The 54174-nt window shown below is 62.3% G+C and carries 56 protein-coding genes; 34 read left to right on the top strand and 22 right to left on the bottom strand.

The window, feature by feature from the left end:
• Positions 1-75: 75 nt before the first annotated feature.
• Positions 76-579, bottom strand: a complete 504-nt coding sequence (locus HMPREF9153_RS11445) for a GNAT family N-acetyltransferase (RefSeq protein ID WP_036901668.1) — start codon at positions 577-579, stop codon at positions 76-78.
• A gap of 135 nt (positions 580-714) precedes the next feature.
• Between HMPREF9153_RS11445 and HMPREF9153_RS11440 the strand changes: the two genes are divergently transcribed.
• Together HMPREF9153_RS11440 and HMPREF9153_RS11435 are read left to right on the top strand one after the other, a co-directional pair.
• Positions 715-1146, top strand: a complete 432-nt coding sequence (locus HMPREF9153_RS11440) for a GtrA family protein (RefSeq protein WP_004812028.1) — start codon at positions 715-717, stop codon at positions 1144-1146.
• Between the two features lie 134 nt (positions 1147-1280).
• On the top strand, positions 1281-3209 hold the full coding sequence (locus HMPREF9153_RS11435) for an OPT family oligopeptide transporter (protein WP_004812027.1): 1929 nt from the start codon (positions 1281-1283) through the stop codon (positions 3207-3209).
• A gap of 62 nt (positions 3210-3271) precedes the next feature.
• Here the strand turns inward: HMPREF9153_RS11435 and rarD are convergent, their stop codons facing one another.
• The 3 genes from rarD to msrA are packed head-to-tail and all read right to left on the bottom strand — an operon-like array spanning position 3272 to position 5749.
• The gene (gene rarD / locus HMPREF9153_RS11430; RefSeq protein WP_004812026.1) at positions 3272-4162 is read right to left on the bottom strand and encodes an EamA family transporter RarD; all 891 of its coding nucleotides are present in this window, start codon (positions 4160-4162) and stop codon (positions 3272-3274) included.
• 56 nt (positions 4163-4218) lie between these two features.
• Positions 4219-5082 carry an aldo/keto reductase gene (locus tag HMPREF9153_RS11425; protein ID WP_004812025.1) on the bottom strand — a complete coding sequence of 288 codons (864 nt, stop codon included), beginning with the start codon at positions 5080-5082 and terminating at the stop codon, positions 4219-4221.
• Positions 5083-5116: 34 nt separating this feature from the next.
• A complete protein-coding gene (msrA, locus tag HMPREF9153_RS11420) occupies positions 5117-5749 on the bottom strand; it encodes a peptide-methionine (S)-S-oxide reductase MsrA (RefSeq protein ID WP_004812024.1) in 633 nt (210 codons plus the stop codon).
• A 147-nt stretch (positions 5750-5896) separates the two neighbouring features.
• On the opposite strand from msrA, the gene HMPREF9153_RS11415 reads away from it, so the two are divergent.
• Together HMPREF9153_RS11415 and HMPREF9153_RS12085 are read left to right on the top strand one after the other, a co-directional pair.
• The gene (locus HMPREF9153_RS11415) at positions 5897-7516 is read left to right on the top strand and encodes a sodium-dependent transporter (RefSeq protein ID WP_004812023.1); all 1620 of its coding nucleotides are present in this window, start codon (positions 5897-5899) and stop codon (positions 7514-7516) included.
• A complete protein-coding gene (locus HMPREF9153_RS12085; RefSeq protein ID WP_015583142.1) occupies positions 7513-7617 on the top strand; it encodes a methionine/alanine import family NSS transporter small subunit in 105 nt (34 codons plus the stop codon). Before HMPREF9153_RS11415 ends, HMPREF9153_RS12085 begins: the two co-directional genes overlap by 4 nt.
• Before the next feature lie 29 nt (positions 7618-7646).
• Here the strand turns inward: HMPREF9153_RS12085 and HMPREF9153_RS11410 are convergent, their stop codons facing one another.
• Positions 7647-8363: a uracil-DNA glycosylase gene (locus tag HMPREF9153_RS11410; RefSeq protein ID WP_004812022.1), complete on the bottom strand. Its 717-nt coding sequence runs from the start codon at positions 8361-8363 to the stop codon at positions 7647-7649.
• A 68-nt stretch (positions 8364-8431) separates the two neighbouring features.
• Here HMPREF9153_RS11410 and HMPREF9153_RS11405 point away from each other — a divergent pair, with 68 nt between their 5' ends.
• Positions 8432-9664 carry an AI-2E family transporter gene (locus HMPREF9153_RS11405; RefSeq protein WP_004812021.1) on the top strand — a complete coding sequence of 411 codons (1233 nt, stop codon included), beginning with the start codon at positions 8432-8434 and terminating at the stop codon, positions 9662-9664.
• A 27-nt stretch (positions 9665-9691) separates the two neighbouring features.
• The gene (locus HMPREF9153_RS12915; RefSeq protein WP_004812020.1) at positions 9692-10678 is read left to right on the top strand and encodes a hypothetical protein; all 987 of its coding nucleotides are present in this window, start codon (positions 9692-9694) and stop codon (positions 10676-10678) included.
• A gap of 69 nt (positions 10679-10747) precedes the next feature.
• On the opposite strand, the gene greA is transcribed toward HMPREF9153_RS12915, so the two are convergent.
• Complete coding sequence (greA, locus tag HMPREF9153_RS11395; RefSeq protein ID WP_004812019.1) at positions 10748-11254, bottom strand: transcription elongation factor GreA; 507 nt, start codon at positions 11252-11254, stop codon at positions 10748-10750.
• 20 nt (positions 11255-11274) lie between these two features.
• A complete protein-coding gene (locus tag HMPREF9153_RS11390) occupies positions 11275-11712 on the bottom strand; it encodes a DUF4307 domain-containing protein (RefSeq protein WP_004812018.1) in 438 nt (145 codons plus the stop codon).
• A 26-nt stretch (positions 11713-11738) separates the two neighbouring features.
• Here HMPREF9153_RS11390 and HMPREF9153_RS11385 point away from each other — a divergent pair, with 26 nt between their 5' ends.
• Together HMPREF9153_RS11385 and HMPREF9153_RS11380 are read left to right on the top strand one after the other, a co-directional pair.
• Complete coding sequence (locus tag HMPREF9153_RS11385; RefSeq protein ID WP_004812017.1) at positions 11739-11948, top strand: hypothetical protein; 210 nt, start codon at positions 11739-11741, stop codon at positions 11946-11948.
• Positions 11949-12005: 57 nt separating this feature from the next.
• Positions 12006-14021, top strand: coding sequence for a thioredoxin domain-containing protein (locus tag HMPREF9153_RS11380; RefSeq protein WP_004812016.1), 2016 nt, complete (start codon positions 12006-12008; stop codon positions 14019-14021).
• Between the two features lie 18 nt (positions 14022-14039).
• Here the strand turns inward: HMPREF9153_RS11380 and HMPREF9153_RS11375 are convergent, their stop codons facing one another.
• Positions 14040-14861: an isoprenyl transferase gene (locus HMPREF9153_RS11375; RefSeq protein WP_004812015.1), complete on the bottom strand. Its 822-nt coding sequence runs from the start codon at positions 14859-14861 to the stop codon at positions 14040-14042.
• A gap of 149 nt (positions 14862-15010) precedes the next feature.
• Here HMPREF9153_RS11375 and trhA point away from each other — a divergent pair, with 149 nt between their 5' ends.
• From trhA to HMPREF9153_RS11360, 3 genes are all read left to right on the top strand, one after another.
• A complete protein-coding gene (gene trhA / locus HMPREF9153_RS11370; protein ID WP_004812014.1) occupies positions 15011-15679 on the top strand; it encodes a PAQR family membrane homeostasis protein TrhA in 669 nt (222 codons plus the stop codon).
• 116 nt (positions 15680-15795) lie between these two features.
• Entirely contained in the window at positions 15796-17175 is a 1380-nt protein-coding gene (gene phoH2, locus HMPREF9153_RS11365) for an RNA 5'-3' helicase PhoH2 (RefSeq protein ID WP_021108787.1), read from the top strand.
• A 78-nt stretch (positions 17176-17253) separates the two neighbouring features.
• Complete coding sequence (locus tag HMPREF9153_RS11360) at positions 17254-17769, top strand: DUF4245 domain-containing protein (RefSeq protein ID WP_004812012.1); 516 nt, start codon at positions 17254-17256, stop codon at positions 17767-17769.
• Between the two features lie 6 nt (positions 17770-17775).
• On the opposite strand, the gene HMPREF9153_RS11355 is transcribed toward HMPREF9153_RS11360, so the two are convergent.
• The 3 genes from HMPREF9153_RS11355 to HMPREF9153_RS11345 all read right to left on the bottom strand — a co-directional run bounded on the left by HMPREF9153_RS11355 (position 17776) and on the right by HMPREF9153_RS11345 (position 22293).
• Positions 17776-18027, bottom strand: coding sequence for an exodeoxyribonuclease VII small subunit (locus tag HMPREF9153_RS11355; protein WP_004812011.1), 252 nt, complete (start codon positions 18025-18027; stop codon positions 17776-17778).
• Positions 18024-19271 (bottom strand): exodeoxyribonuclease VII large subunit, encoded by a 1248-nt coding sequence (xseA, locus tag HMPREF9153_RS11350; RefSeq protein ID WP_004812010.1) that lies wholly within the window; start codon positions 19269-19271, stop codon positions 18024-18026. The genes HMPREF9153_RS11355 and xseA overlap by 4 nt, the downstream gene beginning before the upstream one ends.
• Positions 19272-19509: 238 nt before the next feature.
• Positions 19510-22293, bottom strand: a complete 2784-nt coding sequence (locus HMPREF9153_RS11345) for an alkaline phosphatase family protein (RefSeq protein WP_004812009.1) — start codon at positions 22291-22293, stop codon at positions 19510-19512.
• A 148-nt stretch (positions 22294-22441) separates the two neighbouring features.
• Here HMPREF9153_RS11345 and HMPREF9153_RS11340 point away from each other — a divergent pair, with 148 nt between their 5' ends.
• Positions 22442-23413: a 4-hydroxy-3-methylbut-2-enyl diphosphate reductase gene (locus HMPREF9153_RS11340; RefSeq protein WP_004812008.1), complete on the top strand. Its 972-nt coding sequence runs from the start codon at positions 22442-22444 to the stop codon at positions 23411-23413.
• 5 nt (positions 23414-23418) lie between these two features.
• Here HMPREF9153_RS11340 and HMPREF9153_RS11335 read toward each other — a convergent pair whose 3' ends face one another.
• Positions 23419-24639 carry a DNA recombination protein RmuC gene (locus HMPREF9153_RS11335; protein WP_036979858.1) on the bottom strand — a complete coding sequence of 407 codons (1221 nt, stop codon included), beginning with the start codon at positions 24637-24639 and terminating at the stop codon, positions 23419-23421.
• 87 nt (positions 24640-24726) lie between these two features.
• Here HMPREF9153_RS11335 and HMPREF9153_RS11330 point away from each other — a divergent pair, with 87 nt between their 5' ends.
• The 14 genes from HMPREF9153_RS11330 to HMPREF9153_RS11255 all read left to right on the top strand — a co-directional run bounded on the left by HMPREF9153_RS11330 (position 24727) and on the right by HMPREF9153_RS11255 (position 39988).
• Positions 24727-25998: a M18 family aminopeptidase gene (locus HMPREF9153_RS11330; protein WP_004812006.1), complete on the top strand. Its 1272-nt coding sequence runs from the start codon at positions 24727-24729 to the stop codon at positions 25996-25998.
• A 54-nt stretch (positions 25999-26052) separates the two neighbouring features.
• Entirely contained in the window at positions 26053-27144 is a 1092-nt protein-coding gene (ychF, locus tag HMPREF9153_RS11325; protein WP_004812005.1) for a redox-regulated ATPase YchF, read from the top strand.
• Between the two features lie 260 nt (positions 27145-27404).
• A complete protein-coding gene (locus HMPREF9153_RS12275; protein WP_138237663.1) occupies positions 27405-27833 on the top strand; it encodes a hypothetical protein in 429 nt (142 codons plus the stop codon).
• 687 nt (positions 27834-28520) lie between these two features.
• A complete protein-coding gene (locus HMPREF9153_RS11315; RefSeq protein WP_004812000.1) occupies positions 28521-29798 on the top strand; it encodes an ATP-binding protein in 1278 nt (425 codons plus the stop codon).
• An 827-nt stretch (positions 29799-30625) separates the two neighbouring features.
• Positions 30626-31900 (top strand): ATP-binding protein, encoded by a 1275-nt coding sequence (locus tag HMPREF9153_RS11305; RefSeq protein WP_004811996.1) that lies wholly within the window; start codon positions 30626-30628, stop codon positions 31898-31900.
• Between the two features lie 478 nt (positions 31901-32378).
• Positions 32379-33620, top strand: coding sequence for a hypothetical protein (locus tag HMPREF9153_RS11300; RefSeq protein ID WP_154647477.1), 1242 nt, complete (start codon positions 32379-32381; stop codon positions 33618-33620).
• Positions 33621-34035: 415 nt separating this feature from the next.
• Complete coding sequence (locus HMPREF9153_RS11290; protein WP_004811993.1) at positions 34036-34869, top strand: hypothetical protein; 834 nt, start codon at positions 34036-34038, stop codon at positions 34867-34869.
• A 282-nt stretch (positions 34870-35151) separates the two neighbouring features.
• Complete coding sequence (locus tag HMPREF9153_RS11285) at positions 35152-35742, top strand: DUF3267 domain-containing protein (RefSeq protein WP_004811991.1); 591 nt, start codon at positions 35152-35154, stop codon at positions 35740-35742.
• An 842-nt stretch (positions 35743-36584) separates the two neighbouring features.
• Positions 36585-37181 (top strand): hypothetical protein, encoded by a 597-nt coding sequence (locus tag HMPREF9153_RS11280; RefSeq protein WP_004811990.1) that lies wholly within the window; start codon positions 36585-36587, stop codon positions 37179-37181.
• A gap of 407 nt (positions 37182-37588) precedes the next feature.
• Entirely contained in the window at positions 37589-37747 is a 159-nt protein-coding gene (locus HMPREF9153_RS12995) for a type II toxin-antitoxin system RelE/ParE family toxin (RefSeq protein WP_050796929.1), read from the top strand.
• The gene (locus tag HMPREF9153_RS11270; protein WP_004811989.1) at positions 37674-38036 is read left to right on the top strand and encodes a HigA family addiction module antitoxin; all 363 of its coding nucleotides are present in this window, start codon (positions 37674-37676) and stop codon (positions 38034-38036) included. Before HMPREF9153_RS12995 ends, HMPREF9153_RS11270 begins: the two co-directional genes overlap by 74 nt.
• A 67-nt stretch (positions 38037-38103) precedes the next feature.
• Entirely contained in the window at positions 38104-38607 is a 504-nt protein-coding gene (locus HMPREF9153_RS11265; RefSeq protein WP_004811988.1) for a GNAT family N-acetyltransferase, read from the top strand.
• A gap of 806 nt (positions 38608-39413) precedes the next feature.
• Positions 39414-39611, top strand: coding sequence for a CopG family transcriptional regulator (locus HMPREF9153_RS11260; protein WP_235044102.1), 198 nt, complete (start codon positions 39414-39416; stop codon positions 39609-39611).
• Positions 39608-39988 carry a type II toxin-antitoxin system death-on-curing family toxin gene (locus HMPREF9153_RS11255; RefSeq protein WP_004811985.1) on the top strand — a complete coding sequence of 127 codons (381 nt, stop codon included), beginning with the start codon at positions 39608-39610 and terminating at the stop codon, positions 39986-39988. Before HMPREF9153_RS11260 ends, HMPREF9153_RS11255 begins: the two co-directional genes overlap by 4 nt.
• Positions 39989-40100: 112 nt before the next feature.
• Here HMPREF9153_RS11255 and HMPREF9153_RS12855 read toward each other — a convergent pair whose 3' ends face one another.
• Positions 40101-40475 carry a methyltransferase domain-containing protein gene (locus HMPREF9153_RS12855; RefSeq protein WP_169311839.1) on the bottom strand — a complete coding sequence of 125 codons (375 nt, stop codon included), beginning with the start codon at positions 40473-40475 and terminating at the stop codon, positions 40101-40103.
• 120 nt (positions 40476-40595) lie between these two features.
• A complete protein-coding gene (locus HMPREF9153_RS11245; protein WP_004811983.1) occupies positions 40596-40802 on the bottom strand; it encodes a cold-shock protein in 207 nt (68 codons plus the stop codon).
• A gap of 229 nt (positions 40803-41031) precedes the next feature.
• Between HMPREF9153_RS11245 and HMPREF9153_RS11240 the strand changes: the two genes are divergently transcribed.
• A complete protein-coding gene (locus tag HMPREF9153_RS11240) occupies positions 41032-41301 on the top strand; it encodes a class I SAM-dependent methyltransferase (protein ID WP_004811982.1) in 270 nt (89 codons plus the stop codon).
• Positions 41302-41581: 280 nt separating this feature from the next.
• Here the strand turns inward: HMPREF9153_RS11240 and HMPREF9153_RS11235 are convergent, their stop codons facing one another.
• From HMPREF9153_RS11235 to HMPREF9153_RS12845, 4 genes are all read right to left on the bottom strand, one after another.
• Positions 41582-42655, bottom strand: a complete 1074-nt coding sequence (locus HMPREF9153_RS11235; RefSeq protein WP_235044100.1) for a Fic family protein — start codon at positions 42653-42655, stop codon at positions 41582-41584.
• A 305-nt stretch (positions 42656-42960) separates the two neighbouring features.
• Complete coding sequence (locus tag HMPREF9153_RS11230) at positions 42961-43365, bottom strand: DoxX family protein (protein WP_004811980.1); 405 nt, start codon at positions 43363-43365, stop codon at positions 42961-42963.
• Between the two features lie 723 nt (positions 43366-44088).
• On the bottom strand, positions 44089-44433 hold the full coding sequence (locus HMPREF9153_RS12850; RefSeq protein ID WP_004811977.1) for an SDR family oxidoreductase: 345 nt from the start codon (positions 44431-44433) through the stop codon (positions 44089-44091).
• Positions 44409-44690 (bottom strand): NAD-dependent epimerase/dehydratase family protein, encoded by a 282-nt coding sequence (locus HMPREF9153_RS12845; RefSeq protein WP_024049662.1) that lies wholly within the window; start codon positions 44688-44690, stop codon positions 44409-44411. Before HMPREF9153_RS12845 ends, HMPREF9153_RS12850 begins: the two co-directional genes overlap by 25 nt.
• Positions 44691-44879: 189 nt before the next feature.
• Here HMPREF9153_RS12845 and HMPREF9153_RS11215 point away from each other — a divergent pair, with 189 nt between their 5' ends.
• Positions 44880-45506, top strand: coding sequence for a DJ-1/PfpI family protein (locus HMPREF9153_RS11215; RefSeq protein WP_004811975.1), 627 nt, complete (start codon positions 44880-44882; stop codon positions 45504-45506).
• Here the strand turns inward: HMPREF9153_RS11215 and HMPREF9153_RS11210 are convergent.
• The gene (locus tag HMPREF9153_RS11210; protein WP_004811974.1) at positions 45472-46116 is read right to left on the bottom strand and encodes an HAD-IA family hydrolase; all 645 of its coding nucleotides are present in this window, start codon (positions 46114-46116) and stop codon (positions 45472-45474) included. The two genes, HMPREF9153_RS11215 and HMPREF9153_RS11210, sit on opposite strands and share 35 nt — an antisense overlap.
• 75 nt (positions 46117-46191) lie before the next feature.
• Here HMPREF9153_RS11210 and HMPREF9153_RS11205 point away from each other — a divergent pair, with 75 nt between their 5' ends.
• From HMPREF9153_RS11205 to HMPREF9153_RS11180, 6 genes are all read left to right on the top strand, one after another.
• Positions 46192-46854 (top strand): peptidyl-tRNA hydrolase, encoded by a 663-nt coding sequence (locus HMPREF9153_RS11205; protein ID WP_004811973.1) that lies wholly within the window; start codon positions 46192-46194, stop codon positions 46852-46854.
• A 23-nt stretch (positions 46855-46877) separates the two neighbouring features.
• The gene (locus tag HMPREF9153_RS11200) at positions 46878-47396 is read left to right on the top strand and encodes a glycine cleavage system transcriptional repressor (protein ID WP_004811972.1); all 519 of its coding nucleotides are present in this window, start codon (positions 46878-46880) and stop codon (positions 47394-47396) included.
• Positions 47397-47420: 24 nt separating this feature from the next.
• Positions 47421-48389 carry an aldo/keto reductase gene (locus HMPREF9153_RS11195; protein WP_004811971.1) on the top strand — a complete coding sequence of 323 codons (969 nt, stop codon included), beginning with the start codon at positions 47421-47423 and terminating at the stop codon, positions 48387-48389.
• Between the two features lie 51 nt (positions 48390-48440).
• Complete coding sequence (gene tpx, locus HMPREF9153_RS11190; protein ID WP_004811970.1) at positions 48441-48944, top strand: thiol peroxidase; 504 nt, start codon at positions 48441-48443, stop codon at positions 48942-48944.
• 157 nt (positions 48945-49101) lie between these two features.
• The gene (locus HMPREF9153_RS11185) at positions 49102-50541 is read left to right on the top strand and encodes an amino acid permease (protein ID WP_021108744.1); all 1440 of its coding nucleotides are present in this window, start codon (positions 49102-49104) and stop codon (positions 50539-50541) included.
• 53 nt (positions 50542-50594) lie between these two features.
• Positions 50595-51830 (top strand): alpha-amylase family protein, encoded by a 1236-nt coding sequence (locus HMPREF9153_RS11180; RefSeq protein WP_004811968.1) that lies wholly within the window; start codon positions 50595-50597, stop codon positions 51828-51830.
• 3 nt (positions 51831-51833) lie between these two features.
• On the opposite strand, the gene HMPREF9153_RS11175 is transcribed toward HMPREF9153_RS11180, so the two are convergent.
• The 3 genes from HMPREF9153_RS11175 to HMPREF9153_RS12835 form a co-directional block, all read right to left on the bottom strand.
• The gene (locus HMPREF9153_RS11175; RefSeq protein ID WP_004811967.1) at positions 51834-53000 is read right to left on the bottom strand and encodes a nucleotide sugar dehydrogenase; all 1167 of its coding nucleotides are present in this window, start codon (positions 52998-53000) and stop codon (positions 51834-51836) included.
• 66 nt (positions 53001-53066) lie between these two features.
• Complete coding sequence (locus HMPREF9153_RS12840; protein ID WP_004811966.1) at positions 53067-53474, bottom strand: P-loop NTPase family protein; 408 nt, start codon at positions 53472-53474, stop codon at positions 53067-53069.
• 180 nt (positions 53475-53654) lie between these two features.
• Positions 53655-54174 (bottom strand): YveK family protein (locus HMPREF9153_RS12835; RefSeq protein ID WP_503089855.1); only part of this gene is annotated, 520 nt, incomplete at its 5' end.

The raw sequence follows: 54174 nt of genomic DNA, 5'->3' as shown, positions 1-54174 counted from the left end.
ACTTTTTTTCATACCCGTATCACTGCCGGTTCATGTTGAGATATACCGACGGTATTGCGTTGGATAGATGTTGATTCAGTATGGCTGGGATAGTGCTGGGTTGCCGTCGACATGGAGCATTGTCAGGTGGTTGCTCTCACTGGAGACTTCGACGAATCCAGCCTTGCGATAAATCGCCATGGCTGGCTCATTCGCAGTGTCGACGTTGAGGCTCACGGAACGGATGCCGTGACGCCGGCATTCGTCGAGGAGGCTGTCCAAGAGATATCCGCCGTGGCCCTGGCTGCGTTGCTGAGGAGAAATGGCGATGGTCAGTTCTGGGATACCCGGGGCGACGAAACCATAACCGGGATCGGAGGCCGGTAGGTCACGCAACCAGGCAGCCCCGATGGGGGAGCCATCGACGAGGCAGATCATCCCGATCTGGTCTGGGGTCCAGCCGTCGATGTAGTGGGCGATGGCTGGATTGGTTCGGCATTCCTCGACGTCGAGTGGTTCCGATTCCCCGCCGGCCGCATGCCGCAGCACATGGACCATGAACGGCAGGTCTGTTGTGGTTGCGCGTCGTGTTGTGGCCATGGCGTCAGGGTATCGACCGGTGGCGACGGTCCTTGACCCGGCTGCAAAAATGGATTCGTGGTGACGAGTGTGAAGCGAATCCGGGGTAGGAGGATTCCCCGACGCTCTGCCCCTCGCGTCTTTGCCAGAGGGTGTTTGACGATCCACTCCGTTTTGCCGTTCCCGCTGTCAGGGCTCCCCGTCACCTTCATCGGCTACTGCATCATCAACGGGCTCGGGTTCCTCATCGACATGGGCCTGCTTGCCGTTTTCTTTCGCGGCGTCGGACTGCCGTACCCAATTTCGGTATCGCTGGGATACGGGTTGTCGGCCATCTACTCCTTCTTCGTCAATAGGTGGCTGAATTTTCAGTCTCATGGCGATCTGGGTCGTCAGAGCGGTCGTTACGTCATCACGATAGTGACCAATTACGTCTGTCTCACCCTGGGATTCTCATCCCTTTTGGAGCACATAGGGGTCCATTTCGAGCTTGCTCGCTTCACCGCTGCGTGTGTTGAGGGGCTTTACGTCTATTTCATGTTGAGCCTTTGGGTGTTCCCGAAGTCTGGAAGACGGCAATTGGCGTAACTAGCCGCGGCCTGCATACTTTCGGGCTCTGACGGTGGCATAGCGGTCAGGTCAATCTACGGAAGAAGAGGAACATGTCTGACCTATCGAGCGCATCTGCGCCGGCCCAGCCGTCGGGGTCATCAATACGTGAATTGACGCTCCGGGGCATCATCCTCGGCGGCCTCATGACGTTGGTGTTCACCGCGGCGAACGTATACCTCGGGCTCAAGGTCGGCCTGACCTTCGCCACATCGATTCCGGCAGCGGTCATCTCGATGGCCGTCTTGCGTCACTTCAAGGGACACTCGGTCGCAGAGAACAACATCGTCCAGACCATTGCCTCCGCCGCCGGAACCCTTTCGGCCATCATCTTCGTTCTGCCCGGCCTCATCATGGTGGGTTGGTGGAAGGGATTCCCGTACTGGACGACCCTCGCAATCTGCCTGGTTGGCGGCATCCTCGGCGTCATGTACTCCATCCCACTGCGACGAGCTCTCGTCACCGGCTCCGACCTTCCCTACCCGGAGGGCGTTGCGGGTGCCGAGGTCCTCAAGGTTGGTGACTCCGCCGGTGCGGCCGAGGCCAACAAGGTGGGCCTACGCGTCATCATCGTCGGCTCCCTGGTGTCGGCCGGATATGCCCTGCTGTCTGACCTCAAGCTGGTCAAGTCAGCCCTCACCAAGCCATTCAAGGTGGGCGACAGCTCTGGCTCGATGGTCGGCGTCAGCATGTCGATGGCTCTCATCGGCGTCGGTCACCTCGTCGGCGTCGCTGTTGCCGCGTCCATGCTCGTCGGCATCGTCATCTCTTACGGCGCGATCCTGCCGTGGCGAGTGTCCGGCAAGGTTGGCGGCAACCTCGACGTCATCCAGGAAGTCTTCAGCAACGACGTGCGCTTCGTCGGCGCCGGCGCGATCGGTGTGGCGGCGATCTGGACCCTCATCAAGGTCATCGGCCCCATCACCAGGGGCATCAGCGACTCCGTCCGGTCCTCCAAGACCCGTCACAAGGGTGGCGAGGTTCCGCTGACCGAGCGTGACCTGCCGGTGTCGGTCGTCCTGACCGTCGTACTGCTCTCCATGATCCCGATCGGCTTCATGCTGTGGGGCTTCGCCCGCGACATGGTGGTGTCGAAGTCCATGACCGGCGTCATCATCGTCAGCCTGGTCTTCATCCTGCTCGTCGGCCTGGCCGTTGCCTCCGTCTGTGGCTACATGGCTGGCCTCATCGGCGCATCGAACAGCCCGATCTCCGGGGTCGGCATCCTCGTCGTCCTGGTGGCCGCCCTGCTCATCAAGCTCACCTACGGTGCCGTCGGTGGTGACGAGACGGTGAAGCTGGTGGCCTACACCCTGTTCACCGCGTCGATCGTCTTCGGTATCGCCACGATCTCGAATGACAACCTGCAGGACCTCAAGACCGGCCAGCTGGTCGGATCCACCCCGTGGAAGCAGCAGGTTGCCCTCATCATCGGTGTCGTCTTCGGATCGGCGATCATCCCGCCCGTCATGCAGCTCATGCAGACCGCCTTCGGATTCCAGGGTGCTCCCGGCGCCGGACCGAACGCCCTGCAGGCCCCGCAGGCCACCCTCATCTCCTCGCTGGCTACCGGCGTCTTCGGCGGCTCGCTGGACTGGGGCCTGATGGGAATCGGCGCACTGGTCGGCGTCGGCGTCATCACGGTCGACGAGATCCTCACCCACACCACCAAGAGGTTCTCGCTTCCGCCTCTGGCTGTCGGCATGGGCATGTACCTCCCGATGGCCCTGTCGCTGACCATCCCGATCGGGGCTGGCCTCGGTTGGCTGTTCGACAAGTGGGCTGCACACACCGGAGGCGATGTCGACGGCAAGAAGCGCACCGGAGTCCTGCTGGCCACCGGCCTCATCGTCGGTGAGTCCATCTTCGGTGTCATCTACGCGGCGCTCATTGCTGCCGCCGGTTCCGAGGACGCCATCGCCATCGCTCCGGAGTCGTGGGACAGCGGCGCTGGAATCGTCGGCATGATCATCTTCGTGGCTGCCATTGCGATTCTGTATCAGTGGACCAAGCGAGAGGCGCGTGAGCGCGCCGAGGCGTGACCTGGAAGACGTGTGGGGCCACCGGGATTCGCCGGTGGCCCCTTTGTCATTGTGTGACGGCGTCATCGAGTGCGTCGCACCACACGAATGACCCCTTCTGCTGAGAACATGACGACGGCAACCCAGACCAGGGAGAACCCGGCCCAGCGTTGCCATGGCATCTGCTCACCGAAGAGGAGCAGCCCGACCAAGAACTGCAGGAGCGGTGAGATGTACTGCAGGATTCCCAGCGTCGTCAGGCTGATGCGGGAGGCCGCGAAGGCGAACATCAGCAGCGGAACAGCGGTCAGGATGCCGGCGCTCACCAACAGCAGGCTGTAGGAACCGGTGAAGGTGGATTTCCCGTGGGCAGCGCCCCAGCCGATGTACACCAGGGCCAGAGGAGTGGTCGCCAGGGTCTCGACGATGAGCCCGACAGCGGGTTTTACCGCCACTCCGAGCACTTTCTTGACCAGGCCGTAGAGTCCGAAACTCACCGCCAGTCCCAGCGAGATGAGGGGTGTGGAGGAATGCCCCACCATGAGGACGGCGACGGCGACGATGCCGATTCCGAAAGCCATCCATTGGGCCGGACTGAGTCGTTCCCGCAGGATCAGCACACCCAGCAAGGCCGAGACGAGTGGATTGATGAAGTACCCCATCGCGGCGTCAAGGGTGTGACCGGCATTGACGGACCAGACGTAGAGGGTCCAGTTGATCAGGACCAGGTGGCCGGCCAGCACGAGACCCCACAGACTGCGGCGGTCGTGGGCCAGGGTGGCGAGCCGATCCCAACCTTTCCCGATCGTCAGCAGGATGGCGCAGAAGACGAAGGACCACACCACGCGGTGGGCGATGATCTCGAAGGCTCCGGAACGCTCCAGCAACCGGAAGTAGAGGGGGAAGAATCCCCACATGAGGTAGAGGGCGATACCGGTCGTCAGTCCTCGTCTTGCCTCGATGTCGTCATGCACCCGGGGATCATGTCACGGTTACCGGGTGCATGCGCACATCTGCCGCAGGGCGGACGTCAGGGAAGTCGAGCCAGCTCCTCGTCGGTCAGGGAAAGATCGACGGCCTTGAAGGAGTCAAGGATCGTTTCCGAGCGGTGGGATCCCGGGATCGGGATGACGTGATCGCCCTGGGCCAGTTCCCACGCCAGAATGACTTGGGCCCGACTGACTCCACGGGCATCAGCGACGCGCTGGAAGGCGGCGAAGGCGTCCTCCTCGAGGGGACGACGGTAACCGCCAAGCGGGCTCCACGCGACGAATGCCAGGTCGAGCTCACCGCAGAGCTCCACCTCGGGCCGCGAGGACAGGAAGCCGGGGGAGAACTGGTTCTGCACGGCCACCAGACGATCACCGAGAATGCTCTGGGCCAGCCGGATCTGGTCGGGGTTGGCGTTCGAGATGCCAGCGGTTCGGGCCAAGCCGTCGTCGAGGATGCCCGCCAGGGTCCTCACCATCTCCACGTACTCGACCTTCGGGTCGGGACGGTGCAGGTAGAGCAGGTCGATCTGGTCCGTGTGCAGGGCGTCGGCCGAGAGCTTGGCGTCACGGCGTAGCCGCTCCGGGGATCCGTCGACGTCCCAGACGGCCTCCCCGGTGTCGTTGAAGCAGCGGAAGTGGCCAACCTTGGTGGCCACCGAGATCGTCGAGCGGTCACCATTCCAGGACTCCAGGGCATCAGCGACGAGCTTCTCGCCGTACTGCTCCTCGCCGCCGGACTCGTAGTAGGCCCATGCGGTGTCGATGTGGGTGCACCCGGCGTCCAGGACGTCATGGAGGACCTTGATCGCGGTCTCGCGGTCCGGGCGACCTTCGATCGACAACGGCATCGATCCGTAAGCGATGGCAGAGGTTCGGAAGGGTCCAATCTTGCGGTACTTCATATGTTCAATCCTCCTCAGGGGGTGGTCATGTCCATCATGCTCGCGCGAGGCACACCCCGGTTGCGTGGACAGGGCAGTAGCCGAAGGGGTTGTCCTCGAGGTACTGCTGATGCTCGGCCTCAGCCAGGAAGAACTCCACGCCGTTGGCCATCGAGATCGTCGTCGTGATCTCCCCGTACCCGGCATTGAGCAGGTTGGCCTGGAAGGACCCCCTGAGGGTGGTGGCCGTCATGAACTGCTCGGTGGTGGTGCACCAGATCGCCGAGCGGTACTGGGTACCGACGTCGTTGCCCTGACGCATCCCCTGGGTGGGGTCGTGGTTCTCCATGAAGAGGGTGAGGATCTCCTCGGTGGAGATTCTGGTCGGGTCGTAGGTGACCCGGACGGTTTCGGCGTGCCCAGTGCGTCCGGTACACACCTCCCGGTAGGTGGGGTTGGGAGTGAAACCGCCCATGTAACCAACGGCGGTTTGCAGCACCCCGTCATTGTTCCAGAACAGCTTCTCGGCTCCCCAGAAACACCCCATGGCCAGGTAGATCGTCTCGGAGCCGGGGAAGGAGTGGTCCAGCCGGTCCCCAGTCACGCGGTGGAAGAACGGCATTTCCAACACCGGGGTTCGGCCTCCGGGCAGGGCGTTGTCGGGTGAGACCATCTCGTTGTTGTTCATGCGTCCCTTTCCTCACGACGTCGACACGGGTGTAACCGACATCGGCTCGGATCAATTCCTGTTATCTCAATGTGTGGTCCATGATCTGGTCCCACCTCATCACCATGTGAGACTGGGGGTCGAAGTTCACCGGTGGAAAGGATCAACATGTCTGACCCCGCGCAGCCTGGCGCGACCGTTGCAGGTGACGGAAACAGTATTGGAAAGCCCCAGCGGCGTGAGAGTTTCACCGGCCGGGGAGCCTTCCTCATTGCTGCGATTGGCTCCGCCGTCGGGCTGGGAAATATCTGGAGGTTCCCCTACGTCGCCTACAGCAATGGTGGCGGAGCCTTCATCGTGCCCTACCTGATCGCCCTGCTCACCGCCGGTATCCCGCTGCTCTTCCTCGACTATGCCGTCGGACACAAGTTCCGTGGCTCGCCGCCCATGGCCTTGCGTCGTCTCAACAAGCACACGGAGGCCATCGGATGGTGGCAGACCCTCATCTGTTGGGTGATCGTCATCTACTACGCCGCCATCATCGCCTGGGCCATTCGCTATGTCGGATTCTCGGTGACGAAGGCATGGGGAGACGACCCCGAGGGATTCCTCACAGGCAGCTTCCTGCACGTGGCCAACAACGTTGACGTCGAATTCCACTTCGTGCCCGGAGTCTTCTGGCCGTTGCTGATCCTGTGGCTCGTCGTGTTGGCCATCATGGCCACCGGCGTCGAGAAGGGCATCACCCGCGCCTCGTGGGTCTTCATGCCGATGCTCGCGGTGATGTTCATCGCGCTGGTCATCGTCGCCCTCACCCTGGACGGCGCATCGACTGGCCTTGACGCCCTGTTCACCCCGGCGTGGAATGCGTTGGGGAACTACCAGGTGTGGATGGCCGCCTACGGCCAGATCTTCTTCTCCCTGTCAGTGGGATTCGGCATCATGGTGACCTATGCCTCCTACCTCAAGCCGAAGTCTGACCTGACAGGTTCCGGCCTGGTCGTCGGGTTCGCCAACTCCTCATTCGAGATCCTGGCCGGCCTCGGCGTCTTCGCCGCCCTGGGCTTCATGGCAACTGCTTCCGGCAAGCCGGTGAGCGAGGTCGCTGGCTCGGGTATCGGCCTGGCCTTCATCGCCTTCCCGCAGATCATCAGTCAGGCGGGTGCTGTCGGACCGATCATGGGCGTGCTCTTCTTCGTCTCCCTGGTTTTTGCCGGCATCACGTCGATGATCAGCCTGCTGGAGGTCGTCATCGCAGCCTTCCGCGAGAAGACCGGCATGCACCGAGTTGCAGCAACCTGGGTCGTCGGTGGAGTGACGGCCGTCGCGTCGATCATCCTCTTCCCGACGACGACCGGCCTCAACCTGCTCGATGTCACCGACCACTTCATCAACAACATCGGCATCGTCGGCGTTGCCCTGCTGGCCTGCCTCGTCATCACCTGGGCACTGCGCAAGCTCCCGGTGCTGCGCGACCACCTCAACGAGTACTCCTCGTTCAAGGTCAACAAGGTGTGGATGGCCCTGGTCGGTGTCGTCGCCCCGTTGGTCCTGCTGGGCCTGTGGATCACCGAGATCGTCACCGTCTCCAGCAAGGGCTACGGCGGAATGCCCGGAAACTTCGTTGGAATCTTCGGATGGGGAATGTCGATCCTCGTCGTCGTGCTGGCAATCGTGCTGTCCCTCATCCCGTGGCCGAACCGCTCGGCCATTCACCACGAGCTCACTCACGAGGAAGAGCTCGCCCGAGCGAATGCCCAGGCATCTCAGGAAGGAGCGTTGTCATGAGTGGATCCGCCACCGTCATGATGATCATCGCCATGGTCACGGTGTGGGGCGGATTGGCCGCATCGGCCTTCTCCCTGTTCCGTCATCCCGAGCAGGACTGACACACATCCGGCATGAGGGGCCGGCCCGATCAGTGGGAGGACAGGTCCCAGTTAATCGGGTCGCCCCCCTGCTGTACCAGCAAGTCGTTGGTGCGGCTGAAGGGTCGGGACCCGAAGAAGCCGTATCGGGCTGACATGGGGGAGGGGTGTGAGGACTTGACGATCGGAACCCCGCCCAGCATGGGTTCCAGGGATTGCGCGTCGCGGCCCCACAGAATGGCCACCAGCGGGCCGCCACGTGCCACGAGGGCTTCGATGGCGGTCTGGGTGACCTCCTCCCATCCCTTGCCGCGATGTGAGGCGGGTCGACCAGGCTGGACGGTGAGGCACCTGTTGAGGAGCAACACCCCCTGCTCGAACCAGCCGGTGAGATCGCCATGTTCACAAGGGGAAATTCCCAGGTCAGACTGCAATTCGGCGTAGATGTTCTGCAAGGACCGGGGCAACGGACGCACGTCGCGCTCCACCGAGAAACTCAGGCCCACGGGGTGGCCTGGGGTGGGGTAAGGGTCCTGGCCGACGATGAGCACTCGAACATCCGCCATGGGACGGGAAAAAGCGCGCAGAATGCGATCCCCGTGAGGCAGAAACCCTCGTCCGGCAGCTGTCTCGGCTCGCAGGAAGTCCCCCATCTCATGGATGCGTGGCTCCACCTCCGCCAATGCCTCTGCCCAGTCGGGGGCGGTCAGTTCGGCAAGGGGACGAGCTACCACGGTGGCCTCCAAATGGATACATACGGATGACATGCTAGACGCTACCCTGTGAACACGCGTTCCGGGGCCTCGGCCCCGCCCCACAATTCCGGAAGGAAGCCATGAAGCTATTCGGCTCGGGCACGAAGACCACAGATTCGACACCGGTTCCCCCGCGTGCCGACGCCGAGGGCGAGGCGATCGACACCGCTCCTGACCAGGAGGTCGCATCAACTCCCCAGCCCATCACGGCGACGGTCGCCCCCGCCGAAGACGTTCCCAGCGCTGTCCGTACTGCGGCTGGATGGTGCTGGCGGCTCATCGTCATCGCAGCCTTCATCTACGGGCTTTACCAGGTGCTTCACGCTGCGTCCGAGGTGTCAGTGCCCGTCGCGGTGGCCCTCATGCTGACGGCAGCCATGTGGCCGCTGGCTAACTGGTTGTCGCGCCATCACATCCACCGTGGCATCGCCTCGGGAATCTGCCTGCTGCTGCTCATCATCCTGGTCGGCGGCGTATTCACCCTCGTCGGCGCCCAGATCGCGATGCAGTGGCGGGAACTGGGCAACCAGGCGGTTGCCAGTTTCAAGCAGGCGCTGGCGTGGCTGGCCAACAGCCCCCTGCACACCGACAAGGCCCAGCTCAATGACCTCATGCACAAGGCCGAGGCTGCCATGGCTGGATCCCAGGGACGCATTGCCTCGACCGCAGCTGCCGCCGGAACCCAGATCGGCCGTTTCGCAGCGGGGCTCGTCCTGGCCCTCTTCGCCACCTTCTTCTTCGTGTACGAGGGAGACAAACTGGCTGAGAAGTCGGCGGTCCTCATCCCACGTGAGCGTCGCGCCAAAATCCTTGACGCTGCCAAGCGCGGCTGGGTCGCCCTGGTGGCCTATGTGCGAGCCGCCGTCATCGTCGCCTTCGTGGATGGCCTGGGAGCCGGCATCGGCGCGGCCATCATTGGCTCATCCATGTCGGTCGCGATCGGTGCCCTCACCTTCATCCTCGCGTTCGTGCCGATCGTCGGCGCGCTGACGGCAGGCGTCGTCGCGGTTGGTGTGGTGCTGGTGACCCTGGGCTTCTTCAAGGCCGTCATCATGCTGATCGTCTTCGTCGCCGTCATGCAGATCGAAGGACACGTCCTGCAACCCTTCCTGCTGGGTAAGGCAGTCTCGATCCACCCGCTCATCGTGCTGGTTGGTATCGCTGTCGGCGCCATCATCTCCGGTATCGTGGGCGCCCTGTTCGCCATCCCGATCGTCGCTTTCGGCGTCGCCTTCATCAAGGCCCTGAGCCCCGAGACCCCGGCAGAGGAGGTTCCTCCAAGTCAGGACGACCTCGCTGCCGAACACGCGTGAGTTGGGTTCACCCGTAAAGTTGATGTCATGAGCGCTGATATCACCGCCATCCTCGAGGACCTTGCTGCCGGGAGGATCGACACCGCCGAGGCCAACCGCCGTATCGCTGATGCACGGGGGCAGGAGCAGCCCGCACCCGGGAGCCAGAGCGGCCCCGCCGAAGGGACCGGCCCCCGCCGCGGGGCATCCGAGGACGAGACTTCCGGGGGCGACAAGGGCCCTCTGGCCGGCTTCGCCATCCCTCCAGAAGCCAAGGAGGGGCTCCGCTCGGCCTGGCGCGTGGTGTCCGGGGTGGCAGAGAGCGTCGGTGAGACAGTCGCCTCGACGATGTCGCCCGGACCGCGTCGCGCCAGCGGCGAGAGTGAACCGCAAAAGCACGTCGACGTCGCGAGCGATCTGGATCGCGTCCGTCTGAACTGCACCGGACGTCGCATCCGTCTCATCGGGGACCGCTCGGTCTCCGGCCTGCAGATCGAGGGCAAGCACACCCGCAGGCGCGTCGGAGGAGTCGTTGAGGTCGGTGTTGACGGTCACCTCGCCCCTGATCTGGGGGTCCTCAAGAGGTTCCGACTCCCGGCCGACATGGACGGGGTCAAGGATCTTGGTCTGGGTCGGGAAGTGACGATTCGTGTGCATCCCGATCTGCCCGTCGACATCGAGCTGTCAGGTGGCTCGTTGCGTGCCACTGGCGTGGAGCACCTCGGGAGGGTGCGTGTCACCGCTGGCGTCACTGAGATCGAAGGCGTCCACCAGCTGGAGGACGGTCTCTTCCAGGCCGGAAATGGCACCATCACCGGATGCATCGACAGCGGTCGCTCCCAGATCCGCGTCGAGTCGGGCAATCTGCTGGTCAAGCTGGCCGAAGGATCCAACGTCTCGGTTTGTGGCAAGGCCCAGACCGGCATGATCTCCTGGCCCGAAGGCGGAGATGTCGACGAGTACGTCATGGGTGACGGAGCGGCCCGTCTTGGCCTCACCTGCTTGGTCGGGAGGATCGCAGTTCGCGCGATGTGAGCCTGCGACATAATGTGATGAGGGCGGGGTGCCATGGCACCCCGCCCTCATCACATTTGTGGAAGCGTGTCACTCCTGGAACGGCTCGACGTCAAGGATCGTCACCTTGATCGTCTTGCCATTGGGAGCCTTGTACTCGGTCGATTCTCCCTTGGAATGGCCCAGAACGGCACCACCAAGGGGGGATTGCGGGGAGTAGACGGAGATGTCGACGGAATCGTCGAGCCCCATCACCTGCCGCGATCCCAGCAGGAAGGTGTCAGTGTCGGACTTGTCGTCGAAGTAGCAGACGGTCACCTTGGAACCGGGCACGACCTCGTCCGGAGTGGACGGGGCTTCGCCCACCTCAGCGTTGCGCAGCATCTGCTCCAGCTGACGGATGCGGGCCTCGGCCTGCCCCTGCTCCTCACGGGCGGCATGGTAGCCGCCGTTCTCGGAAAGGTCGCCCTCGGAACGAGCGTCAGCAATCTTGTTGGAAATGATGGTGCGGCCCTCACCCTTGAGGTACGCGAGCTCTTGGGTGAGCTTGTCGAAGGCCTCTTGGGTCAGCCACACAGTGTCTTGGGACTCAGGCATTTGTTCATCCTACCGCGTTGTCACCCGACGGGTCCGCACTTCTCCAGCTCAGCGGTAACAGCACGCGAAAAGGTCTTGACGCTGGTGTGGATCGTCTCGTCCTTTGACGAGCTTGTCGGAAACGTCACCGTCGTCTCCCCGACGCGCACGTGGTCAGCACCGGTGGCGACCAGGACGCAGGAACCCTTGACGGAGGGGTCGGGCCGATGCAGGTTGATCGTGACGTCGACGCGGGTGTCGGATATCGCTTGGTATCCGTGCAAGCTCGCCCGGATCGGCTGCTCGGCATGGTGGAGTCCCGCCCACACCGTCCATCCGACGAGGACGGCAGCCAGCACCAGGATGAGGATCACCCACGGGGTTCGACACTGTATGGGGTAGCGGTCCGCGATGCGTTCACGGTCCGCATCAGTGAGGACGTGATCCTGGCTGCTGGTTGGGGTTGGCACGTGGCCCATTGTGCCCTAGGGCGTAGGCTGTCAGCATGACAGTTCTTGCAGCCCAGCTCGTGAGCACCGGCCTCGCCAACTTCTTGTGCTGCCTAACACTTGCTGTCTTCGGTGTCGTCGCGTGGATCAGCATCCGACGCAACATCCGTGGCATCGACTTCGACGAGGTTCCCTGCGGCCCTGCCCTCAAGGAGAACCATCAGGAGGATGCCAAGGGGTCCACGACGAACTCGGCGAAGCACTGACGTCCCGCCTAGGGTCCGCCTGGCCCAGTATGGGGTTGTGCTCGTAGGCTGACCACCATGCCCAACCACCTTGGTGAGTCCACCAGCCCGTATCTGCTCCAACACGCCGCGAACCCCGTCGACTGGTTCCCGTGGGGAGAGGAAGCATTCGCCGAAGCGCGTCGTCGCGACGTGCCGGTCATGGTCTCGGTGGGCTACTCGAGCTGCCACTGGTGCCACGTCATGGCTTTCGAGTCCTTCTCCGATCCGGAAGTGGCTGAGGTTGTCAACGCCAATGTCGTGGCCGTCAAGGTCGATCGCGAGGAGCGTCCAGAGGTTGACACCGCGCTGATGCAGGTGACCCTGGCGATGACTGGCCAGGGTGGCTGGCCCAACACCGTCTTCCTGACTCCTGACGGCAAGCCCTTCTTCGCCGGCACCTATTTCCCGCCGGTGCGCCGGGGTGGTCAGCCCGCCTTCGTGGAGCTCGTCGAGGCTCTTGGCGGTGCATGGCGAGAGCGTCGCGATGAGGTGGTGTCCTCGGCCGAGGCCATCGTCGAGCATCTGCGTCCTATCGAGAAGACCCCTGACACCCCGCGTCCGGTTGCCGGTGAGCTCATTGACGCCGTGGGAGCGGACTACGACATCGTGCATGGCGGCTTCGGAGGACCGACGAAGTTCCCTAACGCCACCCTGCTGGACGCCCTGCTGGTCAAGGGAGACCCGACCAGCCTCGACATGGCGCAGAACACGTGTGAGCACCTGGTGCGTGGCGGCATCTTCGATCAGGTCGGTGGCGGGTTCCACCGTTATTCCACGGATTCCCAGTGGGTGGTGCCTCACTTCGAGAAGATGCTTTACGACAATGCCCTGCTGTTGGGGACGATGGCTCGGTGCTGGCGTCGTACAGCCGATCACGACTCGGATCGTCGAGATCTCTACTCCCATGCCGCCCGTCGCACGGTGTCCTGGCTCAACCGGGAGATGCAGCTGCCGAACGGCCTGTATGCCGCCGGACTCGATGCCGACTCCGACGACGCAGCCGGCCACACCCGGGAGGGGATTTACTACCTGTGGAACCAGGATCTCATCACGGACGCCCTGGGATCCGAGGAGACCGAGTGGCTGCGTCCACTGGTGCATCTGGAGCCCTTCGACGAGAACGGTCTGGGTACCCTCCAGATGCGCGGACGGGTCGAGTGGGAGCGCATCAACGTCGACATGGACACCCTGCTGGAGGCTCGTGATCGTCGTAGCGCTCCTGCTCGCGACGAGAAGGCCATCACGGCGTGGAACGCCATGCTCATCGACGGGCTCGTCGAGGCCGGAATGATTCTGCGCGAGTGGTCCTGGGTGAGGCAGGCCCGCGATCTGGCTGAGGCGCTGTGGACGGCCCATTGGAGTGACGGTGACCTGCTGCGCACCTCCTTCCATGATCATCCGGGAGCCCCGGCGGTCTGCGAGGACTACGCGTGGGTTGGCCTGTCCTTCGCCGGTCTGGCCGGTGCTACGGGGGAGCCGGTGTGGTGTGACCGTGCTGTCGAGGTGCTTGACCAGGCTGTGACGCGGTTCGGTGCTCCCGATGGGAGCTTCCTTGACGCCGAAGGGTCGGACCTGCTTACGGTGACGGCCCACACCCTGACCGACGATGCCTGCCCCAGCGCAACGGCCTCCATGGTGATGGCCCTGCGTCGGGTGGGGCTCATGGCTGAGCGTGACGACTTCGTCAGGCGTGCGGACGAGGCCTCCGGCGCACTGCTGCCGGTGGTGGCGTCCACTCCTCGCTTCGCGGGGTGGGCACTGGCCGACTTCCTCATCGCCGATGAGGCCCGTCGGGGTCTCAAGCCGGCTGGTGTCGTCATCGCCGACACCCAGGAGGAGCCCACGGATCTGGCCGCAGCAGCGTGGCGCATGGCTCCGGCCGGGTCGGCCATCATGCGTCGAGTTGGCGAGGGATCCGGGTTCGGTACATGGTTCGAGGATCGCGCCCCGCGTGACGGTCAGCCGATGTGTTGGGTGTGCCGTGGCAAGGTGTGCTTCGAGCCGGTGACCGAATACCTGGAGCTCAAGGACCCGCTCTGGCGGCGAGCTTGAGATCGTGCACTCGGCAGGTCAGCGGCCGTAGCGCCGCTCCCGCTGGGTGAAGGAGCGGAGGGCTCGCAGGAAGTCGACCTTGCGGAAATCGGGCCACAATGCCTCGCAGAAGTAGAACTCGGAGTGGGCACTTTGCCACATGAGGAAGCCCGACAATCGCTGCTCGCCCGAGGTGCGAATGATGAGATCCGGATCGGGTTGGCCGCGGGTGTAGAGGTGCTCCTCAATCTGGTCGATCTCGAGGGTCTCCGCGAGATCGGCCAGGCTGGTGCCCTTCTCGGCCTCCTCGGCAAGTAGTGAGCGGACGGCGTCGCGCAGCTCGTGACGACCGCCATAGGCCACCGCGACGTTGATATGCATGCCGACGTGGTCGGCCGAGTTGCGGCCGGCACGACAGAGGGACTCGGCCATCTCGGCGGGTAGCAGATCGAGGTCTCCGACGGCCTGGACCCGCCAGCGTGGATTCTCTGCCAGGGAGTCGACGAGGGACTCGATGACCTTGAGAAGTGGTCCAAGTTCGCCGGTTTCCGCGCGTTGCAGGTTGTCGGTCGACAATACCCACAGTGTGATGATTGGGATACCGACGGCGTCGCACCAGGCGCAGAATTCTCGGAGGCGATCCGCGCCCGCCTCGTAACCGGCCACCAAGGGCTGTCCCGGTGCGTTGAGACGAGCCCAACGACGGTTGCCGTCAGCCAGCACGGCGACGTGCTGGGGCAGTCGACTGCGATCGAGCTGGTCGAGCAGTCTCGCTTCGTAGGTGGTGTACAGCAGTCCGGACGGGTGCATGCGGTCGAGGGTCTCACTGACCTTCGACAGACGGTTGTCCAGGCTGCTCATGGGTCCAGATTAGTCAGTGCTCGGTACAAACGGTCAGCAATTCACGCGGTGAGGCCGAGATCGAGTCGCGGGCAGACCTCGTCGGCAGGGTAGGCTGGAGGCAGAACCTACCGAGCCGTAGGTTTTGTCGAGGAGGAGGACCGCGGGCTATGTCGCGTCAAGGCAACAACGGCGAGAACCGCGGCACTGTGCTCCCCAAACCGAGGTTGCGCGGATGGGTTCACACCGTCATGGCACCGCTGATCTTGCTGGCCGGGGTTGGTCTCATGATCGTCACGCCGACGTGGGGGAACCGGTTCGCCGTCGCGATCTGGATGCTCACCGGGTTGGAGCTCTTTGGCAATTCGGCGATATATCACCGGGTGCCGTGGGGTGCGAAGATCAAGGACGTCCTGCGCCGCATCGACCACGCCAACATCGCGGTGTTCATCGCTGGCACGTACACCCCGCTGGCCGTCTCGCTGACGACGGGTGCCTCCAGGGTGATCCTGCTGTCGATCATCTGGGCCTGCGCCCTGCTCGGAGTGGCCTTCCGGTTCGTGTGGAACGGCGTGCCCAGATGGGCCTCGACGATCCTCTACGTCTTCATGGGGTGGACTGCCTTGTGGTGGCTGCCGCAGTTCTGGCGCGTGGGAGGGCCAGCAGTCGTCATCCTGATCCTCGTCGGAGGGGTGTTCTACACCGTCGGAGCTGTCGCCTACGCCCGTCAGAAGCCCAATCCGTCACCCACCTGGTTCGGCTTCCACGAGGTCTTCCACAGCTGCACTGCGGTGGCCGCGATCTGTCATGCGGTTGCCATCGGTCTTGCCGTCATCTGACCGGCTGGTGAACTCTGGGCGAATGGCCGAATCGCACACTCCGGTTCCACCTGTCGGGCTCTAGGTATGATGTCAGAGGGGCCGCATCCGACGCCTCGACGACGTTTCTTTCCTCGATGCGACCTCTCATGTCACGGGAGGTTTTCGTGTCCGTCCGTCCAGAAGGCTCCGAGCGAGCCCACAGCCCGATCCCGGCGGCACCTGAGGGGAGGCGGACCTACGTCATCGACACATCGGTGCTGCTGTCGGATCCTCGTGCCCTGCTCAACTTCGCCGAGCATCACGTGGTGGTGCCGATCGTCGTCATCACCGAGTTGGAGGGCAAACGCCACCATCCAGAATTGGGACATTTCGCCCGCGCAGCGTTGCGCATCCTCGACAAGTTGCGGCTCGACAACGGCGGCCTCGTCGGGCCGGTGCCGGTCAACGATGAGGGAGGCGAACTGCTCGTTGAGCTCAACCACTCCGACCCGAATTGCTTGCCTGACGGCTTCCGTCTTGGTGACAACGACACCCGGATCCTGGCGGTTGCCCAGAACTACCGGCTGGCCGGGCACTCCGTCGTACTGGTGACGAAGGACCTGCCGTTGCGGGTCAAGGCCTCGGCCATCGGCCTGGAAGCCGAGGAGTACCGGCACGAACTCGTCCCGGACAGCGGATGGACCGGCATGGTCAATCTCGAGGTTCCTGACGAGATGATCTCGGCACTCTACGAGGAGGGACACGTCGTCGACTCGATCTTCGACGAGATCCCGGTGCACGCCGGACTCGTGCTGGACGGCCCGAACGGCAGTGCTCTGGCCCGACGGATGCCGGACGCCTCGGCTCGGCTCATCCCCAATGACCAGGAGGCGTTCGGGATCCGTGGCCGCTCGGCTGAGCAGCGGGTTGCCCTCGACATGCTGCTGGACCCTCAGGTCGGCATCGTCTCCATGGGAGGGCATGCCGGTACCGGAAAGTCGGCGTTGGCGTTGTGCGCAGGGCTCGAGGCGGTGCTGGAGCGACAACTCCACAAGAAGGTCATGGTCTTCCGGCCGTTGTATGCCGTCGGTGGCCAGGATCTGGGCTACCTGCCCGGTGACGAGGGGGAGAAGATGGCCCCGTGGGGTCAGGCGGTTCTGGATACCCTCACCAGCGTGACGAATAATTACGTCATCGAGGAGGTCATGTCGCGTGGCATGCTGGAGATCCTGCCGCTGACGCACATCCGCGGCCGTTCCCTCCATGACGCCTTCGTCATCGTCGACGAGGCCCAGTCCCTGGAGCGCAACGTGCTGCTGACGGTGCTCTCGCGAATCGGGCAGAACTCGCGGGTGGTGCTCACCCACGACGTCGCCCAGCGGGACAACCTTCGGGTAGGTCGTTATGACGGTGTGGCAGCCGTCATCGAGAGGCTGCGAGGACACGATCTGTTCGGCCACGTGACCCTCACCAGGTCGGAGCGTTCGCCCGTCGCCGCGCTGGTGACCAGCCTGATGGAGGACATGGTCGGTTGATCAGCTGAGGCGACGCCACGCGACGCATCTGCAACAATCGGGAGCGTGGCACCCAATCCCAGAGCCGGCATCAAGGATATGTTCCTGTCCTTGGCTGTCATCCTCGTCCCCGTGTTGCTCATCGTGTGGTTCTTCACCAGGACCCCTGACGAGCCGAACATCCAGAAGGTTGACTGGAAGCCCGTGGCGACGTCAGCGCGCACCCATGCCGGGTACCCGGTGCTGGCTCCCAAGGAGGTGCCCGAGGACTGGCGGCCCACCAAGGCGAGGTATGCCAACAAGGGGGATCGATGGGTGGGAAACACCATCTCCGCGGGGAACAGGTGGGAATTGGGATTCCTCACCAGCGAGAACATCTACCTGGCCGTGAACCAGTCCGACGAGCCTGCCAAGGCTTACGTCGCCTCGGTGACGAGATCAGCCACCGAGGATGGGAAGGTCAAGGCGGGTCAGTACACCTGGACGAAGATGGTCAGCCCGGACGGCCGCACCCGTGCCCTGGTGACGAAGGTCGGTTCCTCGGCGGTTGTCGTCGTCGCGGATGCTGACTATCAGATTCTCACTGACTATGCGGGGATGCTGAAGACGTCTTGACCCCCGTCAGGCCTGGGAGTCCTCGGCCTCGGAGCGTGCCGCTTCGATACGGGCGCGAGCCCCGTCGAGCCAGGTCTGGCAGATGTCGGCGAGCTTCTCGCCGCGTTCCCACAGCTTCATGGTCTCGGCCAGGGAGATGCCGCCGGACTCCAGTCGGGTGACGATGCCAACCAGTTCGTCGCGGGCGGCCTCGTATGGGATCTCGGGCTCCTCGGAGGTGGGCTTCTCGGGTGCCGACTCGGACTTCTTCTCGCTCATGAATCCTCCTGGGACGGTGGTCGGTTGGGGGTACGTCGGTCGAGGGAATCGACGGTGACGCCGAGGGTGCCGTCGGACAGGTAGACCGACAGATTCGCTCCCGGATCGGTGTCATCGACGGAGGTGATGGAGTCGCCCTCGGAGTCGGCAAGGATGGCGTAGCCGCGATCCAAGGTGGCCTTGGGAGACATGGCGCGCACTCTCTCGAGCATGTGATCGACGTCGCGGCTCTCGGCGTCCAGGGCTCGATTGGTCGCGAGGCGAAGACGCTGCAGGGCCGAGTCGAGTTTCTCGGTGGTGATGTCGAGGGTGGCCGTGGGATTGACCATCACCGGTCGGGACCGCACCTGGGCGAGATGGGCCGCCTCGACGTCGACAAACCTCGTGACGGCTTGGCGAAGTCGGGTTCTTGCCATCTCGATGGCCTGGGACTCCTCCGCAGCGTCCGGGACGATGAGTTTGCCGGCATCTGTCGGTGTGGAGGCTCGCAGGTCGGCGACGAGGTCGAGGATGGGGTTGTCGCGCTCGTGGCCGATGGCCGAGACGACCGGAGTCTTGGTGGCGTAGACCGCTCGTACCAGGGCCTCGTCGCTGAAGGGGAGGAGGTCCTCGAGGGAACCGCCGCCGCGGGCGATGACGATGACGTCGACGGCGGGGTTGGCGTCGAGCTCGGCCAGGGCCGCGATGACCTGCTGGGCTGCCATGGGGCCCTGGACCAAGGTGTTGCGCACCACGAAACGGGCGGCGGACCAACGAAGGGTGGCGTGACGTTGAACATCTCGCTCGGCGTCCGAACCGGCTCCCGTGATGAGGCCGATACTGCGTGGCAGAACAGGAATGGGCTTGTGAAGGGTGACGTCGAAGAGCCCCTCGGCCTCCAACAGACGCTTGCGTCTCTCCAACTGAGCGAGCAGCTGGCCCTCGCCGGTGGGAGTGATCTCGGAGACCTCGAAGGAGAGTCTGCCGCTGCGTGACCAGACCGTTGGGCGGATGAGGGCGGTGACCGTCATGCCCGACTCGATGGGCCCAGCGGCGTCGAGGACACGTCGATGGCAGGTCGCGGTGGCAGAGATCTCCTCGGTGGGGTCGCGCAGGGTGAGGAACTGAGTGGGGCCGGAACGACGGGTGACCTCGATGACCTGGGCCTGGACCCAAATGGCCCCGCAGCGTTCCACCCACCCCTTGACGGCGTTGACCACCCACGCCAGGGAGCGAGGGTTGTCAGCGGTGTTCGGCTCTGCCATGGGCGACACGGTATCCGAGGAGGACGACAGTCTGCAGGGAGTGGACCGGGCGCGAGGTGTCCTCTCGACCCCGCGGCGAAGAGGTGACACAGGTATGACGGGAATCGCATACGGCAGCGTGTCTTGAGGGCTTCTGGGCCTGATGACATGGTGATCCACTGTACGCACGTTGTCCGGGCCGCCTCCCATGGTGGCAGACGGCCCGGATGACGTGGGTGGATGGGATCAACTCATCTGATCAGGCTCCGGTGCGTGGCAGAGCGTGGCCTCCGCCGTTGTTCCCACCGTTGCTGGCAGAAGGAGCGGCTGTGGTCGGGACAGGGGCGCCAGGCTTGGGAGTCGGGGTGGGCGTCGGCTTCGGCGAAGGCTTCGGAGCGCAGGGGTCGATGCCCTTGGCAGGGTCGAACCTCTCGTCGTCACCGTCCGGAGTCCACACCGGGAATCCCCGGGAGTCCTTCGAGTAGCTGCCCACCTCGTCGAGGTCGACGTCCCCGGGCTTGACCTCCTCACCCTCGTCGTCGTCATCATCGTCATAGGCCGGAGGACTGGACTGGATGACGGAGTGCTTGGGCTCGGGCATCTTGGAGTCGGCACCCTTGACGGCCTTCCAAATGGCCTTGTTGAAGACCTGCTCGTCAATGGTGTCCTCCTTCTCGGTGCTCTGCTCACCAGATTCCTTGGCCAACGGGGCATCAGGTCCGTTGACCTTCGTCATGTCGTAGGAGGGACGAACAGCCGTGTAAGGCTTGAAGTTGGGCTTGTCGGTGAAGGCACCCGACATCGGGGTGGAGAAGGCGTCGAACTGGGTCAGCGGCCCGATGCCGAGGATCCCCTCCATGGTGCGCAGCATCGACACCGTCGAGTAGAAGGTGGAATCGACCCCGCCGGTACGGGTGTACGGGCTGATGACCTCACCAATGGTGCGGTGTGCGTCGACATGGTCGGGGCCGTTCTGGGCGTCATCCTCGGTGAGGAAGATCGCGGTGTCCTTCCAGATGGGGGAGTTGGAGACGGCTTCGACGAGCTGACCGACGGCCTGGTCGTTGTCGGCGACATAGGCATGCGGGGTCGGGGCACCAACCTTGGTGGCCTGGGTGTGGTCATTGCCCAGCCGGATGAATTGGACCGTCGGAACGGTGCCGTTCTCCACCTGCTTGTCGAAGTCGGACTTCCACTCGTCGACGCGGGACTTCGGACCGCAGTTCTTGGCCATCGGCTTGAAGGAGTTTGCCGAGTCAGGGCAGGCGAGGGACCAGCCGATGTAGTCATGGTCGGTGTTCGGGTCGAGCACCTCCTTGTCGGCCGCGTGAGCCTTTCCGTTCTTGTCACGCTGGGTGTAGAAGCTGATGTTGTTCTTCGACAGGTGCTCCCAGAAGTAGGCGTCATGCTCCTTGGCGCAGGCCTCCGGGTCATTGTGTTCGCTGGGGTACGGTGCGCCGCGTCCGGAGTAGTTGGACGGCCACATCTCCTCCGACCAAGGGTTCGAGTTGGCCTGGGAGACCCAGTTCCAGCCGTTGGCCGAGACCTCGGCGTCAGCGTAGAAGTTGTCGAAGGTGACGAACTGACGTGCCAGGGCTCGGGTGTTCGGGGCTGATTCCTCGCCGAAGAGGTTGAGGGTGGGATCGCCGTTGCCGCGGCCGTTGGAGCCCAGCTCCTGATCGAAGGTGCGGTTCTCGCGCACGACGTAGATGACGTGCTTGATCTTGCTCGACTTCGTGCCGATCTGGTTGGGGACGACGCTGCTACGAGCCGCATCATTGGCGGTGTTGCTCTTCTCGACGGTGGCTGTTTGCTTGGCCAGGGTGGCGGCGTCAGGCTCAGCGATGGTCGAGAGAAGGCCCTTGATCATGGACCCGGAGTACTGGTCCTCCGAGGTGCCGTTGGGGTCGGTCGGGTTCGGGTGGCCTGGGCCGTTGTTCGGGCCGGCGCCCAGCCCCTTGGCCGAGATGATGCTTAGTTTGCCGTCATGGTCGACAATCTGGGTCGGGTACCAGCCGGTCGGGATGTCTCCGGCGACTTTGTGGGTCACGGTGTTGATGACGGCGACCTCATTGTGACCGGAATTGGTGACGTAGAGGCGCTTGCCATCCTTGGAGAGGGTCAGGCCGGTGGGATTGGCGCCGACGAGCTTGGAGCCGTTGCGGTTGACGGGAATGGTGGCCGTCTGGTGATGGGAGGCCACGTCGACGACCGAGATGGTGTCGGCATCTCCGTTGGCGACGTAGAGGGTCTTGCCGTCAGGCGTCAGCACCGACTTGTTGGGGTGGAATCCCACATCGATCTTGTGGGTGGCCAAGGGCTGGGACTTCGTGATGTCGACCTCGGCGACGTCCGACCCGCCCTGGGAAGAGACGAAGGCCTTGGTGGAGTCCTTGGAGAGGGTGACCCAGACCGGACGGTGGCCGATGTGGGTGGTCTGCACCTTGTTGGTGGCCAGGTCGATGACCGAGACCGCATCGGCAAGTTGGTCTGCCACGACGAGGCGCTTGCTGTCCTTCGTGACGGCCAGGCCGGCCGGGTAGAGGTTGACCTTCTTGCGCTTCGGGCTGATGACCGGCATCTGGATGGCCGTGGTCTCCACGAGCTTGCCGCAGTCGAAGTGGTACGTGCGGATCTTGTGGTTGCCGGCGGCACTGGCGAACAGGTGCTTGCCGTCAGGGCTGAAGGCCAGGCCCATGTACAGGCTCTCGGGAGACTTGTAGGGGATGGTCTGTACGACCTTGCCGACGACCTGCAAGGACTGGGTTCCCTGGCCGTTGTTGCTGATGACGAGGTACTCGCCATCGGGGGAGAGGACCTCGTTGAGGGGGAGGTCACCGAGGGTGGTGAGCTGACCGACCGGGGTCAGAAGCTGACCGACAGTGGTGCGGCCGGTGGATCCCGAGGTGGGGCCGGCCTTCTCGTCGCTCGGGGCTGCGTTGGCCGGCGTGAAGGTGACGGTCGTTGCGATTGCGGTGAGGAGGACGCACGCCGAGGCGAGGCCACGACGCAGTCTTGCGGATGCGGGTGTGTCATCACTCATGGTTCAGAACTTAGGAAGTCGAAGTGGCAGATGACGGCCGTGAATGTGCACCTTCGAAGAATTATGGGTGAACGTGGCTACGGTGAGTCCTCGATGGGCGAACTCGAGGAGATTCGCCAGATGACGGCGTACCCGTAGACTCGGAGCCATGGCTGTTTCGGGGGCTGACACTGACAAGAAGCTGTTTCTCGCCGCACCGCGCGGTTACTGCGCGGGCGTTGATCGTGCGGTCGTGACCGTCGAGAAGGCGTTGGAGGCGTACGGTGCGCCGGTGTATGTGCGCAAGCAGATCGTGCACAACCGTCACGTCGTGGAGACCTTGGAGGAGCGCGGTGCCATCTTCGTCGACGAGCTCGACGAGGTGCCCGACGACGCCTTGGTGGTCTTCTCGGCCCACGGCGTCTCCCCCCAGGTCAAGAACGAGGCGGCCAACCGTGGTCTGCGGACCATTGATGCCACTTGCCCGCTGGTGACGAAGGTGCATCACGAGGCCAAGAGGTTCGCCAACGACGACACCCAGATCCTGCTCATCGGCCACGCCGGCCACGAGGAGGTCGAGGGGACGACGGGTGAGGCTCCCGAGAACATCACTCTTGTGCAGACCCCCGAGGACGTCGACGGTCTGCAGTTGGACCCTGATCGTCCGGTGGCGTGGCTGTCCCAGACGACCCTGAGCGTCGACGAGACGGTGGAGACCGTCGACCGGATTCGTCAGCTGCACCCGCAGCTCATCAATCCGCCGTCCGACGACATCTGCTACGCCACCCAGAACCGTCAGCATGCCGTCAAGCAGATGGCTCCCAAGTGCGACCTCGTCATCGTGGTGGGGTCGAAGAACTCGTCGAACACCGGCCGCCTGGTCGAGGTCGCCCTCGAGTCGGGGGCCAAGGCGTCCTACCGCGTCGACAACGCCGGCGAGATCAAGGAGTCCTGGCTCGACGGGGTCGACAGCATCGGTGTCACCTCGGGTGCGTCGGTGCCGGAGACCCTCGTCCGGGGGGTGCTCGACCTGCTCACCTCGAAGGGTTGGCCGCAGGCCGAGGAGGAGACCCTCATCGAGGAGTCACTGTCCTTCGCCCTGCCTCCGCAGCTGCGCAAGCGCCGCACGGCCGCCCGCTGAGCCCCTCAGGCAGGGGAGTCGTCCTCGCTCTGATGCTCCGTCAGTTCCGGCGCTGTGAGGGGGCGTACTGTCTCCTCGATCGGCGCAGGTGAGGAAATGTCCTCGTCGGTGACCCCGAGATCCTCGAACCGTCGGGCCTGGACGAGAACCCTCGTCTCCATGCCACCCAACAGGGTGTTGTAGGCGCGCACCGTCGAGTTGAGGGATCGTCCCATCTTGTCGAGATTGCCGGCCAGGGTTCCGAGTCTCTTGTGCAGGTCGCGTCCCAGCGCGGCGACCTCCGCCGCAGACCGTGCGACGGCTTCCTGACGCCATGCCAGGGCGACCGTTCTCAGCATCGGGATGAGAACTGACGGGCTGGCGAGCACGATTCCACGACGGTTGGCGTACTCGTGCAGATCAGGCATTTCCTGCAGGGCGGCCTGGAGGAAGGCATCGGACGGCAGGAAGCACACCACGAACTCCGGGGAGTCCAGGTCCGTGCGCCAGTACCCCTTGGCCGACAACTGGTCGATGTGGGTTCGCACGTGGCGGGCGAACCGGGCCATCTGGGCGTCGTACTCCTCGGGATCCTCGCACTCGGCGGCGTCGAGGAAGGCCGCCAGTGGAGTCTTGGCGTCGATGTGGATGCACCGATCACCCGAGAGTCTCACCGTCATGTCAGGACGCTGAGGAGTGCCTTGCGCGGTGGTCGTCTGTTGAGTCTGGAAATCGCAGTGTTCCAGCATTCCGGCCACCTCAGCGGTACGCTGCAACTGCATCTCACCCCAGGCACCGCGTACCTGCGGTTTGCGTAGGGCGGTGACGAGGCTGGCGGTCTCCTTGCGCAGGTTCTCCCCGGCGTTGCTCACCCCGGCGACCTGCTCGCGGAGGCTCGCCGTCATGGCTGTACGTTCCTGTTCCACCTCGGCCAGCCGCCGGTCCAGCCGTTCCAAGGCAAGGGACACGGGGGCAAGCAGGCGTTGGGCGTCATTCATCGTCCGCTGGGCCGCACGGGTGGCGCGTTCGTCCTGATCGGCCATGGATTGGGCGGATAGCGCCCGGAACTGTGTGGCCAGGGCGTCACGGTCGGCGGTGACTTTCTCGGCAGCTTCCAGACGCTCGGTGGCGACCTGCGCCGTCGTGGTGGCTTCGGCGACCCGCTGGGAGGCCCTCAACTGGGCGATGAGCCATCCGATACCCACCCCGATGACCAGACCAATGAGCCCGACAACGATGTTCGTCATGGCACGAGGGTCGCAGCCGCCTCCGACATGGTTGACGACGGTCGTGTTCCACCGTGGAGAACAACGGGTGATGGTTGAATAGTCGTCATGGTTGACACCGCGACTTCGGATCACATCCGCGACATCATCTCCTTCGTGGAGGCGTCTCCCACGTCGTATCATGCGGCTGCCGAGCTGGCGCGACGGCTTGACGGGGCCGGGTTCCAGAAGCTTGACGAGACCGAGTCCTGGTCGTCGGTCGAGGGACGTTGCTACGTGGTCCGTGACGGAGCGGTCATTGCCTGGGTCACCCCGGAGAAGGTCACTGACAAGGTTGGCGTCAGGATCGTCGGCTCCCACACCGACTCCCCGTCCTTCAAGCTCAAGCCGAATGCCACCGTCACCAATCAGGGCTGGCAGCAGGTCGGCATGGAAGTCTACGGCGGTGGTCTGCTGAACTCCTGGCTCGACCGTGATCTCGGCCTGTCCGGCCGTCTCGTCACCAAGGACGGCCAGGTGCATCTCGTGAGCACCGGCCCGATCCTGCGCATCAGCCAGTTGGCCCCGCACCTGGACCGCACCGTCAACGACGACCTCACGTTGGATCGTCAGCGTCACCTCATGCCGATCCTGTCGGTGGGTCGCCCCGACCTCGACGTCGAGGACCTGCTGTGTGCGGAGGCTGGCATCAAGCGTTCCGACCTCGCCTTCCACGACGTCTTCGCCCACCTGACCCAGTCCCCGGCCGTCATCGGGCCTTACGGGGAGTTCCTGGCCAGCCAGCGCATGGACAACCTGTCCTCGGTGCACTCCTCGATGGCCGCCTTCGTCGACGTCACGCCCACTGATGATGTGGCGCTCATGGCGTGTTTCGATCATGAGGAGGTCGGCTCGTCGACTCGATCCGGCGCCTGTGGGCCCTTCCTCGAGGACGTCCTGGTGCGGATTGCTGAGGGCCTTGGCATGACGGGTGCGGCTTACCGGGCGATGATCGCGAGGTCGTCGTGCGTGTCCTCGGATGCCGGCCACGGCGTGCACCCCAATTACGTCGAGAAGTTCGATCCTGCCAACCACCCGCTGCTCAACGAGGGCCCGCTGCTCAAGATCAATGCCAACCAGCGGTACGCCACTGATGGTGTCGGCGGGGCGCTGTGGAAGCGTGCTTGTGCGACGGCTGGTGTTCCGACCCAGGAGTTCGTGTCGAACAATTCGGTGCCGTGCGGCTCGACGATTGGCCCGCTGACGGCGACGAGGCTCGGCATGCTGACGGTTGACGTCGGTGTTCCGCTGATGTCGATGCACTCCACCCGCGAGCTCGCCGGCGTCAATGACCTGGAGTACATCACGGCTGCCCTGGCGGCATACTGGCAGGGAGCCTGAGGCCAGCGGTGTCGCCGTCGCCCTTGTCGGAGGCGGCGACTACCATGGCTCGACGTGGCACTTACGATTGGAATCGTCGGTCTTCCCAACGCCGGCAAGTCGACCCTGTTCAACGCGCTGACCAAGAATGACGTCCTGGCGGCGAACTATCCGTTTGCGACCATTGAGCCGAATGTCGGCGTGGTCGGGGTTCCGGACAAGCGTCTGGACGTGCTGACGGAGATGTTCCACTCCGCCAAGACCATTCCGGCGACGGTGTCCTTCGTCGACATTGCTGGAATCGTCAAGGGCGCCAGCAAGGGCGAGGGGATGGGCAACGAGTTCCTCTCCAACATTCGTGAGGCCGACGCCATCTGCCAGGTGACGAGGTGTTTCGACGACGACGACGTCACCCACGTCAATGGTCACGTGGATCCTTCTGACGACATCGAGACCATCACCACCGAGCTGGTGCTTGCCGACCTGCAGACGATGGAGAAGCAGCTGCCCAAGCTGCAGAAGGAAGCCGCGATCAAGAAGGAGTCGCGCCCTAAGGCCGAGGCGTGGGAGCAGGCCAAGAAGGTGCTCGAGGAAGGCAGGACGATCTTCTCGTCCGGGCTTGATCCAGAGCCGCTGCATGATCTGTTCCTGTTGACGACAAAGCCTTTCATCTACGTCTTCAACTGCGATCAGGATCAGCTGGGTGACGCCGATTTCCAGGCCAGGATGGAGGAGCTGGTTGCTCCCGCCGAGGCGATCTTCCTGGACGCCGAGTTCGAGGCCGAGCTGGCCGAGATGGAGCCCGAGGATGCCGCCGAGTTCCTCGCCGACGCCGGTATCGAGGAGCCCGGTCTGGACAAGCTCGCTCGTGTCGGTTTCGACACCCTCGGTCTGCAGACCTTCCTGACTGCTGGGGACAAGGAGTCCCGAGCTTGGACGATCCGCAAGGGTGACACTGCTCCCGAGGCTGCCGGCGTCATCCACACCGACTTCCAGAAGGGGTTCATCAAGGCCCAGGTGGTGTCCTTCGATGACCTCGTCGAGTTCGGTGGAGAGAAGGAGGCCCAGGCCGCTGGAAAGTTGCGCCTGGAAGGCAAGGACTACGTCATGCAGGACGGTGACGTGGTGGAGTTCCGCACGGGGCTTACGTCTGGTGGGAAGAGATGAACTGCGACTCCTGCGGTCGCCAGGTGGAGCCACAGATGAAGTTCTGCGGCGAGTGCGGCGCTCCCGCGCCTGGTAGGTCGACAAACACTGTAAGTACTGGAGGCGGAGACGTCTACGGTGGCTTGTACCAAGCGGGGCGCGATGTAGTGCTCAACCCGCTGCCGGACGTTCCACCGACGGCAACATATGAGGCTGTCCCAAAATGGCGCAGCCCCTTCACCCAGGGACTACTTTCCTGGGCAGGGCTGATCGTTGGGTTGATGAGCTTGTTCCCGCTCTGGAAGGTGCTTGAGCCGGCCATAGGGCTGTTCAGCTCAGGGGCGGCGGGGGATCTGGACCCCGGTGTCAACATGGCGTGGTTGATCGCCTTCATGGTTCTGGTTCTGGTCCTGGCTCTGATCGGTAGATTACGCGGTGTGACTAAGAGCCAGCTGCGCAAGCCGTTGATGTTCGGGTGGGCGGTGAGTGGTTCGGGACGTCGTATAACGATTGAGAAAATCCGAGCGGGAAAGTGCCCTCTTTGCGGTGGCAAGATGCGGTACTACAACAAGCCGACGAAGTGGAATGATCACACGGATGCCAATGGGCGCAAGCGTCGCGAGGTGACGGAGCGTCTGCCCGCGCTTGAGTGCACGCGAAACCCGCGTCACTGGGTAGAAGTCGATCCAGCTGAGGAGGCAGAGTCATGAGCAGTCACGACGTGGTGGAGTTCCGGTTTAACGTGTAGTTCCGCTACTGCTTCTTGGGTATCCGGATGGTGAGTCGGGGCATTGTCCGCCCCCGTCGGCGTCAGATCCTGCCGGAGCACACGGTCACGGGGATTTGCTTCAGCGTATGGCTCGTAGAGCCTCAGCGCAGCGGGGTGGAACTCATTTCCGCCCGTCTCGATCCCCAGGTCATGGTCCATGAGTGCGCGCCCGACTCCTTGCCTTTGGGATTACGGGTGTACTCCAAGGGGGTCGATGTACCCATGCTCGGGTCTGTTTTCCAAGGACCAGTGAACGATGCCCAGGAAGTGGTCTTGTTCGTCGATGGTCAAGGCCACGCACCTGCCCTTCGACGGACAGTGCAAAGTGTGAGCCGATCTTCGTTGGTCGTCCCGTTGTCATGATGAATTCCCTGATACGCAGTTTGTCTTTCCCCGTTGTGTGGTCAATGAACCGAGCCGCGACGAAACGCGGGTTTCGGGGGACTGCTCAGCGGGTGCGCATCTGCGCGAACGCCTGTATGGGCAAAAGTACAGCGGTGCCTTTTGCGGTGGTTCTGCCTGCGGTCTGATTGGCAGAATTGCTGCTGAGTGACCGATCTAGAGCCTGCTGATTGACTGATATTAACTCGGCTAAGTGGCTGATTCAGGTAGTGGCACTGGTAGGGTCATGACCATGGAATACACCCGTCGTATCGTCGATGGCGAGCTGGATGAGCTGTTCGGCGAGATTCCCGCTCTCGCCTTGGATGGCCCCAAGGCGGTCGGCAAGACCACCACCGCGCGCCAGAGAGTACGCACCGTGGTCCAGCTCGATCGTCGTGCCGAGGCGGAACCCGTTGCAGCCGATCCGTCGATCATCCTGCGCCGCCCTGAACCCGTTCTGTTGGATGAGTGGCAAAAACTGCCCGCCGTGTGGGACGTGGTGCGGCATACGGCTGATGAGGATCCTCGCGGCGGGCGTTTCCTGTTCGCGGGCAGTGCTTCCCCTCAACGCGGTGCCACGGCGCATTCGGGCGCAGGAAGGATCGGAAGGCTGCGGATGCGGCCCATGACGCTTTCTGAACGAGGAGTGGTGGAACCTACTGTCAGTCTCGGCGGACTCCTGTCTGGTGGGGAAGTGCGCTTTGCCGGAGATACCACCTTCGCCTTGGCCGACTACGTCGAGGAGATCTGTGCTTCCGGTTTCCCTGGCCTGCGAGGGCTTGGGGCTCGTGCGTTGCGGTTCCAGCTGGAGTCCTACCTCCGCAATGCCGTGGACCGGGAAGTTGCGGAGCAGGGACTGGCGGTACGTCGGCCAGAGGCGATGATGGCATGGTTGCGTGCCTATGCCGCCGCCACCGCATCGACCGCCAGCTACTCCCAGATCCTGGATGCTGCCACACCTGGCGAGAGCGAGAAACCTGCCCGGTCCACTGCCAACAGCTACCGTGACGCCTTGGCGTCGTTGTGGCTGTTGGACCCAGTCCCCGCGTGGAGTCCGACGGGCAGCCTGATGAAGCGGTTAGGGGCCAGCCCCAAACACCATCTTGCCGATCCTGCGCTCGCCGTCCGGCTTCTCGGGCTGACTGCTGCTGCGCTGCTCGATGGTGAGGGCAAGCCGTTGGCATCGGCGACAGGAGGGCTGCTCGGCCCATTGTTCGAGTCCTTGGCCACCCTTTGCCTTCGGGTTCCGGCGCAAGCCGCCGAAGCCGAGGTATTTCACTTACGCACCCGCAATGGGGATCATGAGGTTGACCTGATTGTGGTTCGGCCGGATGGCCGTTTCCTGGCCGTTGAGGTCAAACTCGCGGCGACTGTCGAGGACGCTGACGGCAAGCACCTTCGCTGGCTGAGGGAGAGGGCGGGGGATCGGATGTTGGATGCTGTCATCGTCAACACGGGACCCCACGCATATCGACGCGCAGATGGAATCGGCGTCGTGCCCCTGGCGTTGGTGGCTCCGTAGTTCCCCACGCTGAAGCCGTCGGCACCGAGGAAACAGACGTTGGTCCTGTTCGGAACTTGGTGGAGTTCCGCTTCAACAACTAACCTCTGGAGTTGGAATCGCATTCTGCGGTGTCACTCAATTCGAAAGTCACGGCGTCGATGTTGTCTTCCATTTCCAGGCCGGGGTAATGCATATCGAGGGCTTGGTGTAGCTCGGTCAATGAGGCGAAGCCGTCCCGTTGTGCTTGTTCCTCAGTGAGGTCGCAGCGGCGTGTGGCAAGCACGGAGAAATCACCTGGCCTGTCGGGCCGTAGACCGCGACGATAGCGTCGATGGGGTCTTCTGGGCACGTGGCCGCGTGGTTGGCAGGGCGGAGATCTCGCCGCATGGGCCGCCGAGGAAGTGGAAGGCGTTTAAGCCAAGCACGATCTGGCCCGATCTGGTCAGCAATGCTGCAGCGACTGTGTGGTTGTTGTCATCGTTGCACTGCTTTGCACAGGCAGTGGCCGTCTCTACGAGCTGGCGGAGTCCGGCGGTGATCATGTCCCAACGGTATCAATCGGAGTGCAAGCCACACCGAAGCCGGAGAATGCGTAGCCACGGGCTTGCGCCTTGGATGTCTGGTATGCGCCGGCATCCGACCGAGCTCTGTTTCAACGTGAAAGCCCCTTGGTCAGAGCCTTGCGGGGACGAAAGTGATCAGCCGCTGTTCATTCTTGCCGACACGGTAGGGCATCCGTACGGTCTGCTTGTGCGGTGATGGGCGGGGGGTTAGTCCGCAAGTTCGTCAAGTCTATGCGCTCATGTTTGTAAGGTTTGGAAGCTCGCATTTGCTAAGTCGAGAGCATGGAGCTGGATGGATTTGTTCCCCGTCGTATCAGCGATCTTCTTGCTGAGCAGATGCGGATCGAGCCGGTGATCGCCCTGCATGGCCCGCGGTCGGTGGGAAAGTCGACGGTGCTGCGCGGCTTCGCCGAGGTGGTTGGCGGTTCGGTGATCGACCTCGACGACGTTGAGGTGCGTGAGGCGGTCCAAGGCAACCTAGCGGCCACGGTGAGCGTCGGAGCTCCAGTGTGCATCGACGAGTATCAGCGAGTCCCTGATGTGCTTGATGTGCTCAAAGCGCGGTCGAATCGTGAGGGGAGCCTTCCAGGGACGGCTGTCGTCACGGGCTCCACGCGCCAGGATGCTCTGCCGGCGACAGCGCAGGCGCTGACTGGACGGCTTCACTCGCTAGTCATCTGGCCGCTCTCGCAGGGGGAGCTTGGGGGAGTGCGAGAGAACCTGCTCGAGGTGCTCTCGGGCGATGCCTGCGCTGTTGTCCAGGCTGTTCCGGCGTCAGCCACGACGCGGCCGGAGTATGTCGATCGCGTGTGCTCCGGGGGAATGCCCCTGGCGCTGCGTCGGTCCGGAGCAGCGCGGAGTCGGTGGTTCGACGACTTTGTCCGGGCCTCCGTCGAGCGTGATGTAGTCGAGCTCAGCAAGATTCGTGAGCGTCAGGCCCTTGCGGATCTCTTGGGGTACGTGGCGGGGCAGACCGGTCAGCTGCTCAACGTGACAGCGGCGGCCGAGAAGATCGGCGTCAGTCGCCCAACCGCAGAGGCTCACGTCCGGCTCCTCGAGGACCTATTCCTGATTGTGCGTCTCCCGGCCTGGGGGAAGACTCTCCGCTCCAGGGTGAATGCCAAGCCCAAGGTCCATGTCGTCGATTCCGGTCTGGCTGCCCGCCTGCTCCGGCTCACTCCGGATCGGCTCACCGGAATCGACCCGACCTCACTCACGGATTTCGGATACTTGCTGGAGACATTCGTCGTCGGGGAGTTACGCAAGCAGGCGTCGTGGCTCGATGAGCCTGTCGCGCTGGGACATTGGCGGACGAGCGACGGTGCGGAGGTTGATCTGGTGGTCGAGTACGACGACGGTCGGGTTGTCGCGTTTGAGGTCAAGGCCAGTGAGCGTGCTCCTGGCAAGGACTTCCGCGGTCTGGCCCAACTTCGTGACTTGCTGGGGGCAAGGTTCATTGGCGGCATTGTGCTGACCACCGGTAGCCGCTCGTACACCTACGAGGAGCGGTTGCACGTGATGCCCGTCGACCGGCTCTGGACGCCAGTGCCGTCCTGAATGGATGTGTAGATGGTTCTGCGTGCCGGAACTTGGTGGAGTTTAGATTTCAATGTCTGATAACGGGCCTCAGTCGGCCCACTGCCGAGAATCATTTTCGCCTCTTGAGGGCCCGTTTTCTGGTCGTGCGTCGTCCCTCCGGGGGTAAGAGCCTTCGCTCGCGTGTGAGCGCGAAGCCAGAGGTTCACGTTGTTAAATCAGGGTTGACCGCTCGTTTACTCCGGCTCTCTCCCCCCGGAGACACCCACCGGCATTGACCCGACGTCACTCATCGACTTCGGGCATCTACTCGAAATCTTCGTGGTTGGGGAGTTGCGCAAGCAGGCCTCCTGGTTGGAGGAGCCTGTCACGCTCGGGCACTGGCGCACGAGTGGTTCGTACGAATGGACTGGATGTTAGAGCATGGAACAATAATTGTTCCATGCATATTGGGACGCTAGTTGTCCTCTTGGTTGTCTGTGTAGTCGTCCGGATCGCGATGACGAAGTTGAAAGCTGCGTTCGCTCGTGACCACCTTCGAGGCCTCGCGGCCACGAAAGAGATCAGCTTTGCGTCTGCGGCACTCGCCGTAGCGACCATGGTTATCGTTCCGAGGTCTGCGTTGGTGGTCTCTCACGTGGCGCTCATCGCTATGAGCACGGCGTATGTAACGCGCAGACTCCTCCAGGGAGCCGAGCGCCAGGGCTCCACAACAGTGCGCACGTACGTGCGATATCGCTGCGATAGGACATGGCAAGAGACAAAGTCCAAGGCCGAACGGTTCTTCACGCTTGCCGCGCCTTGCGGGTGGCGGGAAGTTCATATCACGGCCGACAGCTTCGACAATGTTGTCTCTATTCCCACAATGATCTGGATCGTAGGGGTGATATACATCGCAATCGTTGTTGTCGTATTAGTCGGGATGTTTGTGAGTATCACTGGTGTGAATGATGGCATCGTATCGGCGGTGCTCTCTGCTGCAATCAGCTACAACATGTTGGCGATCAGCTGTCTTCTCACCGTCTCAGCATTCATCTGCATCGCGCTCTTACCCCTCCTCCGGCGGATCAAATCCCTGCAGTTGCGTTTGGGAGTCGGCTCGTGTGTGCGTCGCATCGCCACATGGATTGGATACGGTGGAGCAGTCGGTGCCGTTATGGCCTCGCTCGTGCCTCTCGCGGGGCATGTAGTGCCGGTTCTCACACAGCCGGCAAAGAGCGCCGCAGTACTTAACGCGATCACGCCACGCTCGATGCTGGATTATCCTGCCGCCGGGGCTGTCGCAGGCTATGCGTTCGGGCTTATCGTCGCGATGGCGTCCTTGTTTCCAAATTCCACGAACAGTTGGCTTCGGCGCGTCCTATGTCCAGGACTGTTCGTCGTCGTTCTCGTCGGATTGAGTCATTTTTTGGGCGGCCCCCGTGGGCTCCTGCGACCAGTTATTGACGCCGCCGCTCTGCGATCTGGGGTCAGCCAGACATTCTGCACCAGCGCCGCACCGACGGATATCGCTTCGGGAAGTATTGACGCGAAGGCATGGGTTATCACGGCGATGGACCAATGCGGCGGCGGACTTCTCATCTCAACCACAGCCATTGGATGGATCGTTGGCGTAACAGCTCTCTTGGTCGGCGTCAGCCTGTTCGTCAGCGACATTTACGGTCGGGCACCTGGGGCGCGTGGCATCAGTTCGGGAAATCGGCGACGGCAATCTCAACCTCGTCTTCCTGCTAAAAGATGAAGACGGGCGGGGGTCTTTGCATCAAGCAAGCGCTGCCATACGTCCGGATGACGGGCGAGGGGTGGCCTATGACTCCCGACCGGGCACGCCATGAGGTCGAATCTCTCCAGACACATGGGGCCTTGGTGCTCGATCTGGTACCCAAGGTCTACTTCTATGATCCTACGCGCTACATCTTTGCCATCGAAGATCTGTCCGATCACGAAGTATGGCGCGGGGCGCTCAACAAGTCCGAGGTCCACGATGGAGTAGCTGCAGAGGTCGGGCTCCATATAAATCTCTGCCCCGCTCGGCCTGATGGTTCGTGTCAGTGGAACGATCTGCACCACATTGGGTCTGCTGCGTAGCACATCGTCGTTGATTCTTGTGGGTAATCACGGCTCGGATTTGAGGCGGCTGACGATAACGTGTGGGTATGGGGTCGATGGACGTAACTGTCGCCGCCACGGAACGTGAGGTGCATGAGGCAGCTGTTGCGTTGTGGCCGTTTGTGCAGTCGGGGCAGGTCGGTTTTCCTCTGGCCGGGAAGAAGTCGCGCGAGGGTTTGGAAACGGTGTGGAGCTCGCATCCAGAACGCGAAGGTGACGGATTGTACATCGTTCGGTGCGGTCCTGTGATCATAGGGGCGTGTGGCTTCTTTCTGTCCGATGCGAAGAACGCTCAGACGGTGTGCGGCCCTGTCGCCGTCAACAGTCACGAGGCGGTGTATGCGCAGCTCGTCGCCAACATGCAGGAGCGACACCCACTCGCCTCGATCATTGTGGGGATCTCCCACCGTCATGTAACAGCGCGTGCTTGGTTAAAAAGTGCGGGAGAGCTGTTGGAACACTGTCTCCCGTTTGAGGGAATCAATCTCGCGGGTTCCCGGGAAGCGCACGTCTTTGCTGATGATGAGCAGGACGAGTTCGCGCGACTCTTCGACCGATTGGTTGGTCACGACCTCTGGTGGCGCGCCGATCGTATTCGGGCGCATTGGGGCGAGTGGATCTGCGTCACGGGAGGGGATGGTCAGTCGGTGTTGGCGGCGCGGAACTACGTGAGTTCCGCAATGAGTGAGGTGTTTGCGGCGTCGGCTCTGGATGATGCGACCCTGCGTGCCATGCTCTCGACCTGGATCTCTACGGCTACCACCCGTGGGTACTCAGACTTCGTCTATTTCGCAGATCTTTCGGAGCGTGAGGTGGTTGAGTCCTTGGGGTTCTCGTGTGACGACGAGTATCTGGCCTTTCGCGTGCCCGCCTGTAAGTGAAGCGGGACTGGTCGGCTCTGCTCAACTCATGCCGACGGGCTCGATGGTTGTCGAGTTTAGGTTCAATGTGTAGTTGTCATGGCAGAGGCGTGACCGGGTTTCTCGGACACTGATTCTGAGGCGATAATGGCCTCAGGAAAGGAGTCTGGGCTGCCTGTTGGTAAGCCGCCGGAGTTCTGGTGTCGTGAGCTGACCGACAACGCCATGCCACCGGTTCCAGGCATGGCGCGATACCTGAACGAGTTAATGGATTAAGGGGATCAGGACACTAGGCTGAGGGCCGTGAGTGGTGACCTTTCCGGCTCGTCCAGAGCCGTCGACTGGGCGCCGTCCAAAGCCCAGTGGGCCTGGATCAACCTGGTCGGTGTGGCTCTCATCGTGTTGGGGTTCGTCGGTCACTTTGGGGCGTGGGCTCTGCCGCGCAGTGCCTCAGGAGGGCGCTTCGGACTGACCGATGTGGTCGTGGTTATCGCGGTCACCTTCGTTCTCATGGTTGTCCACGAACTCGTCCACGGGCTGGCCCTGCTCACCCTGGGGCATCGACCGACCTTCGGGCTGGCGCGCGTCGACCGGGTCGTCGTGGGCTTGACGACGACGGCGCCCGGGGTTCGGATGTCCCGGCGTGCGTTCGATTACGTCGCCCTGGCCCCACTCGTGCTGCTCACCTCGGCGACTCTTTCTTGGGCTGCCTACGGGCCGATGGGCGGAGCAGCGGTCGTGCCGGGGGCGATTCACCTGGGCGGGTGTGTCGGAGACCTCGCCCTCGTCGCCCGCGCATCGCGGACACCGCAGGGCAGCCTCATTGAGGACCGTCAGACCGGGCTCCGCATTCATCCGCCGGAGAACACTGCCGCCCGCGGACATCGTGATTGAGTTGACGTTTCACCGGAAGCTTCCGGCTCAGCGTGGCTGCCGCCGAGGCTGGACGCGTGGTAGCCGGAACCGTCAAGACTACCCGTACGATTCATGGATCAGGCGTCAAGGGTGGATGACACAAAGTGCTGTACACTACCAATTGGTTACAGCTCTAACCACAAAAAACGTACTCCGCGAATAAAGAGGAGAGATCCATGGTGCACCCAAGAAGAAGCAAGATGGTCTCTTGGCCTATGTATGACGTGTGCACTGTCTTGGAGTGTTGCAACGAGTGAGCTTGCGGATGGAATGGAGACCGGTTCGCCACATTCAGATCGTTTGTCGGGATCCTTACTCTCAGCTGCGTATGACGCAGGAATAGATGTCAATGGGGCGCAGATTGAATCACATGATGGGTATACCATGATATCAGAGAATTGATCTTGGGTAATTGGATTTTCTGCTAACCCAACAAAATCATCCATGGTGTCCAGTAGGGCATCATTTGATGCGGGAATATGCACGGGGAAGTTTCATCCTGTTATGGTTATCAAGAATCGGCTTGAGTGGGGTGCGCAGACAAGCTGCGTTTCGACGGCGAGTCCAAATGACCTTTATAGACACTCCCTTCGCATTGAACTTCGCCAACGAAACGAGGGCAGATTCTTTATGGAAAAAGTCAGTGGGTATACTCCACCAAATGGCCCGTACTCTTGTGTTACCTCTGCAGTGGCAACCAATCCCTGTAGAAATAGCCGTAAGGCGCGATATGACGTGGTTGCTTACCCCACAGTTCACAGTGTTCAGTTCGGACCGGTAATATCCAGTCTCAGCGGAGCTATGGGTTGTAGGGTTAAGGCATGACTGACAATTTGAAGGCGGAGGCCGAAGTCTTTCGATTGGCAGCAGCCAGATTCGAGATAGACGAAGAATCTTGGATTTCGACCCTGCATTACTTGGGAAACAAGTTGAATGAGCTCGGAGCCAATGTTGACGATGTGGCCGTACAGTTCAGAATTCCACGTTCCTTAGCATCTCGAATTCTTGAAGGAACTGCAAAGCCTGACGAGGTAGCAGCCTGGCGGGCTTCCGCTATGGTTCAGTTGGTCCAAGATGTGTATCACGACATCGACTCCTATCGACACGGGCTTCTTTGTTGTCAAATTGATGATCCCTTAAATATCAGTATATCTGCAACTGACGTTTCGGAAGAGTTTCGAGACAAGTACGATAGGAGGGCCAAGGAGCTTGGTATATCAATCTGCTGGCTTGATTCAGAGATATCCTTGCTGGATCTGAAAGATATACTTCCAGAAATTGATAAGCTGGCCGTCGAGGATGGCTTCGATGTCAGCGAAGGCGAGATCGATTCTACCCGGATCACTCTTTCCGCTGAAGCGCCATCGATCCGCCGTGGCTCCATTGAGAAATGGTTCCGGTGGTTGGATGTTAGATAGAACAGAATACCAATACGGCAATATTGTCGTTGCGTGGATTGGAGCGCGACTCGCGCTGTGTGGGGCAATTGTCTGATTCTATGAGATGATGGGATCTCGTTAAAAGAACACATCACGTCCTGGGTTCAACCGGGAACATTCCCGTCTTTCTCGGTGCATGCCGGGAAAGACCGAAGATGGCAGTGAGTCGTATCACCGCACTGCTCGGCACTACCTCGATGGTCGCGGAGTTCCAGTTTAACGTGTAGGGCTATTGACGGAGCCCGTTATATATATGCTGGGCGCGTGATCAGATCGTTCGGGAGCAAGGACACCGAGCGGGTGTGGCATCGTGAGCGTGTGCCCGCCATGATCCCCGAATCTTCCGGGTGGCATTGCGCAAGCTTCGTCAGGTGGGATCTGCGGAGATGCTCGAAGACCTCCGCGTTCCACCCGGTAACCGACTCGAGGCGCTCAAGGGCGACCGAGCTGGTCAGCACAGCATCAGAATCAATGATCAGTGGCGGATCTGTTTCAGATGGACAGACGCCGGACCAGAGGAGGTGGAGATCGTTGACTACTACTGACAAGATCGAGCCGATCCATCCGGGCGAGGTCCTCATGGAGGATTTCATCGAGGGGTTCGGGATCACGCAGCACAAGCTCGCTGTGTCGATAGGTGTGCCGCCGCGGCGGATCAACGAGATCGTGCACGGCAAGCGAGGGATCTCAGCGGACACCGCATTGCGACTTGCGAAGTACTTCGGAACCTCGGCGACATTCTGGACCAATGTGCAGAGTCACTACGAGCTCGACCGTGCGGAACACGCGGCAGCTGAGCAGATCGCGGCGATCACGCCGCTGCACGTGGCGTGACTGATGCATGTTGCTGGCGTGGTCAAACGCAGGCGGTTATTCGTTTTAACATCGGGCTGTGAAGACGATGGCCATGGCGGAGGGAGGAAGGATGAACGTGCGAATCGATGTGCTTGACGAGCGCATGGCAGATTGTGTCGCCGGGTGGCTTCATAGTCGCGCAGATGTCATGTTGTTTGGAGGGGCGCGTCTGCCTTTTCCTTTGGTCGGGAGGGATCTGCTTGCTACGTCTGACGATGGCTGGGTGGTCTTGGCGATGAAGGTCGACGACATGCTGGTGGCGTCTGGTTCCTACAAGCTCTTGGCTAGTGGTCGGGTTCGAATCGGGCGCATTATCGTGGCCCCGGCCTGTCGTGGGCGAGGTCTGGGACGGGCGACGGTCGTTGGACTGATGGAAACGGCAACGGAAGCCGTTGATGCAAGCGTCGTCGAACTCGGCGTATACCAGCACAATACGAATGCCATCAACCTCTACGAGTCTCTGGGCTTTTGCCAAACTCGCGTTGGCGCTACGACCACTATTGATGGAAAACCCTTTACTGGCATCGAGATGGAATACCGCGTGGCATAAGCGGAATGGTGACTGAATCTGGGCGTGGGGTCCGGAATGTTGGCTTGCTGGCACGCTGGGTTCGATCGGTGATCGCGAATATCAGTTGAGGCTCGTCAGCAGGCGGGCTCGCGGGGCAGCTGCATGGTCGTGGGCCTTGATGAGCATCCGTCGCGACCAGGATCTCGGCCACCCCTCTTGTGCCTGGCGAGCGATCCGGTGTCGAACCTGACATGCACGTCGACCGGTAACTACTCTGGGGGTATGACCATCGCCGTGAGCATCGACTGAGACGCGATCAGTCGCGCCACGAAACGGCACAGCGTCGCGGAACTGGCCGTGTTTGGTCCTGTGGTGTAGGGAGGGCTCGACGCTGACAGTGACGTCGATTTCTTGGTCGACTTCGTTCCTGGCCAGTCGGATCCCTTTGAGGATTTCTGTGGTTTGCGCGACGAGAGCTGGGCGGGATTGTCGATCGTGACGTTGACCTTGTCGTGAAGCGATCGATCCGCAACCCGTACTTTCGTGACTCGGCGGTAGCTCAGCCGGAGACCATCTATGTTGCCGACGTCTAAAGCTCACCTGCGGGACGTGCTGAACTGACTTCGTCGTACTGATCCGGAGACTGCTGACGAGGTGTCAGATCTCGGCCGCAGTGTCGGGATTCCCTGCTTGAACGCGACCAATGATCTCGGTCGTCGGTTGGGACTAGTGGTTGCGTGGTCGTGGTGAGCCGACTCTCACCGGATTCGGAACTCGGTGGAGTTTTGGTGTGGCGGCCTTCCAGCCCGATGGTGATACCACTCTGGTATCACCATCTCGTGGCCATGACGTTGCGGTTGACGGAAGAGGACGAGCGGATTCTCGCGCGTCTTGCCGAGGATGACGGGATTAGTCGTCAGGAGGCGACGATTCGCGCGATCCATGAGGTGGCGGCGCGGAGGGGGCACATGAAGGATGTGGCTGATGCCTCGGCGAGGGCGCGGGCTCGGTATGCCGATGTCCTTGATCGGCTGGGTCGATGACCGTTTTTCTCACGGTTGAGGACCTTATGGCCTTGGTTGAAGACTTGGGGGTTGGTCCCGTACGTGATGTTGGTTTGCTTGAGTCTGCGGTGGCGCGTCCACGTACCTCGTTGTGGGGCGGTGATGTCTATTCAACAGTGGGGTCCAAGGCCGCGGCTCTCCTGGACTCTTTGGTGAACAGTCATGCGCTGGTGGATGGCAGCAAGCGGTTGGGGTGGTTGGCGGCGGTGGTGTTGTTGGACCTCAATGGCTGGTGGGTGGAGGCCCCGGATGACGATGCATACAACCTCGTCGTCGCCGTGGCGAGTGGTAGGGCTGATCTGGATGAGGCTGCTGCGTCGCTTCGGTCGTGGTGCGTTGATCCTAAATCACGTTAGTTCTGCCCGGAAGCCGGTGGAATTCCGCTTCAACGTGTAATTGAGTTTCGGTTCACGTTTAGATGGTGTCTGAGCTGGGCTTGGGACCTCTGGCCTGCTTGTAGTGAGTATGTCAACGGTGGTGGCTGATCCTGACGCCAACTGAACGTGTCCGCCCTTGCTGTGAATATGAGATTGAGACCGGAGGCGTCGGGTGGTCGTGGAAGTCGGCGCTGCGGTCCGTCAGATCGATGGCGAGGTAGGCGCCGCCCGGGCGGAGCATTGTGCGCACGCTGGCCATGAGGTGCTCGAGGTCGGCGACGTGGTGCATCGTCATGCGGGTGATCACCAGGTCGTACGCGGGGCTGGGGCGAACCTGGCGCCGGCCACGATCTCCAGGACTTCGTGGATGGCTGAGGGGGTCACCCGCCCATGATGACCACGGCCGCGCGTAGGTCCTCCTTGCGTCGTCCTGGGTGCGGGCGCGCTCGTCGAACTCGCTGGTCACAGGGAGCGCATCGGCCTCTGGTCGGGCGCGAGGTCCCGGCGGTTGACGATCTGCTTGCCGAGGGAAAAGCACGAGGCCGCCTCCCCGAAGGGCAGCGGCCTCGCCGAAGATCACGTGATATTAGCGGTTCAAGGTGATGTTGGACGCCTGCGGGCCCTTGGGGCCCTGCTCGACGTCGTACTCAACCTGGTCGCCCTCGTCCAGCGAGCGGTAGCCCGAGGAGTTGATAGCGGAGAAGTGAGCGAAGACGTCGGCGGAGCCGTCGTCGGGCTGGATGAAGCCGTAGCCCTTGTCGGCGTTGAACCACTTAACGGTGCCGGTTGCCATGTTGCAATCCTTCGGTTTGTGGAGCGACCGCTTTTCGGCCGCTTCCGGATGTTGCTCTTCACACTTGCCAGAAGGAACTGCTCGGATCCGTGAGAACCCGTCTTGCGTAATGCAAATCAACCCTACTGTCGAACAATGACCTCAGTCTACATGCTCTGGGGCCGCCCGCTGACCACGGGGCCAAGAAATTGGCTGTGTATTTGGTTCTCAGGTCTATGAGGATGGCTGTATGGCTCAGGAAGAAGACTTTGACGCCAAGCTTCGCGCCTTTTGCGCGAACTGCTCCGAGGCGGGCTGGCTGCAGGGCCGCCACACCGCCGGGCTGCTGGAATTGGAGGCGAGGCGACGCTACCTGAGCTTCATTCCGCCCGAGGCCCGAGTCTTGGACATCGGCGGCGCCACGAGTGTTCAAGCCAGTGGGTTGGCGGCGCGCGGTCTCGATGTCGTCTTCGTCGATCCGGTATCCGAGCAGGTGGACATGGCCGCGTCGCTGCTGTAGACGATGGAGCGCATGCGCGAACTCGACCGCACCGGCGAGATTCGAGAGTGCCTTACCGAGTTGTCGGCGCACATGATGACGGTCTTCTTAGGCAGCCCCGGCGTCGCCAGCTGGTAGTTGATGCGCCTTATCCCGGTCGCCGTGCGCGATGTTCTACTGAGGATCTTGGCCTACTGCGACAGGAGAAGTCACTCCTTGTCGTGGTGGAGTTCCGCTTCAATGTCTGGCTGTGTTGGATGTGACGATCGGACGGGGCGGTGTGCCTCCCTCCGGTCCGAGCCTAGGGACTCGGGGTGCCCCACCGTGGTGCGGTGGGGCACCAGTCGGGCAGGGGCGTCTGGAACAGCGTCTGGAGCAGGCGTGTGTTGATGAACACGACGTTTCGGCCGACCTTCTCCTTGACGACCAGCCCCGTGTCAGAGATCTCGGTGAGCCACCGGGCAGCAGTCTGGCGCTTGGCGAGGCCAGCCTCCACGACGTTGTCGATCCTGAGGTAGGGCTGCGAGAACAAGAGCCGGGTGAGCGAGGCAGCCGGAACCTTCGAATTCAGCGCACGGATCTCGGTTTCCATCGCGGCACGCATCGTGTCGGTGGTCTCGACTAGGTCCAGGGTCCAGCGTGCTGTCGACTCCACGCCGTCCAGCATGAACAGGATCCACGGTTCCCAGGCATCTTCGCGTGTCACGGCGTTCAGTTGTTCGTAATAGGTGTCCTTGTGGCGCATGATGTGGCCGGACAGGTACAGGATGGGTAGCTGCAGTAGGCCGGTCTCGATGAGGATGAGTAGGTTGAGCACTCGTCCGGTGCGTCCGTTGCCGTCGAAGAAGGGGTGGATTGCCTCGAACTGATAGTGGGACAGCGCCATCACGACGAGCGGGTCCAGTCCGTGGTCGCTGTGCAGGAAGCGTTCCCAGGCTGACAGGTGGTCGAGGATGACGCCCCTGCCTTCGGGCGGGGTGTAGATCCGGTTCCCCGTCGTGGGATTGCCGATGTAGGTGCCGGGCTGGTTGCGGATGATGGCCGTTCGCGCGTGAATGTGGGAGCAGACCTCGACTGCGGTCTTGGTGGTGATGGGGCGAGTGGCGAGGGATTCGTGGCCTGCACGGAGTGCCTCTCGGTAGCGCAGGGCCTCCTTGACCTGAGGAGTGACGTCGGGAAGCGCCCCGTTGGCCGCCTTGAAGAGTTCATCGTTGGTCGTGACGATGTTCTCGATCTCACTGGACGCCTGTGCCTCCATGAGCGGGATCAGGTTGATCAGCATCGTCGGGTCAGGGAGACGCTTGTAGGCGCCGTCGAGACGTGCCAGCGCGCGACTGGCCGTGATCGTCGCCTTGAGCACCGCCGGCGTCTCCACAACGCCCGATGGTGGGAGCGCAGGCAAATCCTGATACGGGCGATCAGGGTGGTTCCACATGGTCACAGCGTAACCAGATCCAATGAACGTGTCGAAGAAAGTGAAGAATTTCGACACGTTCCATCGATGTGTCGATCAGATGGACATATTTGCGCTCGGGCGGGGCATCGCGAGGCTGCTGCATCATGCCAATCGGCCTCGGAACGTGGTCGAGTTCAGGTTTGTGAGTAGACGGCCTGCTGAACGACCTTGGGGGCCGGGACATCGATGTTCCAGGCCCCGAGATCAATGGCAGGAGTGAGAACTCAGCAGTTCTTCGCCACTTCCCGGGCCTGCTTGACCAACAAGGCCTGCAGTGGCAGCCGGCCCAAGGAGATCACTTGCCACTTGGGCTCGCGGTCACGCCACTGGCGCGCCATCTCCAGATTTCCGGGGAACACTGCGACGAACAGGGCTGCAGCAGCCCGTCCGCCCAGGCGGCGGGTCCGCGGACATGCCAGCAGGGCCGCCGTCGTCAGTTCGGCAGCGCCGGACCCATACGTCCAGTTGCGTGGCTCACCCGGGATTTCAGGCGGAATGATGCTGTCGAAAGGTTCCGGCTTGAGGAAGTGCAAGGTTCCCGCTCCAGCACACAGCGCCGTCAGGAGACGAGCGGTGCGATGAGCGTGTGTGGCCTTGTCAGAGGATTTGTGTGCGCACTTGCAGAACATTCTTCAAGGCTACGTCAACGTCCAAGATGCCGCCATCCACCGCGTCAGTACCCGTCAGCTGGCGTCCTTGTACACGAACTCGACCTTGATGTTGGGGTCAATACCTTCCGCAATGCCGCGGTAGAACTTCTCGTTGCTGTGGTTGATGAACTTGAATGGGGACACCGTCACCTTGGCGGGGATGGGGCTCTCGCGCGTGATCTCGACAGCTTTGCCGTCGACACGAAGGTGAGTGTCATGGTCATGCTGAATGAATGCGGTCTTCGTGGTGCCCCAAGTCTCAGGGCCACCGAGGGGCTGGCCTGGTCCTTCTGCAGGAGGCCCTGCGTCCGCATGCCGAGCAGGAGGACGTCTCCCCTGAGCTCCATGGACTTCACGACACGAAGATCGGTCTCCTTCTTAGAGGTGCCGACCAGATCGCCGAGCCTGGGCCAGTTCTGATGAGATCCCCAGGATCGTTCCGCCCCCAGTGAGAAGGCCGGCAAGGAGCCAGATGACAACTCGTTCGAGATGCTGCAGGAAGCTAAGTGTTTCCGGGCCACGACGAGGGCGTGCGGTAGCACCGTGGGCGGGATGCCTGCTCGTACCGAGTTTGCCGGGGGCAACGTCAATCCGAGCCTCGTTGTCAGAGCATTTGTCGAGCAGGCAAAGGGTTCAAATCGCGTCTCTGGTCAGTACACCTGGTGGTGTGGAATAGTTCTTGGGCAACGTTGGTAAAAAGACTCAACCCCAGATCTGGAAAATCTGCCCACTTTCAATTCCATGAGCACTACGAACGTAACCTTGAGCCACCTCGGTGCCAGGCACTGGCTTAAAGCCGACAAAAGAGGGTCCGAATGCCTCACGAGCTTCCTCGAGCATCGTCGGACTTACAGCATTAATCCTGATGCCCCGCGGCAAGGACGACACCGCGGCCCTGACGAAACCCTCAACCCCTGCGTTCGCCGCGGTAGCAATCAAGCTCCCCGGGACAGGGTGTTGGGTCAAGATGCCTGTCGTCACGGTAATCGAGCCACCGTCATTGAGGTACGGGAGGCAATAGGTCACGGCATTGAGTTGAGCAAGCATCTTGCTCTGATTCCCGCCTGGAAATCATCCGCTGTGGCATCCTCGATGGAAACAAACGGGGCCGATCCCATGGTTGTCACAACAGCATTAACCCTACCTACTTTGTTGAACATCTCAGTGATAGAGGCTGGATCTTCAAGATCTACTGATACTTCGGTACTACGACCGACGGTAATTACCTCATCGCCTAGCTCCTCAAATGCTGCAGCTGCCTTGGAGCTAATAGTTCCAGTGCCACCAATGATGAGTACACGCATGGCATCATCCTCTCGTAGGCGAAGCTTACGAACAAGCATAGGTGCTGCTGGTACCGGTCTTTCCTACTGTCACACTGGTCCTCATGGCCGCTTTGGGAACGGCATGGATGTGCACGCTGATGCGGAAGAAATCCTCAGCAACAGATGACGTCACCGAAGACACGCTTGCGGTGAAGATATTCTTATCGCATGAGTCGACAGGTTGGTGTCCTCCTTTTCGACGGCTTCGAACTCCTCGACGTCTTCGGCCCGGTTGAACTGTGGAGTCGGTTGTCGGACCGGTACGAGGTGACGTTCTGCGCCGTCGAACCTGGTCCGGTTCGCAGCAGTCAGGGAGCGGCGGTTATGGCCACCGAGGACATGGATGCCTCCGCCGGTCACGACATCGTCCTGATCCCAGGTGGAATGGGGACGCGATCCCTGGTTGACGATCGCTCCTTCCTGACCCGGCTGCGTGGATGGGCCACTCCCGCATCCATCATTTCCTCGGTGTGCACCGGGTCTGCCTTGTTGGCCGCAGCTGGCCTGCTGGAGGGATACCGAGCGACCTCGAACAAGATGGCCTACGCATGGGCGTCCTCCCACGGCCGGGACGTCAGGTGGGAACCACGAGCACGATGGGTGCATGATCGTGACCGGTGGACCTCGTCAGGGGTTGCTGCAGGTATGGACATGACCGCAGCCCTCATCGCACATCTGGAGGGCAAGGAGACTGCCGAAAGGGTGCTTCGAGAGGTCGAGCTGGAGGTCCAGACGGACCCCGACCGTGATCCGTTCGCGTTCACAGACGATCCAGCAACTCCGTCAAGCTACTGATCGTCGTAGTGTTCGGGTAAGGCTCGGAGGACAGCAGGAGCCCTTCAATTCCTGCGGCTCGCGCGGCGTCGATGTCGATGGGACGGTCGCCTACTGCGATGACCTCGGACGGATCCAGCCCATGACGCTCCATGAGTACCAGATTCATCTGGGGGTCAGGTTTGCGAGCGAAACCATCAGGGGCGCACACGAGGTCGTCCACCTGTACTCCCAGGGCGTGGAAGAGGTTCTCGGCGCTGGCGCGATCACGATGGGTGGCGACGAGGTTGAGGCCACCACCGCGCCGCACGGCCGCCATGACCTCCGCTGCTCCAGCCATCAGCGGAGCGGGATCGTGCGCCCACTTCTTCTTCAACAAGGTGTAGGCGTCGTCGAGCAGCCCGGAAGAGACGTCATATTGTTTCGCCAAGACCTCGATGGCGTGAGCTATCGACTCCGACCTCAGATGCGCGACTTCGTAGAGCTGCTGCTCGGTCGGTTCAGGCCACACGGCCTCTGCGAGGGTCTGATCGACCTCCGGGTAGGTGTCAACCAGCGTTCCGCCCATGTCCCAGATAATGCTCCGCACGTCGTCGAGTCTTGCAGATGCGCGGCGGTCGCAGCGAACCATCCTCGCGTCTCGTCGAGGCAGGCGGGTAGCCTGCCCCGAGTGACCACACCCGACCGCGAACCTGACCCTTGGGCTATGCAGCTGGTATTGCTTCGTGACAAACGTTTTCCGGCGCGCGAAGTGGATGCCTGCGAGGCGGCTGCCCGCGCCGTCGTCTCTCTCCTTGACGACCCTCGGACGGCACCAGGCGGCCCGTGGCACGACGCCGTCCAGCAATGGTCCGACAAGCGCATCCGTAAGATCGTCCGGCGAGCTTCCGGGAAGAGATGGGACGACGTCCAGGCCCTCGACGGCGTCACCGTCAGTCAGTATCCACCGGCCGATGCCGCTCCCGGAACCGGGCCGGCAATGGTTCGGGCCTTCGTTCCGGCCCCTGTCCATCCGCAGCCCAAACAGATCGACAAGCTGCAGGTCGCCGGCACGAATCTGCCCGCAGACGGCCAGTCCGCCACCTCGGATTCCGTCGTCACCATCGAGATCAATCCCCGCACCAACATGACGACCGGCAAGGCCTGCGCCCAATGCGGCCATGCCGCCCAGCTCGCCCACGAGGCCATGAGCACCGGCACTGACGATGACCGACGAGCGCTGGAGAACTGGCGTCGAGACGGCTTCCGTGTTCGCGTCGTCACCCCGACCGTCGCGCACTGGGATGCCGACATCGCTCGAGTGAGGGTCGTCGATGCCGGGTTCACGGAATTTGATGGCCCCACCGCGACCACCCGGGCACGGTGGTGACCCGGGTCACGTAGACTCGTGCCATGTCTCAGCTCTTGCTCACCGCGGTCGGCGCGGATCGCGCCGGACTCGTCTCCGACTTGTCCGGAATCATTGCCAGTCACGGCGCGAACTGGCTTGACAGTCGCATGGCACGGCTTGCCGGTGCCTTCGCCGGAATCGTCCTCGTCGGCATCGAGGACTTCAAGGTCGAGGCTCTCAAGGACGATCTCGGAACCCTCGAGGCCAAGGGGCTGCGGGTCACCGTCACCGACACGACCGCACAGGATGACGAGGACGAGGCCGTCCTCGTGGTCCACCTCGTTGGCCACGACCATCCCGGCATCATCCACAGGGTGACGGTCACCATGGCCCGTCTCGGTGTCACCATCGACGACTTGTCCACCGGCCTACGCGAGGCTCCGATGGGTGACGGCATCCTCTTCGAGGCCGAGGTGCAGTGCCGGATCACGAACGCGACGACCCTTGAGGATCTACGCTCGGAACTGGAATCCATTGCCACCGAGATCATGGTCGACATCGATCTGGTCGACCGTTCCTGATCCCGGGGCCGACGAGGAGGCCTCATGACGCGCATCCCTGGCACCGATCTGGACATCAGGCCGCTGGTGTTGGGAGCCAATACCTTCGGCTGGACTGCCGACGAGCACGACTCCCACGCCATCCTGGACGCCTTCCTCAGCGCCGGGGGATCGCTGGTCGACACCGCTGACGGCTATTCCCACTGGGCCGAGGGGAATGTGGGCGGTGAATCGGAGACGATCATCGGATCATGGCTCGAGAAGGGCGGCCGTCGCGACGACATCCTCATCGCGACGAAGGTGGCCACCCACCCCGAGTTCAGGGGGCTGTCCGCTGAGAACATCTCGGCTGCTGTCGATGCCTCCCTGGCACGGCTCCACACCGACCACATCGATCTCTACTACGCCCATTACGACGACGACAACCAGCAGATCGAGGACATGGCCGTAGCTTTCGACAAGCTCGTCAAGGCAGGCAAGGTGCGTTGGGTCGGTCTGTCGAACTTCTCGGTGACCCGGGAGCAGAAGTGGCTCGAGGTGGCCGAGCACGAGGGGCTGGCGAGTCCGATCGCCCTGCAGCCTCAGTACAACCTGCTGCACCGCGCCGACGTCGAGGATCCCCAGGGGTACGGCCAGCTGGCCAGTGAGTACAACCTGGCCCTCTTCCCGTACTTCTCGCTGGCATCGGGCTTCCTGACCGGCAAGTACGCCACCCGTGACGACCTCCATGGTGTTGCCAGGGAATCGATGATGGCGGCGTACCTGCCTGACGACGAGCACGAAAAGGCGGCCTTCACGGTTCTCGACCAGCTGAGGGAGATCGCCGATGACCACGGCGTCGAGGTGACGTCGGTCTCGCTGGCGTGGCTGATGGCCAAGGGTGTCACTGCACCGATCGCCTCGGCGCGCACCGTGGATCAGCTCGGTCCGCTGCTCGCCGCCACCGATCTGACCTTGTCCCATGACGAGGTGCGTGCCCTGGACGCGGCTTCGAAGCTGTTCACTCGCGACTGAAAGCCGACCAGATCGTCGTGGTTGGAGGCTGTATCCGCATAAAGTGTGAATATGGCCACTACTGCTTTCAAGGGACAAACCGTCAACACCGTCGCCGACCTGCCCCAGGTTGGATCCGATCTTCCGTCATTCACCCTCGTCAAGACCGATCTGTCGGAGCTGACCAGCGACGAGCTCAAGGGTGAGAAGCTCGTCCTCAACATCTTCCCGAGCCTCGACACCGGTGTCTGCGCGAAGAGCGTGCGCACCTTCAACGAGAAGGCTGCCGGACTCGACGACACCACCGTACTGTGCGTTTCCCGTGACCTTCCCTTCGCTCAGGCCCGCTTCTGCGGCGCCGAGGGCATCGAGAACGTCGTCGTCGCCTCGGCCTTCCGCTCCCACTTCGGCAAGGATCTCGGCGTCACCCTCGCCGACGGCCCGATGCAGCACCTGCTGGCTCGCGCCGTCATCGTCGTGGACGCCGAGGGCAAGGTGACCTACACCCAGTTGGTCGACGAGATCACCACCGAGCCCGACTACGACGCTGCTCTCGAGGCCGTCAAGAAGGCCTGATTCACAGCGCATTCCAGGGGCGTTCCGACGACATGCCGGGGCGCCCCTGCCTTCTGCCCTGGTTGACATACGGGGTATGGGCGAGGGGGTGTCCTGGGACGGTAGAGTGACCAGAACCGCGTCCAGAAGGGCGGGGCGCTCCTATCTGAGGACCACCATGGACGGCGAATTGAAGCGCGGGCTCTCCTCGCGCCACATGAACATGATCGCGATCGGCGGTGCCATCGGGACCGGCCTCTTCGTGGCATCCGGCGCCACCATCTCCCAGGCCGGACCAGGCGGAGCCCTGGTGGCCTACCTGGCCATGGGACTCATGGTCTTCCTGCTCATGCAGTCCCTGGGGGAGATGAGCTCCTATCTCCCGGTACCGGGGGCCTTCGAAACCTACGCGACCAGATTCGTCTCCCCGTCCTTCGGCTTCGCGCTGGGCTGGAATTATTGGTTCAACTGGGCCATCACGGTGGCCGCTGAGCTCGCTGCCGCCTCGATCGTCATGGCCTACTGGTGGCCAAGTGTGCCGTCATGGATATGGTCAGCCGGATTCCTGGCCCTACTGTTCTTGCTGAACGTGTTGTCCGCGCGGGCCTATGGCGAGGGAGAGTTCTGGTTCGCCATCATCAAGGTGGCTGCCGTCCTCGTCTTCCTGGTCCTCGGCATCCTCATGATCGCTGGCATCATGGGCAGCTCCCCGGGGGTCTCCAACTGGCATCACGGCGATGCTCCCTTCGTCAAAGGCTTCGGCGGCATCATGACGGTCTTCCTCATCGCCGGATTCTCATTCCAGGGCACCGAGCTCATCGGCATCGCGGCGGGGGAGTCGAAGGATCCTGGCACGGCCATTCCCAAGGCCACCAAGCAGATCTTCTGGCGGATCATGATCTTCTACATCGGCGCCATCGCGGTCATCGGGCTGTTGTTGCCCTACACGGATCCGAACCTGCTTGCTGGCGAGGTGACCGACGTCGCCGTCAGTCCCTTCACCCTGGTCCTGAGGCGAGCCGGAGTGGCCGCGGCCGCAGCCGTCATGAATGCCGTCATCCTCACCTCGGTGCTCTCAGCCGGCAACTCAGGTCTCTACGCGTCCACCCGGATGCTCTACGCCCTCGCGCGGGAGGGCAAGGCCCCCAGCATCCTCGGCACCACCAACCGACGCGGTGTCCCGGTGCCGGCACTCATCGTCACCACCCTCGTCGGTGCAGCCTGCTTCGCCGCGTCCTTGGTCGGTTCTGGCCAGGCCTACACCTGGTTGGTCAACATCTCCGGACTGTGTGGGTTCATCGCCTGGATCGGCATTGCGATATGTCACATCCAGTTCAGGCGCGCCTTCCTGACACAGGGGCATGATTTGTCCGAATTGCCATATCGGGCGCGCTGGTACCCGGCCGGGCCAATCGTGGCCGGCGTCCTGTGCGTCATCGTCACCCTGGGGCAGGGCCGTGACGCCGTTCTCAGCGGTGACGTCACCGGCATGGTCGTCGCGTACATCACCATTCCGGTCTTCCTGGCACTGTGGCTCGGTCACAAACTCGTCACCAAGGCGCCTCGTGCGGACCTTTCTACCGCGGACCTTTCCACCGCAAACCTCGACCACGACTGACATGATGGAAGGGTTGCAGCGGAACGGCTGTGGCGACGGTGAAAGGAGGCATCATGGTTCGACGTCCGGGATGGGTTGATCATCTCATCGGTTGGCACGTCTATCCCCTGGGATTCGTGGGAGCTCCCAAGCGGCTCGAATCCGGCGAGGTCAGCCATCGCCTCGGACATCTGGAGGCCTGGCTTGATCACGCGGTTTCCCTCGGGTGCTCAGGCCTGGCACTGGGGCCGATCTTCGCCTCGGCCAGCCATGGTTACGACACCTTGGACTACTTCGCCGTCGATCCTCGCCTCGGCGACGACACCGACTTCGACCACCTTGTCCATGCCGCTCACTCCCGTGGCCTTTCGGTACTGCTTGACGGGGTGTTCAACCACGTCTCGAGTCGTAACCAGGTCGTGCAGGATGCCCTGGCGGCCGGGCCGGAGACCGATGCCGGACGGATGGTCCGCTGGCGTGACGGTCAGCTCGACGTCTTCGAGGGCCACGGTGACCTCGTCTCCCTCAACCATGACGACCCCGCCGTTCGTGACCTCGTCACCCGGGTCATGAACCACTGGTCCGACCGCGGTGTCGACGGTTGGCGACTCGACGCCGCCTACTCCGTCAATCCGGAGTTCTGGGCTGCGGTCCTGCCTTTGGTGCGTGCGGAGCACCCCGACGTGTGGGTCTTCGGCGAGGTCATCCACGGCGATTATGCAGGAATCGTCAAGGCCTCCGGTATGGACTCGGTGACCCAGTACGAACTGTGGAAGGCAATCTGGTCGTCCATCGAATCCCGTAATTTCTTCGAGCTCGATCACGCCTTGGGGCGTCACAACGAGTTCTCCGATGCCTTCACCCCGATGACCTTCGTCGGCAACCACGACGTCACCCGCATCGCCTCGAAGGTGGGGCAGGATGGTGCGATGGTCGCGACCGCGGTGCTGGCCACCATTGGCGGCGTCCCGCTCATCTACTACGGGGATGAGTTGGCATATCGCGGGATCAAGGAGGAGAGGTTCGGGGGCGACGACGACATCCGTCCGGTGTTCCCGGCCAGCCCGGCGGAGCTGTCCAACCTGGGCGCCGAAACTCTGCGTACTCACCAGGATCTGCTCGGTCTACGGCGACGTCACCCCTGGCTCGTCGACGCCCGTACCGAGTCCCTCGACCTGACCAACGAGCGCTATGTCTACCGCAGTGGTGTCCCCGGGGTGGAGCCCCTCATCGTCGAGCTCGACGTGCGCGACGGATGCTCGGCCCTCATCCGCGAGGCCGGTCAGGTCATCTGGTCCAGCCGGACCTGAGACTCAGTCGCCGCCGAAGAGGTCTCGGGTGTAGACCTTCTCGGCGACGTCAGCCAGCTCGGGGGACATCCGATTGGCGATGATGACGTCGCAGTCAGCCTTGAAGGAGTCAAGGTCTCTGGTGACCTTCGAGCGGAAGAACTCATCCCCCTCGAAGGTTGGCTCGTAGACGATGACCTCGATGCCTTTGGCCTTGATGCGCTTCATGACCCCTTGGATCGAGGAGGAGCGGAAGTTGTCCGAGCCGGCCTTCATGACCAGCCGGAAGATACCCACTCGCTTCGGATTCCTGGCGATGATGTCGGAGGCGATGAAGTCCTTGCGCACCGTGTTGGAGTCGACGATGGCTTGGATGAGGGTCTGGGGGACATCCTGGTAGTTGGCCAGTAGCTGACGGGTGTCCTTGGGCAGACAGTAACCGCCGTAACCGAAGGACGGGTTGTTGTAGTGGTTGCCGATGCGCGGATCCAGGCACACCCCGTCGATGACCTGACGGGTGGACAGCCCACGCTGGGAGGCGTAGGTGTCGAGCTCGTTGAAGAAGGAGACCCGCATCGCCAGGTAGGTGTTGGCGAACAGCTTGATGGCCTCTGCCTCGGTGGCCCCGACGAAGAGTACGGGGATGTCGGTGTCGACGGCCCCGGCAGTCATGAGGTCGGCGAAGAGGTGGGCCTTGGCCGAGTCCGACCCGACGACGATCCGTGACGGATGGACGTTGTCGTAGAGAGCCTTGCCCTCGCGGAGGAACTCGGGGGAGAAGATGACGTCGAGTCCGGGGCGCTCCTTGCGAACCCCCTCGACGAATCCCACCGGAATTGTCGACTTGATGACGATCGTCGCCTCGGGGGCGAGTTCCTGTACCAGGTCGAGGACTCCGTCGACGCTCGAGGTGTCGAAATAATTCTGGTCAGGGTCATAGTTCGTCGGGGTGGCGATGATGACGAAGTCCGCACCCCGGTACGCGTCCTGCGGATCAGTGGTGGCACGCAGGTCCAAGTCGTGGTGAGCCAGGTACTCCGCGATCAGGGGATCGACGATCGTCGTCTGTCCGTTGTTGACCATCGAGACGCGTTCGGCGTCGATGTCGACTGCAACGACACGGTTGTGCTGGGCGAGCAACACTGCATTGGCCATGCCGACATAGCCCAGTCCTGCGACGGCGATTTTCACGGGCACTCCCAGGTAGCTGTGTGCGACGGCGTGAATGCTGGCCGTCGCACATGGACCACCATCATCTTAGACGTGTGCGTTGTGGTGTTTGGAGGTTGCCCGTCGAGGAATGCTCTTACTCCCTGACGTCTCCTGTTTCTGGGGTGTCGGCTGTGAAGCTGTGGCGGGTGATGACGAGTAGTCGCTGTCGTATTTCGTGTATCCGTAGCTGTACGCCGATTCGCCGTATCGCAGATGTGACAGTTTTGAGGAGTCGGCACGGTTCAGGACGATGCCCGAGACCATGCCTCCTGCGTTCTCGATGGAGGAAACTGCGCTTTCAACCTGGTCGACGGTCGTGTGTCCGACCTGGGCCACAACGATGACGGTGTCTGCCAACCGGGAGAGAATCACGGAGTCAGTGACGGGCAGCACTGGCGGGGCATCCACGATGACGACGTGGTCTTGTGCCAAGAACGACAGCAGTTCGGACATGTGCTCCGAACCCAGCAGTTCGGAGGGGTTCGGGGGGTGTCAGTACAGGGCAAAACACTCAGACCAGTTGTCGGTGTAGTTCGCAGTGCCTGGTCCAGAGGCGCCGCTCCGATGAGGACTTCTGGAAGCCCCAGACCGTCGTCAAGATCGAAGTTTTTCTGCACCTTGGGCCGTCGTAGATCAGCATCGATGAGGATGACGTCGTCTCCTGCGAGGGCCATCACCTTGGCTAGATTCCCCGCCACTGATGACTTTCCCTCCCCCCATTACTGACGACGTAACAAGAATGACTTTCGACGTGCTGTCAATCATGGCATAGCGAAGATTCGTGCGAAGCTTCCGGATGGCCTCAGCAGCCTTGAAATCATCGGTCAAGTCAGTCGAAAGGGTTTCGATGGTCGACGACGTGGGGATAGTAGCGAGAATGGGTTTTTCGATACGGTCAGTAATGTCGTCTGTGGTGTGAATGCGGCGATCAGCGAGGTGTCGGATGAGAGCTATGGCGTAACCCAGGATGATTCCTGCCAAGAGGCCCGCGATAATGTACTTCGCTGGCGAGGGTGCCTTCTTCGCCTGGGAAAGATCAGCAGGGGTCATCATGACCACCTGTACTGGAGAGTTCTTTCCCTCGAGGCTTTTCACCTGCTTGGATGATTCGGAGATGACGGAATTAGCGATATTTCTGGCTATGGTGGTGGCA

Origin of the sequence: Cutibacterium avidum ATCC 25577 (assembly GCF_000227295.1) — a bacterium.
GTDB lineage: Bacteria > Actinomycetota > Actinomycetes > Propionibacteriales > Propionibacteriaceae > Cutibacterium > Cutibacterium avidum.
The sequence above is the reverse complement of the archived record's forward strand: the minus strand, read 5'-3'. Positions and strand labels throughout refer to the sequence as shown.

Coding starts and splice junctions, on each gene's coding strand:
- HMPREF9153_RS11280 (WP_004811990.1), top strand. CDS start 36,585: ATGACTGACAATTTGAAGGCGGAGGCCGAAGTCTTTCGATTGGCAGCA.
- HMPREF9153_RS11390 (WP_004812018.1), bottom strand. CDS start 11,712: ATGGGCCACGTGCCAACCCCAACCAGCAGCCAGGATCACGTCCTCACT.
- HMPREF9153_RS11290 (WP_004811993.1), top strand. CDS start 34,036: ATGGGGTCGATGGACGTAACTGTCGCCGCCACGGAACGTGAGGTGCAT.
- trhA (WP_004812014.1), top strand. CDS start 15,011: ATGTCGCGTCAAGGCAACAACGGCGAGAACCGCGGCACTGTGCTCCCC.
- HMPREF9153_RS11425 (WP_004812025.1), bottom strand. CDS start 5,082: ATGAAGTACCGCAAGATTGGACCCTTCCGAACCTCTGCCATCGCTTAC.
- HMPREF9153_RS11315 (WP_004812000.1), top strand. CDS start 28,521: ATGACCATGGAATACACCCGTCGTATCGTCGATGGCGAGCTGGATGAG.
- HMPREF9153_RS11260 (WP_235044102.1), top strand. CDS start 39,414: ATGACGTTGCGGTTGACGGAAGAGGACGAGCGGATTCTCGCGCGTCTT.
- HMPREF9153_RS11265 (WP_004811988.1), top strand. CDS start 38,104: ATGGCCATGGCGGAGGGAGGAAGGATGAACGTGCGAATCGATGTGCTT.
- HMPREF9153_RS11300 (WP_154647477.1), top strand. CDS start 32,379: ATGACGAAGTTGAAAGCTGCGTTCGCTCGTGACCACCTTCGAGGCCTC.
- HMPREF9153_RS11410 (WP_004812022.1), bottom strand. CDS start 8,363: ATGTCATCCGTATGTATCCATTTGGAGGCCACCGTGGTAGCTCGTCCC.
- HMPREF9153_RS11405 (WP_004812021.1), top strand. CDS start 8,432: ATGAAGCTATTCGGCTCGGGCACGAAGACCACAGATTCGACACCGGTT.
- HMPREF9153_RS11340 (WP_004812008.1), top strand. CDS start 22,442: ATGGCTGTTTCGGGGGCTGACACTGACAAGAAGCTGTTTCTCGCCGCA.
- HMPREF9153_RS11180 (WP_004811968.1), top strand. CDS start 50,595: ATGGTTCGACGTCCGGGATGGGTTGATCATCTCATCGGTTGGCACGTC.
- HMPREF9153_RS12850 (WP_004811977.1), bottom strand. CDS start 44,433: ATGCTTGCTCAACTCAATGCCGTGACCTATTGCCTCCCGTACCTCAAT.
- msrA (WP_004812024.1), bottom strand. CDS start 5,749: ATGAACAACAACGAGATGGTCTCACCCGACAACGCCCTGCCCGGAGGC.
- HMPREF9153_RS12995 (WP_050796929.1), top strand. CDS start 37,589: ATGCTCGAAGACCTCCGCGTTCCACCCGGTAACCGACTCGAGGCGCTC.
- HMPREF9153_RS12915 (WP_004812020.1), top strand. CDS start 9,692: ATGAGCGCTGATATCACCGCCATCCTCGAGGACCTTGCTGCCGGGAGG.
- HMPREF9153_RS11345 (WP_004812009.1), bottom strand. CDS start 22,293: ATGAGTGATGACACACCCGCATCCGCAAGACTGCGTCGTGGCCTCGCC.
- HMPREF9153_RS11380 (WP_004812016.1), top strand. CDS start 12,006: ATGCCCAACCACCTTGGTGAGTCCACCAGCCCGTATCTGCTCCAACAC.
- HMPREF9153_RS12085 (WP_015583142.1), top strand. CDS start 7,513: ATGAGTGGATCCGCCACCGTCATGATGATCATCGCCATGGTCACGGTG.
- HMPREF9153_RS11270 (WP_004811989.1), top strand. CDS start 37,674: ATGATCAGTGGCGGATCTGTTTCAGATGGACAGACGCCGGACCAGAGG.
- HMPREF9153_RS11330 (WP_004812006.1), top strand. CDS start 24,727: ATGGTTGACACCGCGACTTCGGATCACATCCGCGACATCATCTCCTTC.
- HMPREF9153_RS12275 (WP_138237663.1), top strand. CDS start 27,405: ATGAGCTTGTTCCCGCTCTGGAAGGTGCTTGAGCCGGCCATAGGGCTG.
- HMPREF9153_RS11335 (WP_036979858.1), bottom strand. CDS start 24,639: ATGACGAACATCGTTGTCGGGCTCATTGGTCTGGTCATCGGGGTGGGT.
- xseA (WP_004812010.1), bottom strand. CDS start 19,271: ATGGCAGAGCCGAACACCGCTGACAACCCTCGCTCCCTGGCGTGGGTG.
- HMPREF9153_RS11415 (WP_004812023.1), top strand. CDS start 5,897: ATGTCTGACCCCGCGCAGCCTGGCGCGACCGTTGCAGGTGACGGAAAC.
- HMPREF9153_RS11360 (WP_004812012.1), top strand. CDS start 17,254: ATGTTCCTGTCCTTGGCTGTCATCCTCGTCCCCGTGTTGCTCATCGTG.
- HMPREF9153_RS11210 (WP_004811974.1), bottom strand. CDS start 46,116: ATGGTTCGCTGCGACCGCCGCGCATCTGCAAGACTCGACGACGTGCGG.
- greA (WP_004812019.1), bottom strand. CDS start 11,254: ATGCCTGAGTCCCAAGACACTGTGTGGCTGACCCAAGAGGCCTTCGAC.
- HMPREF9153_RS11200 (WP_004811972.1), top strand. CDS start 46,878: ATGTCTCAGCTCTTGCTCACCGCGGTCGGCGCGGATCGCGCCGGACTC.
- HMPREF9153_RS11255 (WP_004811985.1), top strand. CDS start 39,608: ATGACCGTTTTTCTCACGGTTGAGGACCTTATGGCCTTGGTTGAAGAC.
- HMPREF9153_RS11305 (WP_004811996.1), top strand. CDS start 30,626: ATGGAGCTGGATGGATTTGTTCCCCGTCGTATCAGCGATCTTCTTGCT.
- HMPREF9153_RS11205 (WP_004811973.1), top strand. CDS start 46,192: ATGCAGCTGGTATTGCTTCGTGACAAACGTTTTCCGGCGCGCGAAGTG.
- HMPREF9153_RS11445 (WP_036901668.1), bottom strand. CDS start 579: ATGGCCACAACACGACGCGCAACCACAACAGACCTGCCGTTCATGGTC.
- HMPREF9153_RS11195 (WP_004811971.1), top strand. CDS start 47,421: ATGACGCGCATCCCTGGCACCGATCTGGACATCAGGCCGCTGGTGTTG.
- phoH2 (WP_021108787.1), top strand. CDS start 15,796: ATGCGACCTCTCATGTCACGGGAGGTTTTCGTGTCCGTCCGTCCAGAA.
- HMPREF9153_RS11375 (WP_004812015.1), bottom strand. CDS start 14,861: ATGAGCAGCCTGGACAACCGTCTGTCGAAGGTCAGTGAGACCCTCGAC.
- HMPREF9153_RS11355 (WP_004812011.1), bottom strand. CDS start 18,027: ATGAGCGAGAAGAAGTCCGAGTCGGCACCCGAGAAGCCCACCTCCGAG.
- tpx (WP_004811970.1), top strand. CDS start 48,441: ATGGCCACTACTGCTTTCAAGGGACAAACCGTCAACACCGTCGCCGAC.
- HMPREF9153_RS12840 (WP_004811966.1), bottom strand. CDS start 53,474: ATGTCCGAACTGCTGTCGTTCTTGGCACAAGACCACGTCGTCATCGTG.
- HMPREF9153_RS11385 (WP_004812017.1), top strand. CDS start 11,739: ATGACAGTTCTTGCAGCCCAGCTCGTGAGCACCGGCCTCGCCAACTTC.
- HMPREF9153_RS11215 (WP_004811975.1), top strand. CDS start 44,880: ATGAGTCGACAGGTTGGTGTCCTCCTTTTCGACGGCTTCGAACTCCTC.
- HMPREF9153_RS11245 (WP_004811983.1), bottom strand. CDS start 40,802: ATGGCAACCGGCACCGTTAAGTGGTTCAACGCCGACAAGGGCTACGGC.
- HMPREF9153_RS11230 (WP_004811980.1), bottom strand. CDS start 43,365: ATGTTCTGCAAGTGCGCACACAAATCCTCTGACAAGGCCACACACGCT.
- HMPREF9153_RS12845 (WP_024049662.1), bottom strand. CDS start 44,690: ATGCGTGTACTCATCATTGGTGGCACTGGAACTATTAGCTCCAAGGCA.
- HMPREF9153_RS11240 (WP_004811982.1), top strand. CDS start 41,032: ATGGCTCAGGAAGAAGACTTTGACGCCAAGCTTCGCGCCTTTTGCGCG.
- HMPREF9153_RS11185 (WP_021108744.1), top strand. CDS start 49,102: ATGGACGGCGAATTGAAGCGCGGGCTCTCCTCGCGCCACATGAACATG.